This is a genomic window from Variovorax sp. P1_G12, assembly GCF_056405555.1.
In genome coordinates, this window is sequence record NZ_JBFUBW010000004.1 from 164,723 (window position 1) to 219,695 (window position 54,973).

General features: G+C 67.2%; 56 protein-coding genes and 2 tRNA genes (2 of these 58 cut by a window edge). 24 read left to right on the forward strand and 34 right to left on the reverse strand.

Translation table 11 applies throughout. The features are described 5' to 3' along the window. A protein-coding gene (locus AC1D2O_RS06425) for a hypothetical protein (RefSeq protein ID WP_478090840.1) crosses the window boundary here: on the reverse strand, nt 1-403 show its 5' portion. Its footprint begins 80 nt before the window's first position; only the first 403 of its 483 coding nucleotides appear in the window; the start codon lies at nt 401-403; its stop codon lies beyond the left edge, outside the window. Between the two features lie 215 nt (nt 404-618). Beyond that, a complete protein-coding gene (gene ppsA / locus AC1D2O_RS06430) occupies nt 619-3,012 on the reverse strand; it encodes a phosphoenolpyruvate synthase (protein WP_478156525.1) in 2,394 nt (797 codons plus the stop codon). Nucleotides 3,013-3,211: 199 nt separating this feature from the next. Between ppsA and ppsR the strand changes: the two genes are divergently transcribed. Next, nucleotides 3,212-4,033 (forward strand): posphoenolpyruvate synthetase regulatory kinase/phosphorylase PpsR, encoded by an 822-nt coding sequence (gene ppsR / locus AC1D2O_RS06435; RefSeq protein WP_478088216.1) that lies wholly within the window; start codon nt 3,212-3,214, stop codon nt 4,031-4,033. On the opposite strand, the gene AC1D2O_RS06440 is transcribed toward ppsR, so the two are convergent. The 7 genes from AC1D2O_RS06440 to ahpC form a co-directional block, all read right to left on the reverse strand. After that, nucleotides 4,030-4,809 (reverse strand): heme ABC transporter ATP-binding protein, encoded by a 780-nt coding sequence (locus tag AC1D2O_RS06440; protein ID WP_478088214.1) that lies wholly within the window; start codon nt 4,807-4,809, stop codon nt 4,030-4,032. The genes ppsR and AC1D2O_RS06440 overlap by 4 nt on opposite strands. Further along, complete coding sequence (locus AC1D2O_RS06445) at nt 4,806-5,843, reverse strand: FecCD family ABC transporter permease (protein WP_478088212.1); 1,038 nt, start codon at nt 5,841-5,843, stop codon at nt 4,806-4,808. The genes AC1D2O_RS06440 and AC1D2O_RS06445 overlap by 4 nt, the downstream gene beginning before the upstream one ends. Further along, on the reverse strand, nt 5,840-6,718 hold the full coding sequence (locus AC1D2O_RS06450) for a heme/hemin ABC transporter substrate-binding protein (protein ID WP_478088210.1): 879 nt from the start codon (nt 6,716-6,718) through the stop codon (nt 5,840-5,842). Before AC1D2O_RS06450 ends, AC1D2O_RS06445 begins: the two co-directional genes overlap by 4 nt. Further along, a complete protein-coding gene (locus tag AC1D2O_RS06455; protein ID WP_478088208.1) occupies nt 6,715-7,788 on the reverse strand; it encodes a hemin-degrading factor in 1,074 nt (357 codons plus the stop codon). The genes AC1D2O_RS06450 and AC1D2O_RS06455 overlap by 4 nt, the downstream gene beginning before the upstream one ends. 24 nt (nt 7,789-7,812) lie before the next feature. Next, nucleotides 7,813-10,032 carry a TonB-dependent hemoglobin/transferrin/lactoferrin family receptor gene (locus AC1D2O_RS06460; protein ID WP_478156526.1) on the reverse strand — a complete coding sequence of 740 codons (2,220 nt, stop codon included), beginning with the start codon at nt 10,030-10,032 and terminating at the stop codon, nt 7,813-7,815. Between the two features lie 218 nt (nt 10,033-10,250). Then, nucleotides 10,251-11,837, reverse strand: coding sequence for an alkyl hydroperoxide reductase subunit F (gene ahpF, locus AC1D2O_RS06465; RefSeq protein ID WP_478156528.1), 1,587 nt, complete (start codon nt 11,835-11,837; stop codon nt 10,251-10,253). A gap of 82 nt (nt 11,838-11,919) precedes the next feature. Beyond that, entirely contained in the window at nt 11,920-12,492 is a 573-nt protein-coding gene (gene ahpC / locus AC1D2O_RS06470) for an alkyl hydroperoxide reductase subunit C (protein WP_478088202.1), read from the reverse strand. 216 nt (nt 12,493-12,708) lie between these two features. On the opposite strand from ahpC, the gene bfr reads away from it, so the two are divergent. The 13 genes from bfr to hemP all read left to right on the forward strand — a co-directional run bounded on the left by bfr (nt 12,709) and on the right by hemP (nt 23,884). Then, nucleotides 12,709-13,185: a bacterioferritin gene (gene bfr, locus AC1D2O_RS06475; protein ID WP_478088199.1), complete on the forward strand. Its 477-nt coding sequence runs from the start codon at nt 12,709-12,711 to the stop codon at nt 13,183-13,185. A 196-nt stretch (nt 13,186-13,381) separates the two neighbouring features. After that, nucleotides 13,382-14,023: a PepSY-associated TM helix domain-containing protein gene (locus AC1D2O_RS06480; protein ID WP_478088197.1), complete on the forward strand. Its 642-nt coding sequence runs from the start codon at nt 13,382-13,384 to the stop codon at nt 14,021-14,023. Nucleotides 14,024-14,041: 18 nt separating this feature from the next. Further along, complete coding sequence (locus AC1D2O_RS06485; protein WP_478088195.1) at nt 14,042-14,563, forward strand: DUF2271 domain-containing protein; 522 nt, start codon at nt 14,042-14,044, stop codon at nt 14,561-14,563. Nucleotides 14,564-14,599: 36 nt separating this feature from the next. After that, entirely contained in the window at nt 14,600-15,403 is an 804-nt protein-coding gene (locus AC1D2O_RS06490; protein ID WP_478088193.1) for a DUF4198 domain-containing protein, read from the forward strand. A gap of 47 nt (nt 15,404-15,450) precedes the next feature. Further along, complete coding sequence (locus AC1D2O_RS06495; protein ID WP_478088191.1) at nt 15,451-16,485, forward strand: FAD:protein FMN transferase; 1,035 nt, start codon at nt 15,451-15,453, stop codon at nt 16,483-16,485. Next, nucleotides 16,482-17,846, forward strand: coding sequence for a sulfite reductase subunit alpha (locus AC1D2O_RS06500; RefSeq protein ID WP_478088189.1), 1,365 nt, complete (start codon nt 16,482-16,484; stop codon nt 17,844-17,846). The genes AC1D2O_RS06495 and AC1D2O_RS06500 overlap by 4 nt, the downstream gene beginning before the upstream one ends. 233 nt (nt 17,847-18,079) lie before the next feature. Further along, nucleotides 18,080-20,473 carry a catecholate siderophore receptor Fiu gene (locus AC1D2O_RS06505; RefSeq protein WP_478156529.1) on the forward strand — a complete coding sequence of 798 codons (2,394 nt, stop codon included), beginning with the start codon at nt 18,080-18,082 and terminating at the stop codon, nt 20,471-20,473. A gap of 85 nt (nt 20,474-20,558) precedes the next feature. Beyond that, nucleotides 20,559-21,239: a Fe2+-dependent dioxygenase gene (locus AC1D2O_RS06510; RefSeq protein ID WP_478156531.1), complete on the forward strand. Its 681-nt coding sequence runs from the start codon at nt 20,559-20,561 to the stop codon at nt 21,237-21,239. A gap of 114 nt (nt 21,240-21,353) precedes the next feature. Then, entirely contained in the window at nt 21,354-21,626 is a 273-nt protein-coding gene (locus AC1D2O_RS06515; RefSeq protein WP_478088183.1) for a (2Fe-2S)-binding protein, read from the forward strand. A gap of 104 nt (nt 21,627-21,730) precedes the next feature. Continuing rightward, nucleotides 21,731-22,417 carry an energy transducer TonB gene (locus AC1D2O_RS06520; RefSeq protein ID WP_478156597.1) on the forward strand — a complete coding sequence of 229 codons (687 nt, stop codon included), beginning with the start codon at nt 21,731-21,733 and terminating at the stop codon, nt 22,415-22,417. 20 nt (nt 22,418-22,437) lie between these two features. Further along, complete coding sequence (locus AC1D2O_RS06525; RefSeq protein ID WP_478156533.1) at nt 22,438-23,157, forward strand: MotA/TolQ/ExbB proton channel family protein; 720 nt, start codon at nt 22,438-22,440, stop codon at nt 23,155-23,157. Between the two features lie 5 nt (nt 23,158-23,162). Then, on the forward strand, nt 23,163-23,576 hold the full coding sequence (locus AC1D2O_RS06530) for an ExbD/TolR family protein (protein WP_478093587.1): 414 nt from the start codon (nt 23,163-23,165) through the stop codon (nt 23,574-23,576). Nucleotides 23,577-23,671: 95 nt separating this feature from the next. Beyond that, nucleotides 23,672-23,884, forward strand: a complete 213-nt coding sequence (hemP, locus tag AC1D2O_RS06535) for a hemin uptake protein HemP (RefSeq protein ID WP_478093588.1) — start codon at nt 23,672-23,674, stop codon at nt 23,882-23,884. Between the two features lie 172 nt (nt 23,885-24,056). On the opposite strand, the gene AC1D2O_RS06540 is transcribed toward hemP, so the two are convergent. After that, nucleotides 24,057-24,464, reverse strand: a complete 408-nt coding sequence (locus AC1D2O_RS06540) for a GlcG/HbpS family heme-binding protein (RefSeq protein ID WP_478093589.1) — start codon at nt 24,462-24,464, stop codon at nt 24,057-24,059. Nucleotides 24,465-24,646: 182 nt separating this feature from the next. On the opposite strand from AC1D2O_RS06540, the gene AC1D2O_RS06545 reads away from it, so the two are divergent. Next, the gene (locus tag AC1D2O_RS06545; protein WP_478093590.1) at nt 24,647-25,348 is read left to right on the forward strand and encodes a Bax inhibitor-1/YccA family protein; all 702 of its coding nucleotides are present in this window, start codon (nt 24,647-24,649) and stop codon (nt 25,346-25,348) included. Nucleotides 25,349-25,391: 43 nt separating this feature from the next. Here the strand turns inward: AC1D2O_RS06545 and rlmD are convergent, their stop codons facing one another. The 5 genes from rlmD to surE are packed head-to-tail and all read right to left on the reverse strand — an operon-like array spanning nt 25,392 to nt 30,326. Beyond that, the gene (rlmD, locus tag AC1D2O_RS06550) at nt 25,392-26,825 is read right to left on the reverse strand and encodes a 23S rRNA (uracil(1939)-C(5))-methyltransferase RlmD (protein ID WP_478093591.1); all 1,434 of its coding nucleotides are present in this window, start codon (nt 26,823-26,825) and stop codon (nt 25,392-25,394) included. Between the two features lie 41 nt (nt 26,826-26,866). Further along, on the reverse strand, nt 26,867-27,856 hold the full coding sequence (locus AC1D2O_RS06555; protein WP_478156535.1) for a sigma-70 family RNA polymerase sigma factor: 990 nt from the start codon (nt 27,854-27,856) through the stop codon (nt 26,867-26,869). 4 nt (nt 27,857-27,860) lie between these two features. After that, nucleotides 27,861-28,766 (reverse strand): peptidoglycan DD-metalloendopeptidase family protein, encoded by a 906-nt coding sequence (locus tag AC1D2O_RS06560; protein ID WP_478093828.1) that lies wholly within the window; start codon nt 28,764-28,766, stop codon nt 27,861-27,863. 11 nt (nt 28,767-28,777) lie between these two features. Then, a complete protein-coding gene (locus tag AC1D2O_RS06565; protein ID WP_478093831.1) occupies nt 28,778-29,551 on the reverse strand; it encodes a protein-L-isoaspartate(D-aspartate) O-methyltransferase in 774 nt (257 codons plus the stop codon). 1 nt (nt 29,552) lies between these two features. Then, nucleotides 29,553-30,326, reverse strand: coding sequence for a 5'/3'-nucleotidase SurE (gene surE, locus AC1D2O_RS06570; RefSeq protein ID WP_478093826.1), 774 nt, complete (start codon nt 30,324-30,326; stop codon nt 29,553-29,555). Nucleotides 30,327-30,454: 128 nt separating this feature from the next. On the opposite strand from surE, the gene AC1D2O_RS06575 reads away from it, so the two are divergent. Further along, a complete protein-coding gene (locus AC1D2O_RS06575) occupies nt 30,455-31,441 on the forward strand; it encodes an NADPH:quinone oxidoreductase family protein (RefSeq protein ID WP_478156537.1) in 987 nt (328 codons plus the stop codon). Between the two features lie 174 nt (nt 31,442-31,615). On the opposite strand, the gene AC1D2O_RS06580 is transcribed toward AC1D2O_RS06575, so the two are convergent. The 7 genes from AC1D2O_RS06580 to AC1D2O_RS06610 all read right to left on the reverse strand — a co-directional run bounded on the left by AC1D2O_RS06580 (nt 31,616) and on the right by AC1D2O_RS06610 (nt 36,836). Continuing rightward, entirely contained in the window at nt 31,616-31,954 is a 339-nt protein-coding gene (locus AC1D2O_RS06580; protein ID WP_442282432.1) for an H-NS histone family protein, read from the reverse strand. 215 nt (nt 31,955-32,169) lie between these two features. Next, nucleotides 32,170-32,245: transfer RNA gene (locus AC1D2O_RS06585), tRNA-His, on the reverse strand. Nucleotides 32,246-32,275: 30 nt separating this feature from the next. Then, the gene (locus tag AC1D2O_RS06590; protein WP_478156538.1) at nt 32,276-34,189 is read right to left on the reverse strand and encodes a SurA N-terminal domain-containing protein; all 1,914 of its coding nucleotides are present in this window, start codon (nt 34,187-34,189) and stop codon (nt 32,276-32,278) included. A 77-nt stretch (nt 34,190-34,266) separates the two neighbouring features. Continuing rightward, nucleotides 34,267-34,342 (reverse strand) — tRNA-Val (locus tag AC1D2O_RS06595). 16 nt (nt 34,343-34,358) lie between these two features. Next, nucleotides 34,359-34,631 carry an HU family DNA-binding protein gene (locus AC1D2O_RS06600; protein ID WP_007830705.1) on the reverse strand — a complete coding sequence of 91 codons (273 nt, stop codon included), beginning with the start codon at nt 34,629-34,631 and terminating at the stop codon, nt 34,359-34,361. Nucleotides 34,632-34,856: 225 nt separating this feature from the next. Further along, nucleotides 34,857-35,942, reverse strand: coding sequence for a tartrate dehydrogenase (locus AC1D2O_RS06605; RefSeq protein WP_478156540.1), 1,086 nt, complete (start codon nt 35,940-35,942; stop codon nt 34,857-34,859). 3 nt (nt 35,943-35,945) lie between these two features. Then, a complete protein-coding gene (locus AC1D2O_RS06610; protein WP_478156541.1) occupies nt 35,946-36,836 on the reverse strand; it encodes an alpha/beta fold hydrolase in 891 nt (296 codons plus the stop codon). A gap of 75 nt (nt 36,837-36,911) precedes the next feature. On the opposite strand from AC1D2O_RS06610, the gene AC1D2O_RS06615 reads away from it, so the two are divergent. Continuing rightward, entirely contained in the window at nt 36,912-37,847 is a 936-nt protein-coding gene (locus AC1D2O_RS06615; RefSeq protein ID WP_478086313.1) for a LysR family transcriptional regulator, read from the forward strand. On the opposite strand, the gene AC1D2O_RS06620 is transcribed toward AC1D2O_RS06615, so the two are convergent. From AC1D2O_RS06620 to AC1D2O_RS06635, 4 genes are all read right to left on the reverse strand, one after another. Further along, entirely contained in the window at nt 37,837-38,712 is an 876-nt protein-coding gene (locus tag AC1D2O_RS06620; RefSeq protein WP_478086315.1) for a DMT family transporter, read from the reverse strand. The two genes, AC1D2O_RS06615 and AC1D2O_RS06620, sit on opposite strands and share 11 nt — an antisense overlap. Beyond that, entirely contained in the window at nt 38,709-39,275 is a 567-nt protein-coding gene (gene pgsA / locus AC1D2O_RS06625) for a CDP-diacylglycerol--glycerol-3-phosphate 3-phosphatidyltransferase (protein WP_478156542.1), read from the reverse strand. The genes AC1D2O_RS06620 and pgsA overlap by 4 nt, the downstream gene beginning before the upstream one ends. A 70-nt stretch (nt 39,276-39,345) precedes the next feature. Further along, nucleotides 39,346-41,310, reverse strand: coding sequence for an excinuclease ABC subunit UvrC (gene uvrC, locus AC1D2O_RS06630; protein ID WP_478086317.1), 1,965 nt, complete (start codon nt 41,308-41,310; stop codon nt 39,346-39,348). A 5-nt stretch (nt 41,311-41,315) separates the two neighbouring features. Beyond that, the gene (locus tag AC1D2O_RS06635) at nt 41,316-41,798 is read right to left on the reverse strand and encodes an OsmC family protein (protein WP_478086319.1); all 483 of its coding nucleotides are present in this window, start codon (nt 41,796-41,798) and stop codon (nt 41,316-41,318) included. A gap of 47 nt (nt 41,799-41,845) precedes the next feature. On the opposite strand from AC1D2O_RS06635, the gene earP reads away from it, so the two are divergent. From earP to AC1D2O_RS06650, 3 genes are all read left to right on the forward strand, one after another. Then, nucleotides 41,846-42,916 (forward strand): elongation factor P maturation arginine rhamnosyltransferase EarP, encoded by a 1,071-nt coding sequence (gene earP / locus AC1D2O_RS06640; RefSeq protein WP_478086320.1) that lies wholly within the window; start codon nt 41,846-41,848, stop codon nt 42,914-42,916. Between the two features lie 125 nt (nt 42,917-43,041). After that, the gene (gene efp, locus AC1D2O_RS06645; protein WP_478086321.1) at nt 43,042-43,596 is read left to right on the forward strand and encodes an elongation factor P; all 555 of its coding nucleotides are present in this window, start codon (nt 43,042-43,044) and stop codon (nt 43,594-43,596) included. 128 nt (nt 43,597-43,724) lie between these two features. Then, a complete protein-coding gene (locus tag AC1D2O_RS06650; RefSeq protein WP_478156543.1) occupies nt 43,725-44,594 on the forward strand; it encodes an LOG family protein in 870 nt (289 codons plus the stop codon). Between the two features lie 67 nt (nt 44,595-44,661). Here AC1D2O_RS06650 and AC1D2O_RS06655 read toward each other — a convergent pair whose 3' ends face one another. Genes AC1D2O_RS06655 through pncB form a run of 5 tightly spaced genes read right to left on the reverse strand, consistent with a single transcriptional unit; the run spans nt 44,662 to nt 50,810 of the window. Then, complete coding sequence (locus tag AC1D2O_RS06655; protein WP_478086325.1) at nt 44,662-45,825, reverse strand: MFS transporter; 1,164 nt, start codon at nt 45,823-45,825, stop codon at nt 44,662-44,664. Next, nucleotides 45,822-47,168: a DNA recombination protein RmuC gene (locus tag AC1D2O_RS06660; protein ID WP_478086359.1), complete on the reverse strand. Its 1,347-nt coding sequence runs from the start codon at nt 47,166-47,168 to the stop codon at nt 45,822-45,824. The genes AC1D2O_RS06655 and AC1D2O_RS06660 overlap by 4 nt, the downstream gene beginning before the upstream one ends. Nucleotides 47,169-47,176: 8 nt before the next feature. Continuing rightward, a complete protein-coding gene (locus AC1D2O_RS06665) occupies nt 47,177-48,163 on the reverse strand; it encodes a 2-hydroxyacid dehydrogenase (RefSeq protein ID WP_478086327.1) in 987 nt (328 codons plus the stop codon). A gap of 2 nt (nt 48,164-48,165) precedes the next feature. Next, nucleotides 48,166-49,596 (reverse strand): sodium:proton antiporter, encoded by a 1,431-nt coding sequence (locus tag AC1D2O_RS06670; protein WP_478086328.1) that lies wholly within the window; start codon nt 49,594-49,596, stop codon nt 48,166-48,168. Then, nucleotides 49,593-50,810: a nicotinate phosphoribosyltransferase gene (gene pncB, locus AC1D2O_RS06675; RefSeq protein WP_478086329.1), complete on the reverse strand. Its 1,218-nt coding sequence runs from the start codon at nt 50,808-50,810 to the stop codon at nt 49,593-49,595. Before pncB ends, AC1D2O_RS06670 begins: the two co-directional genes overlap by 4 nt. A 187-nt stretch (nt 50,811-50,997) precedes the next feature. Here pncB and AC1D2O_RS06680 point away from each other — a divergent pair, with 187 nt between their 5' ends. Together AC1D2O_RS06680 and AC1D2O_RS06685 are read left to right on the forward strand one after the other, a co-directional pair. Then, complete coding sequence (locus AC1D2O_RS06680) at nt 50,998-51,231, forward strand: CsbD family protein (protein WP_478086330.1); 234 nt, start codon at nt 50,998-51,000, stop codon at nt 51,229-51,231. A 51-nt stretch (nt 51,232-51,282) separates the two neighbouring features. After that, nucleotides 51,283-51,678, forward strand: coding sequence for a hypothetical protein (locus AC1D2O_RS06685; RefSeq protein WP_478086332.1), 396 nt, complete (start codon nt 51,283-51,285; stop codon nt 51,676-51,678). Nucleotides 51,679-51,784: 106 nt separating this feature from the next. On the opposite strand, the gene AC1D2O_RS06690 is transcribed toward AC1D2O_RS06685, so the two are convergent. Then, entirely contained in the window at nt 51,785-52,219 is a 435-nt protein-coding gene (locus AC1D2O_RS06690; RefSeq protein ID WP_478086333.1) for an acyl-CoA thioesterase, read from the reverse strand. Then, nucleotides 52,216-53,154: a histone deacetylase family protein gene (locus AC1D2O_RS06695; protein WP_478086334.1), complete on the reverse strand. Its 939-nt coding sequence runs from the start codon at nt 53,152-53,154 to the stop codon at nt 52,216-52,218. The genes AC1D2O_RS06690 and AC1D2O_RS06695 overlap by 4 nt, the downstream gene beginning before the upstream one ends. A 169-nt stretch (nt 53,155-53,323) precedes the next feature. Here AC1D2O_RS06695 and AC1D2O_RS06700 point away from each other — a divergent pair, with 169 nt between their 5' ends. Together AC1D2O_RS06700 and AC1D2O_RS06705 are read left to right on the forward strand one after the other, a co-directional pair. After that, nucleotides 53,324-53,881 (forward strand): phasin family protein, encoded by a 558-nt coding sequence (locus tag AC1D2O_RS06700; protein ID WP_442282454.1) that lies wholly within the window; start codon nt 53,324-53,326, stop codon nt 53,879-53,881. Nucleotides 53,882-54,036: 155 nt separating this feature from the next. After that, nucleotides 54,037-54,795, forward strand: coding sequence for a 3-hydroxyacyl-CoA dehydrogenase (locus AC1D2O_RS06705; RefSeq protein ID WP_478156545.1), 759 nt, complete (start codon nt 54,037-54,039; stop codon nt 54,793-54,795). Here the strand turns inward: AC1D2O_RS06705 and AC1D2O_RS06710 are convergent. Beyond that, a protein-coding gene (locus AC1D2O_RS06710; RefSeq protein ID WP_478086338.1) for a YihY/virulence factor BrkB family protein crosses the window boundary here: on the reverse strand, nt 54,743-54,973 show its end. 735 nt of this gene lie beyond the right edge of the window; 231 of the gene's 966 nt are visible here — the last part of the coding sequence; its start codon lies off the right edge, out of view; the stop codon is at nt 54,743-54,745. The genes AC1D2O_RS06705 and AC1D2O_RS06710 overlap by 53 nt on opposite strands.

Here is a 54,973-nt window from a genome sequence, read left to right on the forward strand (position 1 = left end):
GTTGCTCGCAGTTCGAGGTGCCTTCGACCGCCAGGTTGAGCCTGAAGCCGCGCAAGCCGAGGCTGCCGGTCAGCTGGGTGGCGATCGGATAGGCGTCCTTGTAGCGTTGCTGGTCCGAGCGCGCGGCCTGCGGTACACCCGCTGCACGCTTGGGCGCGGCGGCAACCGGAAGCGCCGCTGGGACGGCCACAACCGCGGTCGCACCCTCCCCGACCTGCGCCAGCAGCCCCTGCCCGACCATCTGGTCGATCTCCTCGCGGCTCACGCCCATTCCGGACTCGAGCACCTCGCCAACGCTTCGCTTGCCATCGAAAAGGATGAACGCGGTGCGCTGGCGTGGCGTCAGCGCAATGGACCGGTCCTTGAGAACACGCTGCCCGGCTTCGGTCTTGACAAGAATCATGGGGTTCCTCGACGTCAAGGTCAGGGCGTATAGCAGGGCCGGCCAATGGTCCTGGTGCGACTTCAGCACAACCGCGCCCCGGGATCCGGCGAGTTTGACACCAAAGAAGCATCTGGTTGCAAATACAGCCAGCTGACGCGAGGATTACACGAAAGACCGTGACCAAGTCGTTGCGCGGCGGTGACAAATCTGCCACCGCCGCCCCTCGCAGCCGCTCAGCGCTTGGCGAGCTGCTGCCAGGTTTCGATCACGCTGTCGGGGTTGAGCGAGATCGACTCGATCCCCTGCTCGGCGAGCCAGAGCGCGAAATCCGGATGGTCGCTGGGGCCCTGGCCGCAGATCCCGACGTACTTGCCCTGGTCCTTGCAGGCCTTGATGACCTTCGCCAGCAGCGCCTTGACGGCCGGGTCGCGCTCGTCGAAGTCGGCGGCCAGCAGTTCCAGGCCGGAGTCGCGGTCCAGGCCCAGCGTGAGCTGGGTCAGGTCGTTCGAGCCGATCGAGAAGCCGTCGAAGAATTTCAGGAACTCCTCGGGCAGGATCGCGTTGCTCGGCACCTCGCACATCATGATCAGCTTGAGTTCGTTCTCGCCGCGCTTCAGGCCGTGCTCGCCCAGCAGCGTGGTCACGCGCTCGGCCTGGCCCAGGGTGCGCACGAAGGGCACCATGATCTGCACGTTGGTCAGGCCCATCTCGTTGCGCACGCGCTTGAGCGCCTCGCACTCCATCGCGAAGGCCTCGCTGAACTCGCCGCTGAGGTAGCGCGCCGCGCCGCGGAAGCCCAGCATCGGGTTCTCTTCCTCGGGCTCGTAGCGGCTGCCGCCGATCAGCTTGCGGTACTCGTTGGACTTGAAGTCCGAGAGGCGCACGATCACCGGCTTGGGCCAGAAGGCGGCGCCGATGGTGGCGATGCCCTCGGCCACCTTGTCGACGTAGAAGGCCCGCGGCGACGCATGGCCCCGTGCCACCGATTCGACCGCCTTCTTGAGGTCGGCATCGACATTCGGGTAGTCGAGGATCGCCTTGGGATGGACGCCGATGTTGTTGTTGATGATGAACTCGAGCCGCGCCAGGCCGACGCCGTGGTTCGGCAGCTGGGCGAAGTCGAAGGCCAGCTGCGGATTGCCCACGTTCATCATGATCTTGAGGTCGATCGGGGGCATCTCGCCGCGCTGGACCTCGGTCACTTCGGTTTCGAGCAGGCCGTCGTAGATGAAGCCGGTGTCGCCCTCGGCGCAGCTCACGGTCACCAGCGTGCCGTCCTTGAGCAGGTCGGTGGCGTCGCCGCAGCCGACCACCGCCGGGATGCCGAGCTCGCGCGCGATGATCGCCGCGTGGCAGGTGCGTCCGCCCCGGTTGGTGACGATCGCGGCGGCGCGCTTCATCACCGGCTCCCAGTTCGGGTCGGTCATGTCGGTCACGAGCACATCGCCGGCCTGGACCTTGTCCATCTCGCTGATGTTGTGGACCAGCCGCACCGGCCCGGTGCCGATCTTCTGGCCGATCGCGCGGCCCTCGGCCAGGATGGCGCCGCGGCCCAGCAGCTTGTAGCGCTGCTCGGCCTTGCCCTGCTGCTGGCTCTTCACGGTCTCGGGACGCGCCTGCAGGATGTAGAGCTGGCCGTCGGTGCCGTCCTTGCCCCATTCGATGTCCATCGGACGGCCGTAGTGCTCTTCGATGACCAGCGCGTATTTCGCCAGTTGCTCGACGTCGGCGTCGGTCAGCGAATAGCGGTTGCGCTGCTCGGTCGGCACGTCGGTGGTCTTCACCAGCTTGCCGCTGGCCGCCTTCTCCGCGGCGCTCGCGAATTCCATCTGGATCAGCTTGGAGCCCAGATTGCGACGGATCACGGCCCGCTTGCCGGCGCGCAGCGTCGGCTTGTGGACATAGAACTCGTCGGGGTTCACGGCGCCCTGCACCACGGTTTCGCCCAGGCCGTAGCTCGAGGTGATGAAGACCACGTCCTCGAAGCCGGACTCGGTATCGATCGTGAACATCACGCCGGCCGCGCCGAGGTCGCTGCGCACCATGCGCTGCACGCCGGCGGAGAGCGCCACCACGTCATGGGCGAAGCCCTTGTGCACCCGGTAGCTGATCGCGCGGTCGTTGTAGAGCGAGGCGAAGACTTCCTTCATCTTGTGCAGCACGTCCTCGATGCCGACCACGTTGAGGAAGGTCTCCTGCTGGCCCGCGAAGGAAGCGTCAGGGAGGTCTTCCGCGGTGGCGGAGGAACGCACCGCGAAGCTGGCCTGGGGATTGCCGGCCGACAGCGTCGCGAAAGCCTCGGCGATCGCCTGCTGCAGGTCGGCCGGGAAGGGCTGGGCCTCGACCAGCGCGCGGATCTCGCCGCCGACCGTGGCCAGCGCGCGCACGTCCTCGGTGTCGAGCGTCGCGAGCTTGGCGCTGATCTTGTCGGCCAGGCCGTCGTGCGCCAGGAACTGGCGGAATGCATGGGCCGTGGTGGCGAAGCCGGTGGGGACCCGCACGCCCTGCGGCAGCTGGGAAATCATCTCGCCGAGACTGGCGTTCTTGCCGCCGACCGACTCGACGTCGGTCATTCTCAGGTTTTCGAACGGTACGACCAGGGCGGTCGCTTCGAACAGTGCAGACATGGGAAAGCTCCAGAAGTTGAAACTGATGCTGCATGCAGGCGCCGCGACGCGATCGTTCTTCTTGCTCTGGGCATCGGCGGGGGGTGCATGCTGGAATTCGAAGGGGAAGGCTGAGGGGAAAGCGCCCGGCATTCCCGATAATGGGGCGAATTGTAGGCGCGGCCGGGTCCGGCGTGCCGCAGGACAAGGTCGCCCAAATATGCAAACGCGCACTGTTTTCTTCGTTTCCGACGGCACCGGCATCACCGCCGAGACCTTCGGCAATGCCGTTCTGGCCCAGTTCGAGATGAAGCCCCGCCACGTGCGGCTGCCCTTCACCGACACCGCAGACAAGGCGCACCAGGCGGTGCGGAAGATCAACCACACGGCCGAAATCGAGGGTGTGCGGCCGATCGTGTTCACGACACTGGCGAACATGGAAGTGCTCGAAGTGATCGAAACCGGCTGCAAGGGCATGCTGCTCGACATGTTCGGAACTTTCGTGCGGCCGCTCGAGATCGAGTTCGCCATGAAATCGAACCATCGCATCGGCCGCTTCAGCGACGTCAGCAAGAGCAAGGAGTACGACGCCCGCATCCAGGCCATCGACTTCAGCCTGGCGCACGACGACGGCCAGAGCCACCGCGATCTCGAGGGCGCAGACGTGATCCTGGTCGGCGTCAGCCGCAGCGGCAAGACGCCGACCTCGCTGTATCTCGCCATGCAGCACGGCCTGAAGGCGGCCAACTACCCGCTGATCCCCGAGGATTTCGACCGCCGCCAGCTGCCGCCGGCCCTGATGCCGCATCGCAAGAAGATCTTCGGGCTCACGATCCAGCCCGAGCGCCTGAGCGAGATCCGCAACGAGCGCCGGCCGAATTCGCGCTACGCCAGCCTCGAGAACTGCCGCCAGGAGGTCAGCGAGGCCGAGGCGATGATGCGGCGGGCCGGCATCCGCTGGCTGTCGACCACCACCAAGTCGATCGAGGAGATCGCGACCACGATCCTCCAAGAACTGCGGCCCGAGCGACTCACGTACTAGCCGAACAGGTATTGAACAGTGCCGTCGGCGGCCGCCACCGGCTGGCAGGGCATGCCCCAGACGCGCTCGATCAGCGCCGGCTTCAACACCTCCGCCGCCGGCCCCTGGTGGACGCCGGCGCCGCCGACCAGCACCACCACGTCGTCGGCATAGCGGCGCGCCAGGTTGAGGTCGTGCAGGACGGCCACGATGCCCACGCCCTGCCCCGCCCAGCCGCGCAGCAGCCGCATCGCGGCATGCTGGTGCGCCAGGTCGAGCGCGGCGGTCGGCTCGTCCAGCAGCAGCCAGCGGGCGCTGCCGTCGGCCCTGGGCTCCCACAGTTGCGCCAGCGCGCGCGCCATCTGCACGCGCGCCTTCTCGCCCCCCGACAAGGTGTTGAGCACCCGGTGCGCGAGCGCCGACACATCGGTCAGCGCCATCGCGCCTTCGACGATGGCGTCTTCGTCCCGGCTCGGCGTGCCGCGGTGGGGAAAACGGCCCAGCGCGACGATGTCCTGCGCAGTGAAGTCGAAGGCCACCGCGCTCTCCTGGGGCATGAGGGCCCGGCGCAGGGCCAGTGCCGCGGTCTTGTGCTCGGCCAGCGGCAGGCGGTCGAGCAGCACGCGGCCGCGCTCCGGCCGGCGCCGGCCGCCCAGCACCGACAGCAGGGTGGACTTTCCCGCGCCGTTGGGGCCCAGGATGGCCGTCACCCGGCCCGGGTGCAGCGTGATGTTCGCGCCGGACAGCACGGTCTTGCCGCCGATGCGCACGTCGGCGTCGATGCAGCCGAGCGTCATATGCGCCCCCGGAAGTGCCGCAGCATGAGAAGGAACATCGGCACGCCGATGAAGGCGGTCAGCACCCCCAGCGGAAGTTCGGTCGGTGCCATCGCAGTGCGCGCCACCGTGTCGGCGGCCAGCACCAGCACAGCGCCCAGGAGCGCCGACCCCGGCAGCACCACGCGATGGTCGGGCCCCGCCACCAGCCGGATCCAATGCGGCGCGATCAGGCCGACGAAGCCGATGATGCCGGTGGTCGCGGTGACCGCGCCGACCGCGAACGCGGTCACCAGGATCGCCCGCCGCTTGACGCGCTCGACGTCCACGCCCAGCAGCGTCGCCTGCGCCTCGCCCAGCGCGATCGCGTTCAAGGGCGCGGCCAGCGTCAAGCCGATGCACAGCGCCACGCCGACGATCGCGCCGACCAGCAGCACCGCGCTCCAGCGCGCGCCGCCCAGGCTGCCCAGCAGCCAGAACTGCAGGCTGCGCAATTGTTCGTCCGACGCCATCACGCTCAGGAAGCCGAGCCCGGCCCCCGCCAGCGCGTTGATCGCGATGCCCGCGAGCAGCATCAGCGCCATGCGCGTGCTGCCCTCGCTGCGCGACAGGCCATAGATCAGCAGCGTCACCACGAAGCCGCCGCCGAAGGCCATGCTGACCAGCGTCCAGCTGCCCAGCGTGCGCGGCAGCACCGGCATCAGCCAGGCGCCGAGCACGATGGTGACGCCGGCCGCCAGCGCGGCGCCGCTGCTGATGCCGATCAGGCCCGGGTCGGCGAGCGGATTGCGGAACAGCCCCTGCATCAGGGTGCCTGCCATGCCGAGCCCCGCACCGGCGGCGACGCCGAGGATCAGGCGCGGCAGCCGAATGTTGGCGAACACCAGGTACTCGGGCGACGCCTCGGCGCCGCCCTGCCAGATCGAGCCGAACACGCCCAGCCATTGCGAGGCGCTGATGGCGTAGGCGCCCGAACCGGCGCCGACGGCGAAGCTCAGCAGCAACAGCACGAGGCCACCCACCAGGGTGGCGCGCATCGTCAGCCGCCCGCTCATGCCGCGCGAAAGCTCTTGTGCAGTTCGCTGATGGCGAAAGGCAGGCGCGGACCGAACCCCAGCAGCAGCAAGGCATCCTGCGTGACCAGCGCCCGCTTCCTGAAGGCCGGCGTCAACGCGAGTTCCGGGCGCTGCCAGAACTTCTCTGCACCGCCGTGCGCCTCGATGCTCTGGGTGGTGGTCAGGATCACATCCGGGGCCGCGCTGGCCATGGCCTCGGCGGTCATCGGCCGGTAGCCCTGGAAGCCCGAGAGGCAGTTGACACCGCCGGCGAAGCCGATCGCCGCATGCGCCGCCGTCCTCTCTCCCGACACCTGAGGGCTCGCGCTGTGGGACAGCACGAACAGCACGCGCGGCTTGCGCGTTCCGGCTGCGTCCGCCGCCACGCGCTGCTGCACCTCGAACCATTCGGCATCGAGCCGCGTCACCAGTTCGCGCGCCTGCGGCTCGCGCGCCGCCGCGCGGCCCACGGCAGCCACCTTGCGCTGCACCTCGCCCCAGCTGTGGTCGGCTTCGACCAGTTCCAGCCTGACGCCGGCCGCACGCAGCTGATCGAGCACGACCGGTGGCCCGGACTCGGTGGTGGCGATCACCGCATCGGGCTTGAGCGACAGCAGCCCTTCGGCAGAGAGCTGGCGCATGTAGCCGACCTTCGGTGTCCGGCGGGCGGCCTCCGGGTAAAGACTGGTGGTGTCGGTGCCGACCAGCTGCGACTCGGCCCCCAACGCGAACACCACCTCGGTGATGGCGCCGCTGACGGTCACCAGGCGCGGTGCGCGCGGGCCCTGCGCAGCGGCGGGCCACGCGCAGGCGGCCAGCGCACACGCGCCGAGAAGGCGAAGCGTGTCACGCCGTTCTCGCGTCGCCCCCGTCATGCGCTCACCTCGGCGCTCGGCAGCTTGCGCACCAGCTCGCGCCAGTCCTCGCGCTCCGGAACACCGGGCTTGCGCGCACCGAAGAACATCGCCATCAGGCCACCCTCGCGGTCGAAGGCCTCGACCGAGGTCACGACGCCGTCGCTGGTCGGCTTCTCGACGATCCAGACGCTCTCGATCAGGTCTTCGCGCAGGTGCAGGTTGAAGCCCGGGTCCAGCACATTGAGCCACTGCATGCCGCGCATCTCCATCGGCTCGACGCGCACCACCGGCCCGGTGTGGATCTGGATGCAGCCCGGGCTGCCCACGAAGACCATGATGGGCGTGCCCGCGAAGGAGGCCTCGTGCAGCAGCTCGCGCACCGCCAGCCGGGCGGCCCGTGTCGTGAATCGGCCCTCGGTCAGGCGGAAGCTCTGCTGCCGCTCGACGTCGAACTTGTTCAGCAGCCCGAAGAACTGGTGCGTGTCGGTCATGCCGCCCCAGGCCTGGGCGAGGCCGGCGCCGTCGATCTCGCGGTCGGGCCGCGGCGGCGCCTTGGGCTGGGCCGGGCCGAAGGCCGCAAGCTGCGCGGCATCGGCATGGGCCTGGCCGACCGACTGGAAGGCATCGCGATCGGTCGCATCGCGGGCGAAGATCTTGTGCACGGCCAGGCCGCTGGCATCGAAGAACTGCAGGCTCAGCGACGGCGGCTGGCCCGCGTTCGCGGCCACCTCGCTGACGAGGAAGCCGGCATGCCAGTGGCTGAAGAAGAGCCGCAGGTCGATCTCCTCGCCGAGCGCGAGGCCCATCCGGGCACCGCCGGACAGGTTCCGGTAGATGCCCGTCTTCTCGTGCACCGTCGAGGCGTTGCGCGTCAGCGCCAGCACCGGACCGCACGGTTCCAGCGCTTGCAGCAATTCGAGCCACGGTCCGCGCAGCGGCGTTGCACGCAACGCCCGGTCATGCGCGCCCGCATGGGCGGCAATGGCCTCGCCCTCGCTGATGCCGAGCGCTTCGGCGGCGTCCCTGTGGCGCTTGCCTTCGGCGCGCAGCGCGGCGAATCGTTCGCGGATGAGTTCGTTGGTCGTCATGAGTTCCTGCTTGGGTGAGGTGAATCAGAAATCGGCCACGAGCGACACGCTGAAGTGCCGGCCAGGCTGCGTGTAGGCATCCACGATCGGAGAGTTCGACGCGAGTCCGCGGACATCGCTCCACATCCAGTACTTCTTGTCGGTCAGGTTGACCAGCGCGACGTTCAGACGCAGGTCGCGGCGAATGCGCCACTGGGCGTTCAGGTCGAACGTGGTGGCCGAAGGCGTGAGGTACTGGACGCCGGTGGTGACTTCGGCCGGATCGACATCGCTGCGCTTCTTGGCCGCGTAGTGAACCGCATCGAGGCGCACGCTCCAGGTCGGCGCCTGGTACTGGAGGGCGACCATGAACTTCTCCGGGTCGACCGAGTTGAGCGGCACGTTGGCGGTGCGGTCCTCGCCGTTCGTGCGGCCGTAGGCGAAGGGCAGCGAGAAGCCCGTGCCCTGCGTGGTCCAGTCGAGTTCGCCCTTGAACTCGAAGCCGTCGATGCGCGCGCGCCCGATGTTGACCGACTGGAAGGTCGCGGGATGGGTGCGCGACCCGAACACGCCGCCGATCTGGCGGTCGTTCTCGATCATGTCCTTGTAGGTGCCGGTGAAGACCGCGGCCTCGAAATTCAGGATGCCGGCGCGGCCGCGCGTGCCGATCTCGAAGTTCTGGCTGGTCTCCGGCTTCAGGCCCGGATTGGGAATCGTCCGGTAGCCCGAGACCACGTTCTCGAAGAAGTTGTTGACCTGAAACGCGTTGGGCGCCTTGAAGCCGGAGGCGTAGTTGCCGTAGACGGTCCATTGCGGCGTCGCCCGGAACAGCACGCCGAGCTTGGGCGAGACCGCCGAGTCGGACAGCGACACCGCGCGGGCGTTGAAGCCGGTCTGATCCGCATCGATGTCGAAGCGGTCGAAGCGCACCCCGGGCGTGATGCTCCACTGGTCGTGGATGAACTCATCCTGCACATAGAAGGCCGCGGTCTTCTCGGTCGTGTCGGGGAACCGCTTGAGCGGATAGACCTCGCCGACCGGCGGCACCAGCCCGGTCTGCAGGTTCTCGACCTGCGTGTTCGTGTAGTCGATGCCGTAGGTGATGCGCTGCGACCAGTCCCCGGGCATGCGCAAGGTCTTGTCGGCCTGCAGGCCGGCCTGCCAGGTGTTCTCGCCATAGGTCACGTCGCGCATCCGGTCGGCGGCGGTGTAGCGGTTTTCCCAGGCGAGCTCCTGCGAATTCGACTTCTGGTAGCTCAGGTAGCCCAGCAGGTTGTCGGCCAGCACCGAGTCCACGCGCAGCCGGCCGTCCCAGGTCAGGCGGTCGCGCTGCAACTGCGTCAGCGCGCCGAGGCCGATCACCGACGTCGAGGCGAACGGCGGCTTCGAAATGCCCGACAGCAGGTCGTAGCCGGTCGACCGCTCCACGTGCTCGAACGTGAGGTTGTGGGTCAGGCTGGCGTTCGGCGTGACGATCACCTTGGCCAGCAGCGACTTGCTGTCGGTGCGCTCCGGATTGGGCGCGGTGCGGTCCGAATTGCGGGCGTCGTTGGTGCCCATGTTCTCGAGCTCGTGCGTACGGCTGCCGTTGGCCGAGATCAGCCAGCTCACCGTGTCGCTGGCCTTGCCCGCAAGCGTGACCCCACCCTGCCAGCCGTTGTCGTCGCCGCTGTAGCCGACGTTCGCGCTGCCGCCGAAGGTCTTGCCGTCGGCAAGGAAGGTCTCGGGCTGCCGCGTGATGAAGTTGACCAGGCCGGCGAGCCCGTCGGACCCGTAGAGCGCCGAGGCCGGCCCCTTGATGATCTCGATCCGCTCGATCAGGCCGAGGTCGAAGTAGTCGCGGCCGAAGGCGTTGGCGCTGAAGACGTAGCTGCGCGGCATGCGGATGCCGTCCGTCATCAGCAGCACGCGGTTGCCGTCGAGGCCGCGGATGTTGAAGCCTGCATTCCCGTCGCGACCGGTGTTCCCGGCCGCCAGGCCGAAGCGTGCGGGCGCGCGCCGGACCGAGACGTTGGGAATGTCGCGCACCGCGTCGCGGATGTCGTGGATCTGCTCGAACTCGATCTGCTGGCGGTCGATCACCTCGATGGTGGCCGGGACGTCTTCCTTGTTCTGCTCGGAGCGCGAGCCGCTCACCACGATCTCGCCGAGGGCCGCGATCCGGGCGGGGCCGGCCTCCTGGGCCGCGGCGAAGGTAGAGAGGCCGCAGGCGATCAGCCAGGGGAGCGTTTGAAGTCGATGCGCGAAGGCGGGTGAGCGTGCCACTTGAGGGTCCAGAAAACAGTTGACGAACTGCTCGCTGGACGGCGCGCAAGGGCTGCGCGCGAAAGCCTGGCTGGCGGTGAAATCAGGCCTCGGCCCGACTCGCAATCATATGCGAATGATTCTTATTGCTATCAATTGCCCCCGTCTGAATGAGGGATCGGAAACGCAGCAGAAGACACCGCGACCCCTCCGAGATGGATCGCGGCGCTTTCAACGCATCAGGCGGCGACCGCCTCCTCCGCCGGCGCCGAACTGCGGATCAGGTGATCGAAGGCGCTCAGCGCCGCCTTCGCGCCGTCGCCGGCCGCGATGATGATCTGCTTGAACGGCACCGTGGTCGCATCGCCGGCCGCGAACACGCCGGGCACCGAGGTCTGGCCCTTGGCGTCGACCACGATCTCGCCGTGCTTCGAGAGCTCGACCGTGCCCTTGAGCCAGTCGGTGTTGGGCACCAGGCCGATCTGGATGAACACGCCCTCGAGCGGCACCGTGTGGCTCTCGCCGCTCGCCCGGTCCTTGTAGACCAGGCCATTGACCTTTTGGCTGTCGCCGGTGATCTCGGTGGTCTGCGCGTTGGTGATGACCTTGACGTTGGCGAGGCTGCGCAGCTTGCGCTGCAGCACCGCGTCGGCGCGCAACTGCGTGTCGTACTCGACCAAGGTCACGTGGCCGACGATGCCGGCCAGGTCGATCGCCGCCTCGACGCCCGAATTGCCGCCGCCGATCACCGCCACGCGCTTGCCCTTGAACAGCGGGCCGTCGCAGTGCGGGCAGTAGGCCACGCCCTTGTTCTTGTACGCGTGCTCGCCGGGCACGTTGATGTTGCGCCAGCGCGCGCCGGTCGAGATCACGACCGAGCGGCTCTTGAGCGAGGCACCGCTCTCGAGCTTGATCTCGATGAAGTCCTTGCCCGGAGCGCTCGGCACGAGCGCCGCGGCACGCTGCAGGTTCATGATGTCGACGTCGTAGTCGCGCACATGCTCCTCGAGCGCGAGCGCGAACTTGGGCCCTTCGGTTTCGCGGATCGAAATGAAGTTCTCGATGCCCATGGTGTCCAGCACCTGGCCGCCGAAGCGCTCCGAAGCGATGCCCGTGCGGATGCCCTTGCGCGCCGAGTACACGGCCGCGGCCGCACCGGCCGGGCCGCCGCCGACGATCAGCACGTCGAACGGTTCCTTGCCGGCGATCTTCTTCGCTTCGCGCTCGACGCCGCTGGTGTCGATCTTGGCGAGGATCTCCTCGAGGCTCATGCGGCCCTGGCCGAATTCGGTGCCATTGAGAAACACGGTCGGCACCGCCATGATCTGGCGTTCCTTGACCTCGTCCTGGAACAGCGAGCCATCGATCATCGTGGTCTTGATTCGCGGGTTCTGGATTGCCATCAGATTCAGCGCCTGGACCACGTCGGGGCAGTTGTGGCAGGTCAGCGAGATGTAGATCTCGAACTCGAAATCGCCGTCGAGCGCACGGATCTGCTGCAGCACGGCCTCGTCGACCTTGGGCGGATAGCCGCCAACCTGCAGCAGCGCCAGCACCAGCGAGGTGAATTCGTGGCCCATCGGAATACCCGCGAAGCGCGGGCCATGGTTTTCGCTCGGCCGGTTGATCGAGAACGAGGGCTTGCGCTGGTTGTCGTCGCGGCTCTCTGTGACTTTGACCAGCGGCGACGACTCGGCCACGTCCTTCAGCAGCGATTGCAACTCGCCCGACGCCTTGCTGTCATCGAGCGAAGCGACGATCTCGATCGGCTGCGTGATGCGGTCGAGGTAGCTCTTGAGTTGCGATTTGGTGCCGGCGTCGAGCATGGTGATCTCTCTCCTGGAAATACGATGGAAACAAAAAAGCCCGGGAGCAAGCGCGCCCGGGCTGTGGCGCGAACGAGGCGGCTTAGATCTTGCCGACCAGGTCGAGCGAAGGCTTCAGCGTTTCGGCGCCTTCGGTCCACTTGGCGGGGCAGACTTCACCGGGGTGAGCCGCGACGTACTGGGCGGCCTTCACGCGGCGCAGCAGTTCGGCAGCGTCACGGCCGATGCCGTTGTCGTGCACTTCGATGGTCTTGATCTTGCCTTCGGGGTCGATCACGAAGGTGCCGCGGTAGGCCAGGCCGGCGTCGTCGCCTTCTTCGATCAGGACCTGGAACGCGCGGGCCAGTTGCTGGCTCGGGTCGCCGATCAGCGGGTACTGAACCTTGGCGATGGTGTCCGAGGTGTCGTGCCAGGCCTTGTGCGTGAAGTGGGTGTCGGTCGACACGCCGTACACCTCGACGCCCAGCTTCTGGAACTCAGCGTAATGGTCGGCCAGGTCGCCCAGTTCGGTGGGGCACACGAAGGTGAAGTCGGCCGGGTAGAACACGACGACCGACCATTTGCCCTTGAAGTTCTCGTTGCTGACGGGCACGAACTTGCCGTTGTGATACGCGGTGGCCTTGAACGGGACGATTTCGGTGTTGATCAGGGACATATTGGATTTCCTTGGTGGCTGATGAAAAGTGCGAGTGATTAGTATAACTACCAATCTCCGATTTTTAATAGCCACGCGCTATTAAATGCATTGCCCACCCCTATGAATGCGAACACCTATCACCCTCACCCGCATGCAGAGCGCCGGCGCATGGGATTACTTGCGCCGGCCGGCGGCAGGCTCTCACAATCCACCTTTTAAGAACAAGGAAGAACCATGAAGGGCGACCCACAAGTCATCGATCATCTGCAGGCGCAGCTCAAGAACGAGCTGACCGCGATCAACCAGTACTTCCTGCACTACCGGATGCTCAAGCACTGGGGCCTGGACAAGCTGGCCAAGAAGGAATACGAGGAGTCGATCGGCGAGATGAAGCACGCCGACAAGCTCATGGACCGAATCTTCATGCTCGATGGCCTGCCGAACCTGCAGGACCTGGCCAAGCTCCAGATCGGCGAGGACGTGCCCGAGATCCTCGAATGCGACCTCAAGTCCGAGACCGGCGCGCAAGCCACGATCAAGGCCGGCATCGCGCACTGCGAAAGCGTGCGCGACTATGTCTCGCGCGACCTGCTGCAGGAGATCCTGGACGACACCGAGGAGCACATCGACTTCCTCGAGACCCAGATCGACCTGGTCGGCAAGGTCGGCCTGCAGAACTACCTGCAGTCACAGATGGGCGAAATCGAATAGGCCGGCGCGACGCCGTGCAAGCGGGGCAATGCCCCGCTTTTTTTTGCCTTTACGAAACTTCATTGCTATCGAATCAGGAGCGCGACAAGCAGAGGGGGCAAGGGCTGAAGCCACCTCGATGAACCGGACTTGGCACAGGCCAGTGTCATGCAAATAGCATTCATTCGCATTTGTAGGACTAGAATCGCCGGCTCCGATGACCGCCGCCACCACCGACCGCCGCCGCGCCTACTGGCTCAAGACCTTGCACGAATGGCACTGGGTCAGCTCGGCGCTCTGCCTGATCGGCCTGCTGCTGTTCGGCATCACCGGCTTCACGCTCAACCACGCGGCCAGCATCGAGGCCAAGCCGAAGGTCAGCAGCCGGACCGGCACCATCGACCATGACTTGCGCGCGGCACTGCAGAAGCAACTGCCCGCGGCCAAGGCGCAGAAGGGCAAGGCGGAACTGCCCGCGGAATTGCAGGGCTGGATCAGCAAGCAATGGGCAGTCGACACCGCAGGGCGAGACGCCGAGTGGTCTGACGACGAGATCTACCTCTCGCTGCCCCGCCCCGGCGGCGATGCCTGGCTGCGGCTCAACCTGGCCGACGGCGAGGCCGAGTACGAGCGCACCGACCGCGGCTGGCTGTCCTACTTCAATGACCTGCACAAGGGCCGCAACAGCGGCGCCGCCTGGAGCTGGTTCATCGACATCTTCGCGGCCGCCACGCTGGTGTTCTCGATCACCGGTCTTTTCATTCTCAAGATGCATGCGGGCAACCGGCCCTTCACCTGGCCGATGGTCGGCATGGGCCTGGTCATTCCGGTGCTGCTCGCGCTGCTGTTCATCCACTGATCCAGGAAAGAGGTCTTCGTGCAAGTTCGCTATTCCCTCGCGCTCGCCGCCCTGTTCGGCGCGCCGGCCATCGCCGCGGGGCTCACCGTCAACATCGAGGTGCCGCGCCTCAGCGTGGCCGAATACCACCGCCCCTATGTGGCGGCCTGGATCGAGCGGCCCGACCAATCGGTCGCGAGCACGCTCGCGGTCTGGTACGACGTCAAGATCAAGGGCAACGCGGAAGGCGAAGGCACCAAGTGGCTCAAGGACATGCGCCAGTGGTGGCGGCGCACCGGCCGCGAACTGCAGATGCCGGTCGACGGCGTGAGCAGCGCGACGCGGCCCGCGGGCAAGCATCAGGTCAACGTGTCCGAAGGCTCGGTGGCGCTGCCCAAGCTGGCACCGGGCGCCTACAAGCTGTACGTCGAGGCGGCGCGCGAAGTCGGCGGTCGCGAAATCGTGAGCATCCCCTTCCAGTGGCCGCCGGCGAAGACCGAGCAGTCGCAGGTCGCGGGCACCAGCGAACTCGGCGAAGTGAAGCTCGAGCTCAAGCCCTGATCCTCGTTTCGCCTCCAACATCACCGGAATCCCATCATGAAGTTCTCTTTGCGCGCCCTCGCCCTCGGCATCGCCCTTTGCGCCGGCACCGCGGCCGTCCAGGCTCACAACGCATGGCTGATGCCCTCGAGCACCGTGCTGTCCAAGGCCGACTGGATCACTGTCGATGCCGCCGTCTCGAACGACCTCTTCTTCTTCAATCACGTCCCGCTCGGCCTGGACACCTTGGCGGTCACCGCGCCCGATGGCAGTGCCCTGAAGGCCGAGAACGTCTTCAAGGGCAAGCTGCGCAGCGTGTTCGACCTGAACCTCACCCAGCCCGGCACCTATCGCCTGGCACTGGTCAACGACGGCGTCTTCGCACGCTGGAAGGACAAGGCCACCGGACAGCCCAAGCGCGCCCGCGGCACGGCCGAGAACATCGCGAGCCAGATCCCGGCCGACGCGCTCGAGCTCGAGATCACGCAATCGGCCGGCCGCAACGAGACTTTCGTCACCGTGGGCAAGCCCAGCACCCTGCGTCCGACCGGCAAGGGCCTCGAACTGGTCACGGCCAATCCGACCGATCTGGTGAAGGGCGAGAAGACCAGCTTCACACTGCAGCTCGACGGCCAGCCCGCGAAGGACCTCGAGGTCACGGTCACGCTGGGCAACACGCGCTACCGCGACAAGCTTGACGAGCTCAAGCTCAAGACCGATGCCAAGGGCCAGTTCAGCGTGACCTGGCCGGAAGCCGGCATGTACTGGCTCGACACCAGCACCACGGACAAGAAGACCTCGGTGCCGCAGGCCAAGGAACGGCGCCTGAGCTACGCCGCGACCCTGGAAGTGATGCCTTGAAAACCATTTGCTCGCCCTCCCAGGCGCGAGCCTGACGCGCCGTGAGCATGTCCTCGCCTGAGGGGAAGCCGAGCCCCTCCTTCGCGACCTGGCGCGCGGGCGGCTACGCCAACGTGCCCCGGCCGCGCCGCGCCGATCCGTCCAGCCTGCAGACGCTGGCGGGCCGCACCATGGGCACCACCTGGTCGCTGCGCTTCGACAATCCGCGCATGATCGCGCTGGATGCCGTGCGCGCCGGCGCCCAGGGCGCGCTCGATCGCGTGGTCGCCCAGATGAGCACCTGGGAGCCCGATTCGGACATCAGCCGCTTCAACCGGTCCGACGCCGGCAGCCGGCACGTGCTCGAACCCGAATTCGCCGAAGTGCTGGCCTGTGCCCTGCAGTGGGCGGCGGCCAGCGACGGAGCCATCGACCCGAGCATCGGACCGCTGGTCGCGCTCTGGGGCTTCGGCGCCCAGGCCGACGCATCGGTCGCAGGGCCGCCCTCCCCGGCCGAACTCTCGCAGGCGCGTCAACGCGTCGGCTGGCAGCGCGTGGCGCTCGACCCCGCCACGCGCTCGATCGTGCAACCGGGCGCCGCCGCGCTGGACCTGTCGGGCGTCGCCAAGGGCTTCGCAGTCGACCAGGTTGCCGCCGCGCTGCGAACGCTCGGACTGTGCGACTTTCTGGTCGAGGTCGGCGGCGAATTGCGCGCGGCCGGTCGTCGCCCCGACGGCGACCCCTGGCAGGTGCTGGTCGAAGCGCTGCCCGGGACCACCCATCGGGTGGCGCTCGAGGGCCTGTCCATCGCGACCTCGGGCGCCCGCTGGCATGCGCGCGAGCATGAGGGCCGACGCTGGTCGCACACCCTCGATCCGCGCACCGGCGAGCCGGTCGGCCACGCGCTCGCCTCGGTGACGGTGCTGCACCCGGAGTGCATGCAGGCCGACGCACTCGCCACGGTGCTGACCGTGCTTGGGCCGGAGGACGGCCTGGCCTTCGCCCACCGGCATGGGCTCGCCGCGCTCTTTGTCCGCCGCGGCGACGAGGGGCATTGCACCTTCACCAGCGATCGCTGGCCGACCCCGGCCCAAGCCGCATGACCGAGCCCGCCCTGCGAGCGCTGGCCGCGTGCCTCACCGTGCTGGCCTACATCGCGCTGTGCGCGGCCATTTACGGGCGGCAACGCCGGCAGCAGGACGCCATGGCACGCCGGGCCGCGGCACTGGCCGGGAACGAGCCCGCAACCGCCACGCTCGTGCTGTTCGCAAGCCAGACGGGCCAGGCCGAGGCCCTCGCCTGGCAGACCGGCCGCTGGCTGCACGAGGCCGGAACACCGGCGCGCGTGATGTCGCTCAACGACGCCGACGCCGAGCTCTTGCGCAGCACGCCCCGGGCGCTGTTCATCGCCAGCACCTATGGCGAAGGCGATGCGCCCGACGGCGCCAGCGTGTTCGCCGAACGGGTGATGGGCTCGGCGGCCGAGCTCTCCTCGCTGCGCTATGCGGTCCTGGCGCTGGGCGACCGCCAGTACGCCAACTTCTGCCGCTTCGGCCGCCTGCTCGACGAATGGCTCCATGCCGCGGGCGCAAGGCGCAGCTTCGAGCGCATCGAGGTCGACAACGCCGAGCCCGCCACCCTGGCCGCCTGGCAGGCGCAGTGCGACGGTGCACCGGATGCCGGGCCGGAAGAGCCGCCCGAAACCATCTCCGTTCCCTGGCGCCTCGCCACCCGCACCCTCTTGAACGAAGGCAGCGCGGGCGCGCCGGTCTATCGCCTGGCGTTCACGCCGGCCGCCGGGCCGGCACCTGACTGGGCGTCCGGCGATCTCGCGCAACTCGCCCTCGCGAGCGACCCCGGACGCCCACGCGACTATTCGATCGCCTCCATCCCCAGCGACGGCGAGCTGCAGTTGCTGGTGCGCCAGGAGCAGCATCCGGACGGCACGCTCGGCGCCGCCTCGGGCCTGCTGACGTCGACCCTGCCCCTGGGCGACACGATCCAGCTGCGGCTGCGCCCGCACCGCCATTTCCGGCTCGGCGACAACGCCGCACGACCGTTGCTGCTGATCGGCAACGGCACCGGACTGGCCGGACTGCGCGGCCATCTGCGCACCCGCGCGGCCCTGGGCCGGCACGACAACTGGCTGGTCTTCGGCGAACGCCATGCGCGGCACGACTTCCTCTGCCGCGACGAGATCGAGGCCTGGCAGCGCACCGGGATGTTGCAGCGGCTCGACATGGTGTTCTCGCGCGACCAGGCCGAAAGGCTCTACGTCCAGCATCGGCTGCTCCACCTGCACGCGGAGGTCAGCGCCTGGATCGCCCGCGGTGCGGCGATCTATGTCTGCGGCACCCTGCAGGGCATGGCGGCCGGGGTCGATGCCGCGCTGCGACAGATCGCCGGCCAGGCGACGATGGGCGAATTGCAGGCCAGCGGCCGCTACCGCCGCGACGTCTACTGAGCCGCCCGGCGCCGCTGTCAGTTGCGCTCAAGCAACGAATAGACCCAAGCGGCCTCCGAAACTTCTCTCAACGTTAACGCCACGTTAACAATCGTATTGAGATTCATTATCATTCACTGACTTCGCTTCTTCCGCGAATCAGCTCACCCAGCCAATCCAGCCGCCTCCACGCCGAGGACGCGCAGGGACCCGCCAGTCGAGCTCTCAGTTTTGCTTTCACCTGGGATCCCTCCATGGCCTACATCAAGAGCCGCAAGCACGCCGTCGCGCGCGCGCTGCCCCCTTTCGGCAGTGCCGCCGCCGCCACCCTTCTCGCATTGACGCTGCCTGCCGGCGCGCAGACGTCCACGAACACCCTCAAGGAAGTCCGCGTCGAAGACAGCGCCGCGACCGATTTCAAGGTCGACAACTCGGCCAACCCGAAGTTCACCGCGCCGCTGATCGACATCCCGCAGGTGATCCAGGTGATTCCGGAAACCCTGATGCGCGAGCAAGGCGCCACCACGCTGACCGAAGCACTGCGCAACACGCCCGGTGCCGGCGCCTTCTTCCTCGGCGAAAACGGCAACACCACGACCGGCGACTCGATCTTCATGCGCGGCTTCGACGCCTCGAGCAGCATCTTCGTGGACGGCATCCGCGACCTGGGTTCTTTCTCGCGCGATGTCTTCAACATCGAGCAGGTCGAAGTGGTCAAGGGCCCGTCGGGCACCGACGTCGGCCGCAGCTCGCCGACCGGCTACATCAACCTGATCACCAAGAAGCCCAGGCTGGAAGACAGCTTCTCGGGCTCGCTCGGCTTCGGCACCGCGAGCTACAAGCGCGGCACCATCGACTGGAACAAGGTAGTGAGCGGCGCCGACGGCTCGGGCACGGCCTTCCGCCTGAATGCCGTGGCCGAAGACTCCGGCGTGGACGGCCGCGACTTCATCAACAACAAGCGCTCGGCCATCGCGCCCTCGCTGGCCTTCGGCCTCAACACGCCGACCCGCGTGTTTCTCGACTACCTGTACGTCAAGCAGAACAACATCCCCGACGGCGGCGTCCCGACCATCGGCCTGCCCGGCTACACCACGCCCGATGCGCTGCTGATCAATTCGCCGATCCTGCGCCGCACGTTCCTGAACTACGCCTCGAAGGTCGACTCCAGCAACTTCTACGGCACCAGCTCCGACTTCAACGACGTCACGGCCAACATGTTCACGGCCCGCGTCGAGCACGACATCACGCCCGACATGACGGTGCGCAACGTCACGCGCTGGGGCCAGACTACGCAGGACTACATGCTGACGTCGTTCATGCTCGGCGGTCTCACGGCCTCGCGCGTCGGCACCAGCAACACCTATAACGGCACGGTGCCTGCCGTGACCGCAGGCTTCATCAACACGGTCAACCCGAGCAACCCCGCGACCTGGACCACGACGCGCAACCTGCCAACCAACAAGGACGTCGAAAACAACATCTTCGTCAACCAGACCAGCCTGTCGTCGAAGTTCAACACCGGCAGCTTCAGCCACACCGCGAACATCGGCCTGGAATTGATGCGCGAGAGTCAGGACAACGCGAACTACTTCGGCCCGGGCTTCGCGTCGGTCAACACGACCTTCGCACCCGCAGGCTCCTGGCCGGTCGCCAACCTGTACAACCCGAACCCCTACGTGACCGGTTACAACCGGATCCCGAACGGCACCGGCAACTACGGCAAGACCGACACCGTCAGCCTGTACGCCTTCGACACGATGAAGATCAACGAGCAATGGCAGCTGACCGGCGGCCTGCGCTACGACCACTACAGCACCGACTACTGGGCGACCACGATGGGCACCGGCCCCACCTTCCCGATCACGCCGACCAGCCTGTCGACCTCGGGCGACCTCTGGACCGGCAAGATCGGCGTGGTCTACAAGCCGGTCCAGAACGCCAGCTTCTTCGCCGCCTACGGCAACTCGGCGCAGCCCCCGGGCGGCGCCAACTTCTCGCTCGCCGCCTCGGGCACCGGCAACAGCGCCTCGCGCGTCGACTTCGCGCCGCAGAAGGCCGACACCTACGAGATCGGCACCAAGTGGGACGTGCTGAACAAGCGCCTCTCGCTGACCGCGGCGCTCTATCGCACCGAGGTTCGCAACGAGATCGTGCAGGATCCGACCAACACGGCCGTCTACACCCAGGACGGCAAGAAGCGGGTGCAGGGCATCGAGCTCGGCGTGGCCGGTGCGATCACCGACCAGTGGGGCATCAGCGCCGGCCTCACGACCATGGACACCAAGGTCAACGGTTCATCCAACGCGGCGGACCGGATCGACGTGATCCCGTACACGCCGGAACAGGCGTTCACAGCCTGGACCAGCTACCAGTTCCCGTTCGGACTCACCATCGGCGGCGGCGCGCGCTACAACGGCAAGCTCACGCGCGGCTTCGACGGTGCGGTCGGCACACCGGCCTACACCGATGCCTACTGGGTGTTCGATGCGATGGCCTCCTACCGCATCAACAAGAACGTCGAACTCCAGCTGAACCTGTACAACCTGTTCGACAAGGAATACGTCGCCGCGATCAACAAGAGCGGCTACCGTTACGTGCCGGGCATCCCGCGCTCGGCCCGCATCACGGCCAACTTCGCGTTCTGACGCGGATCAATGCCGTCGCATCCTCCGGCTGCGACACTCGAGCCCCGGCCCCGCGCCGGGGCTTTTTCTTTGAGGAAACCGCAAGATGATGCTGCATGTCCCCGACGTTCTGAGCGCAGACCAGGTGCGCGAGATTCGCGCCAGCCTGGACGCCACCGAGTGGGTCGACGGCCGCGAGACGGTCGGCGACCAGGGCGCCCGGGTCAAGCGCAACCGGCAGTTGCCGGAGCAATCCCCGGTCGGCCGCGAACTGGGCAAGACCATCCTGGGCGCGCTGGCCCGGAATCCCCTGTTCTTCTCGGCCGCCCTGCCGCTGCGCTTCGTGCCGCCGCTGTTCAATCTCTACGAGGGCGGCGAGCACTACGGCCTGCACGTCGACGGCTCGGTGCGCTCGGTGCCGGGCACCGGCGAGCAACTGCGCACCGACCTGTCCTGCACCCTGTTCCTGTGCGATCCGGAGGACTACGAGGGCGGCGAACTCGAGGTGGTCGACACCTATGGAACGCACGAGGTCAAGCTGCCCGCGGGCGACCTCATCCTCTATCCCTCGAGCAGCCTGCACCGCGTCCACCCCGTGACCCGGGGCGCCCGCGTCTGCTCGTTCTTCTGGCTGCAGAGCATGGTGCGCGACGACCGCCAGAGGGCCATGCTGTTCGAACTGGACCAGGTGATCCAGAAGCTGCGCGGCCGGCTCGGGGAATGCGAGGAATCGATCGCGCTCACCGGGCAATATCACAACCTGCTGCGCATGTGGTCCGAAGTCTAGTTAGTCGGGCGGCCCGGCTGACCCTGCTGCTGCGATAGTTATTGCAAATGCGAAGAATTCGTATTTATAATCGAGCCTTCTTCAAACAGCCAGCTACAAGCCGCCTTCACCGCCATGATCGTCTGCGTCTGCCGCCGAATCTCCGACCGTGAAATCGCGCGTCATGCACGCGCCGGGATGACGTTCGACGAAGTGCAGTTCGAGCTCGGCGTGGCCACCCAGTGCGGCCAGTGCGAAAGCTGCGCGCGCGACGTGGTCGCGCAATGCAGTGCCTCGCACCCGGTCGCCGCGCTTCACCGCGAAACCGGCACCCAGGCGATCCAGCTTGCCAATTCCATCAAGGAAAGCAACGCATGGAACTCTTCGCGGCACTCGGCGGCAGCCTGATCCTGGTCGCCAGTTCGGTCTGGTGGATTCTTCGCAAGTAAGTCGTTAGCGTAGCGGTTTTGCTGCACTGGGGTACCTTCTGGGCGCCCGCATTCGAATGATTGATCGTGTCTGACCGCTTTTCCCCGCCTTCCTCGGCCCTTGGCCTGTCGCGCAACGCCATCATCGCCGGCAGCGTGGTGTTGTTCCACGTCGCGGCACTGTGGGCCCTGCAAAGCGGCTTGCTGCGGCGCGCGGCCGAGGTGGTGATTCCGGTCGAGATCCTGAGCGAGTTCATCGAGCCGCCGAAGCCCAAGGAACCCCCTCCGCCGCCGCCGCCAGCGCCCAAGCCCCAGGTCGTCAAAACGCCGCCACCGCCACGTCCCCAGGCCATCCGCGAGCCAAAGCCGACGCCGGCGCCGAACGCGCCCACGGGCAGCATCGAGCCGCCTCCGCCCCCGGCACCGTTGGCCCCACCCGCACCGCCGGCGCCACCCGCACCGCCCGCCGCGCCGCCCGCTCCGCCCTCGGTTCAACTGCCGGCCACCGACGCCGACTACGCGCAGAGCTGCAAGCCCCAGTATCCGGCGATGAGCAGACGCCTGGGCGAGCAAGGCAAAGTGATCCTCACGGTTCTCGTGGGCGCAGATGGCCTGCCGAAAAAAGTCGAAATCAGCCGATCGAGCGGCTACGAACGATTGGACGAGGCGGCGAGAGAGGCGATGTCGAGATGCCGCTTCTCTCCCGGCAAGGTCGGCGGGGTGGCACAAACTATGCCGTACGACGCTCCGGTCGTCTTCACTCAGAAATAGCTTTCTTTTTTGGAGTATTTATGGATTCCCACTTTGGCCTGATGAACGTCTGGCAGCAAGGCGACTTCGTCACCAAGGCTGTCGCGCTGTTGCTGATCGGCATGTCGCTCGCGTCCTGGATCGTGATCCTGATCAAGGCGATCGACGTCATCAGGTACAAGCGGCTCGCGAAGCACTCGCAGGACTTCTGGCACAGCGAGGACTTCGCCACCGCCCTCGCCAAGCTCGGCAAGGACGACGGCAACCCGTTTCGGGCGCTCGCGCTGGAAGGCCGCGAAGCCGCGGCCCACCACCGCAATACCAAGGCCCACCTGCACGACGCGCTCGATGTCAGCGACTGGATCACCCGGGCGCTGCGCAACGGCATCGACGAGTTCACGGCGCGCCTGCAGACCGGGCTGGCGATCCTGGCATCGGTCGGGTCCACGGCCCCCTTCATCGGCCTGTTCGGCACCGTCTGGGGCATCTACCATGCGCTGATGAGCATCGGCTCCGCCGGCCAGGCGACGATCGACAAGGTGGCCGGCCCGATCGGCGAAGCGCTCATCATGACGGCACTGGGCCTGGCGGTCGCCATTCCCGCGGTGCTGGGCTACAACGCCCTGGTGCGCGGCAACAAGTTCGTGCTGACCAAGCTCAACAGCTTCGCGCACGACCTGCACGCCTACTTCGTGACCGGCGCCCGCGTCCAGAGCGGCGGCGGCGAAGCCACCACGGTCGTTCCGCTCAAGAAGGTCTGACTGCCATGGCCTTCGGAACACAGGACGAACCCGACGAGGTCATGAACGAGATCAACATGACGCCGCTGGTCGACGTCATGCTGGTGCTGCTGATCATCTTCATCATCACGGTGCCCGTGATGAAGCACGCGGTGAACATCGATCTGCCCCGCGCCAGCAGCGAGCCCGAGCAAACCAAACCCCAGAACATCCTGTTCACGGTCGCCGCCGACGGCAGCTACTACTGGAACGAGCAGAAGATCGACGACGCCGAACTGACCGGCCGGCTGGCGGCCGAGGCGGCCAAGGATCCGCAGCCCGAGCTGCACATCCGCGGCGACAAGGCGGTGCGCTACGAGCGTGTCGCGCAAGCGATGTCGGCGGCACGGCAGGCCGGGGTGCGCAAGATCGGCTTCATCACCGAGCCGGAACCGAAGTAGTCGCCGCACGCAAGTCAAAAAAATCGATCGCGGCGATTGACTTTTAATTGCGAATGGTTATCATTAACCAACCGCTTCGACACAGGAGTCTTCGAATGTCCGCAACGCCCAACGCCTTTACCGTGCTGAACCATCCGTCGCTGGACCACGCGGGTGGCGGTCGCGCTGCGGCCGAAGTGGCCCGTCCCGCTCCGCTGCTGGAAAGCGCGGAACTCCTCAAGGGCGGCAAGGCCGTCGGCATCCTGCACAACGGCTCGCTTTATCGTCTGCAAGCCACCAAACTCGGCAAGCTGATCCTGACCAAATAGGACCCAGCCCGCCCCTCGCGCAAGTTTCATCGTGGGGCGACTCGAGGAGATTCATCTCCGAAGGGTCGTTTTTTGCTAGCCAACGGTTCGCCGACCAGCCAAGCTTTTTTTCACGCTGACCAACGAACAAACGCCGTCCCGAGGACGGCGTTTTGCTTTGCGTGCTGCTGCTTCAGAGGCCCAGGGCGGCGATGCCGGCCTTGGCGATCTGCGCATCTTCGTTCGACTTGACGCCGCTGACGCCCACCGCACCGATCACCTGGCCGTCCTTCACGATCGGCACGCCGCCTTCGAGCAGGCCTTCGATGACCGGAGCCGTCAGGAACGAGGTCCTGCCGCCGTTGATCATGTCTTCGAAGGTCTTGCTTTCACGCCGCCCCATGGCCGCCGTGTGGGCCTTGGCCGGCGCGATATGAGCCGACAGGGCCGCTGCGCCGTCGAGACGCTGCAGCCACAGCAGGTTGCCGCCGTCGTCGGCGATCGCGATGGTCACAGCCCAGTTGTTCTTGAGCGCCTCGGCTTCGGCTGCGGCGGCGATGGCCTTGAGGTCGGCAAGTTCGAGAAAGGATTTGGTCTTCATGGTCTTCCAGCAAAGTTGAGCAACCCTGAAGCATAGCGTTCAGGATGGCAGGCAGCCGCCCTCGCAGCAGGCGAAATCACTGCAGGAATGCGTCCGGTGATGAGGGATTTCTGCGGGTCCGGCCTTGCGGCCCCCTAGAATGCGCCCAACTGCAGCGTTGCAGCCAACCCAGGAGCTCAGCAATGAACGACCGCGTCAACACCCTCGACACCTCCGTCGGCTACGGCCAGACGCTGCCGCAGGCAGAACGCCAGCGCGTCCTGCGCAACACCTACTGGCTGCTGGCCCTGAGCCTGCTGCCCACCGTCTTGGGCGCCTGGCTGGGCGTTTCCACCGGCATCACCCGCTCGCTGACCGGCGGCCTGGGCCTGGTCGTCTTCATGGGCGGCGCCTTCGGCTTCATGTTCGCGATCGAGAAGACCAAGAACTCGGCCGCCGGCGTGCCGGTGCTGCTGGGCTTCACCTTCTTCATGGGCCTGATGCTGTCGCGCCTGATCGCGATGGTGCTGGGCTTCAAGAACGGCTCCGAGCTGATCATGACGGCGTTCGGCGGCACCGCCGGCGTCTTCTTCGTGATGGCCTCGCTGGCGACCGTGATCAAGCGCGACCTGTCGGGCATGGGCAAGTGGCTTTTCGTCGGCGCCTTGGTGCTGATGGTCGGCGCCATCATCAACATCTTCGTCGGCTCGAGCGCCGGCATGATGGCGATCTCGGTCGCCGCCATCGGGATCTTCTCGGCCTTCATGCTGTACGACCTGAAGCAGATCATGGACGGCGGCGAGACCAACTACATCAGCGCCACGCTGGCGCTGTACCTCGACCTCTTCAACGTCTTCCAGAGCCTGCTCGCGCTGCTGGGCATCTTCGGCGGCGAACGGGATTGAGCGCTTCGGCGCTGCATGAAAAAGGGCCCCGAGGGGCCCTTTTTCATGCGCGCTCGAAAACCGCAATGGACTCGACGTGCGCCGTGTGCGGGAACATGTTCACCACGCCGGCGTGGGTGCAACGGTAGCCCGCCTGGTGAACCAGCAGGCCGGCGTCGCGCGCCAGCGTCGAGGGGTTGCAGCTCACATAGACGATGCGCTGGGGCGGCGCCCAGCCGCCGTCGTGCAGCTCGACCTGCTGATGCAGATCGGCCAGCGCCTTGGCGAGCGCGAAAGCACCTTCGCGCGGCGGGTCGACCAGCCACTTGTCGGCGGCGCCGTCGGCCACCAGCATCGCGGGCGTCATCTCGAAGAGGTTGCGGGCGACGAACGTGGTCGGCACCAGCTCGCCGCGACCCGGCACCGCGGCGCGGTTGCGCTCGAAATTGGCGGTGGCGCGCGCCACCAGCGTGTCGCTGCCCTCGATGCCCAGCACCTCGCGCGCCCGGCTCGCGAGCGGCAGCGTGAAATTGCCGAGGCCGCAGAACCAGTCGACCACGCGCTCGTGCGGCCGAACGTCGAGCAGGCGCAGCGCACGACCGACCAGCACGCGATTGATGTGCGGATTGACCTGGGTGAAATCGGTCGGCTTGAACGGCATCGTGACGCCGAACTCGGGCAGCGCGTAGGCCAGCGCCGGACCGCCTTCCTCGAGCAGCTTGACTGTCTCGGGGCCCTTGGACTGCAGCCACCATTGCACGCCTTCGTTGCGTGCCGCAAAGGCCTTCAGGCGCGCCACGTCGGCATCGGACAGCGGCTCCAGGTGCCGCAGCACCAGGGCGATCACGCCGAGTCCGGTGCCGCTGGGCGAATCGCCGCAGGCCAGTTCGATCTGCGGGCAGGTCTCGCGCGCCTCCATCGAGCCGATCAGCTCGCGCAACGGCATCAGCATGGCGCTGACCTGGGCCGGCAGCACGGGGCAGACCTTCATGTCCGCGAGATAGCGGCTCTTGCGTTCGTGGAAGCCGATCAGCACCGTGCCCTTCTTGACCACGTGGCGCACCGACAGGCGGGCCCGGTAGCGGTAGTGCCAGGCCGGCCCCTCGAGCGGCCGCAGCACGTTCTCGGGCCGCACCTTGCCGAGATGCCAGAGGTTGTCCTCGAGCGAACGCTGTTTCACCGCGACCTGTGCCGCCGCATCGAGGTGCTGCATCTTGCAGCCGCCGCAGGCACCCGCGTGCAGGCCGAAATGCGGACACCCCGGGCGCACGCGCTGGGACGACTCGCGGTTGATCGCGGTCACCGTGCCCTGCTCCCAGTTGTTCTTCCTGCGGTGCACGTTGAAGCGCACCTCCTCGAAGGGCAACGCACCTTCGATGAACACCACCATGCCGTCGGCCTTGTGCGCCACGCCCTGGGCATCGAGGTCGAGCGACTCGACCTGCAACCATTCATCGCGCGCGGGGGGCGCTTCCTTCTTCTCTGTAGCTTCCGTCATCCCCCGATTGTCTCAGGGCCGAGGGCGGCGAGCGCCGGCCGCTACAGGAACGCGTCGCGCTGCACGCCCGCCCGCACCAGCTGCCGGCGCATCTTGGCCAGCGCCTCGTTCTGGATCTGCCTCACGCGCTCCCGCGTCAGGCCCAGGCGCACGCTCAGCACTTCGAGCGTCTCGGGATCGCGGTCGTGCAGGCCGAAGCGGCCTTCGAGCACTTCGCGCTCCCGTTCACTCAGCACCAGGATCCATCGATCGAGGAGTTTCTCGACCTCGTGCGTCTGCGTGACCCCGATGGGATCGCAGCCCTCATCGTCCGAAGCCACGGTATCGGCCAGCGTGAAACTGTCGTCGCCGCGCTCGCCGCCGGCATCGAGGGAACGCGGCGCCTCGGCGAGCGCCAGCAGATCGGCGACTTCCTGGACCTCGCGGCCCAGCAGCGCAGCCACGTCCTCGACCCGCACGCCATCGGGCCGGCGGACCAGGAAATCGGCGTCGCCCTCGAGCGCGCGGCGGGCCCGCATCACCTGATGCAGCTCGCGCACCACGTGCACCGGCAGGCGGATGGCGCGGGCCTGCATCATCGCCGCCCGTTCGATCGCCTGCCGGATCCACCAGGTCGCGTAGGTTGAAAAACGAAAGCCCCGCTCGGGCTCGAACTTGTTGATCGCGTGCATCAGGCCGAGATTGCCTTCCTCGATCAGATCGGCCATCGGCACGCCGCGCCCCAGGTAGCCCTTGGCGATGTTGACCACCAGCCGCAGGTTGTGCTCGATCATCGACTGCCGGGCGGCGAAGTCGCCGCTGCGCGCGGCGCAGGCGGTGCGGTACTCCTCGTCGGGCGTGAACAGCTGGGTGCGCCGGATCTCGCGCAGATAGATCGTCAGCGAGTCGCCGCCGCCCAGTCCGGCCGGCAACGCGTCGCCCGCCCTGTCGTCCGGCTCCTGCTCGGAGAAGCGAGCCTCGGGCTGGATGTCGCCGCCGTTGCCCGCCACTCGCCGCACGTCCGCGGTGCGATGAGGGCGAGAGGCGGCCATGGCGCTAACGCGTCGGCAGGTAGCGGGCCGGATCGACCGGCTTGCCCTGGCGGCGGATTTCGAAATGCAGCTTGACGCGATCCGCATCGCTGTTGCCCATCTCGGCAATCTTCTGGCCCTTCTGCACCGACTGGTCCTCCTTCACGAGCAGCGTGCGATTGTGCGCATAGGCCGTGAGATAGGTGTTGTTGTGCTTCAGGATGATGAGGTTGCCGTAGCCACGCAGGCCGGCGCCAGCGTAGACTACGCGCCCGTCCGCGGCGGCGAGCACCGAATCGCCGGCCTTGCCGGCGATGTCCAGGCCCTTGTTCTTGGATTCATCGAACCCGGCGATCAAGGAGCCCTGCGCGGGCCAGATCCAACCCACGTCCTCGTCGCCCGAAGCTGCGGCCGGCGGGGTCGGCGAGGCGGTGACGGGTGCTGCGGGCTTGACCGCCGGACCTGCTGCTGCTGCCGCTGCGGTGGCCGGTGCGACGATCGGCTGCGTCCCAGGCCGCGCGGCCTCAGTGACGGGCGCTGCCGCCACAGCGGTCGCGCCGGTCGGCGGGATCACGCGCAGCACCTGGCCGACTTCGATCAGGTCGGGATTGTCGAGATTGTTCCAGCGGGCGATGTTCTGCCAGGTCTGCCCGGTCTCGATGCCGATGCGACGGATGGTGTCGCCCGGTCGCACGGCATAGTAGCCGGGCTTGCCATAGTTCTCGATGCCGGGCAGCGGCTTGCCCGATGCATCGGTGGTGATCGGAGGCCCGCCGGGAACGCCGGACCCGTTCGTCGCGCCCGGCGCTTGCGTCATGGTGCCGCGGTCTTCGACCGGCGCCGGACCGCGTGGTGAGGCACACCCCGCAATCACGAGCACACCCACCAGCGTGACGCCGGAGAGCCAGCTCCGATTGCCAATACCCTGCATTGTTCTTCCCTTCAAGCAATTCCCGATTTTAGGGGGACAAAGTGAACAGCCTCAAGAATGCGGCGCTCGAGACCGCGCGCTGTTTTGTCGATGACGACCAGCGCCTGGCCGCCGGTCGCGGACTGGGTCGGCGCGACGATCCGGCCGCCAACGGCCAGCTGCGCGGTCCAGGCTTCGGGCACCGCCTCGCCGCCCGCTGCGGCGATGATGCCCGCGTACGGCGCGCCCTTCGCATAGCCCACCATGCCATCTCCCAGCATCAGATGGACGGTCGCCAGCCGGAACGACCGCAGGTTCACCCTCGCCCGCTCGTGCAGGCCGCGGAGCCGCTCGATGCTGTAGACCTCGGCCGCCACATGGCTCAGGACGGCTGCCTGGTAGCCGCAGCCGGTACCGATCTCGAGCACGCGGCCCAGGCGTTCGCCGGGCTTGTTGGCCAGGGCCGGCGCGCCGAGCAGCAGTTCGATCATGCGCGCCACCACGTTCGGCTTCGAGATGGTCTGGCCCAGACCGATCGGCAGGCTGGTGTCCTCGTAGGCCTGGTTGACCAGCGCACTGTCGACGAACAGATGGCGTTCGACCGTGCCCATGGCACGCAGCACGCGCGCATCGGCGATGCCCTGGGCGGCGAGCCGCTGGACCATGCGCGCCCGCACCGCGTCCGAGGCCATCGAAGGCGTCGTCGGAACCATCGGCTTGAGCGGCACGGCGGGCATGCGCCCGCGGGTCGCTGCGGAGGCCGTGGGCGTCAGGCGTACGGGAAAACCCGGGCGTTGGTTGCCCAAGTCAGCCCCCCGCCGCGCTGCGCGCGACACGCGCCATCGTGTCGCCCCAGTGCGCGAGGTTCGAGTGATCGGTGAGATCGACCTGCAGCGGCGTCAAGGCCACGTGGCCCGCGGCAGTGGCATGGAAATCGGTCCCTTCGCCACTGTCCTTCGCCCCGCCGGCACCGGCGATCCAGTACATGGTCTCGCCCCGCGGGCTGTCCTGCGTGATCACCTTTTCGGCCGCGTGGCGGCGCCCCAAGCGACAGACCTTGACCGGCTTCAGTTCGTCGAAGGGCAGGTTCGGCACGTTGACATTGAGAAGGAAGGCATTGCCACCGAGCATCTGCTCGCGCTCGATCTGCTCGACCAGGCGCCGGGCCACGCGCGCCGCGGCATCGACATGCGCCCAGCCCTTCTCGATCTGCGAGAAGGCGATGGCGGGGATGCCGAACAGATAGGCCTCCATGGCGGCGCCGACGGTGCCGGAATAAATCGTGTCGTCGCCCATGTTGGCGCCGTTGTTGATGCCGGACACCACCAGGTCGGGCCGGTAGTCGAGCAATCCCTTGAGGGCGATGTGCACGCAGTCGGCGGGCGTGCCCGTGACATAGCGGAAGCCGTTGTGCGCCTTGTGCACGTAGAGCGGCGCGGCCAGCGTGAGGGCGTTCGACTTGGCGCTGTTGTTGTGCTCGGGTGCGACCACCTCGACCTCGGCGACGTCCTTCAGCGCGTCGTGCAAGGCGACGAGGCCGGGTGCCTGGAAGCCGTCGTCGTTCGAAATAAGTATCTTCATGGCGTCAGTCAGTGGCGGCGATTGTAGGCGGCAGTGCGTCACGGCTGGGACATGCACCGCCTGCGCCGCCCGCCTATCATGACCCGGATTTTCCATAGACCCCAGACTCATTTACAGGAGACACGAGCATGCACGCATGGCTCTGCGAAAACCCCGTCGGCGTCGAGGCGCTGACCTGGAAAGAACTGCCGACGCCCACACCGGGCCCGGGACAGGTGCTGATCGAAATCAAGGCCGCGAGCCTGAATTTCCCGGACCTGCTGATCGTGCAGAACAAGTACCAGATGAAGCCGCCGCTGCCGTTCGTTCCCGGTTCCGAATATGCGGGCGTGATCGCCGCGGTCGGCGAAGGCGTCACGACCCTGAAGGTCGGACAGAACGTGGCGTGCCTGTCCGGCACCGGCGGCTTCGGCACCCACACGCTGGCGCCGGCGGCGCTGTGCATGCCATTGCCCGACGGCTTCGGCCACGTCGATGCCGCGGCCTTTGTCATGACCTACGCGACGTCCTGGCATGCGTTGATGGACCGCGCTCAATTGAAAGCCGGCGAGACGGTGCTGGTACTCGGCGCGGCTGGCGGTGTCGGCACCGCGGCCATCCAGATTGCCAAGGCCGCGGGAGCCAGGGTCATTGCAGCCGCATCGACCGACGAGAAATGCGAGCTTTGCAAGTCCATTGGCGCCGACGCGGCGATCAACTACACGACGCATGCATTGCCCAATGGCTTTCGCGACGCGATCAAGGCCGCGACCGACGGCAAAGGCCCGGATGTCATTTACGACCCGGTGGGCGGCGAATTCGCCGAACCGGCATTCCGCTCGATCGCCTGGCGCGGCCGCTATCTGGTGGTCGGTTTTGCCGCCGGCCCGATCCCCTCGCTGCCATTGAATTTGACGCTGCTCAAGGGCGCATCGCTGGTCGGCGTGTTCTGGGGCGATTTCGCGCGCCGTGAACCCAAGGCCAATGCCCAGATGATGGCCGAATTGGCGAAGTGGTACAGCCAGGGCAAGGTCAAGCCAGTGATCGACCAGACCCTGCCGATGTCGGAACTCCGCGCCGCCTATGCGCACATGGGCTCGCGCGGCGTCAAGGGCAAGCTGGTCCTGATTAACTAGCTCGCCCCCAGGTTGGGCTCACTGCGTGTAGCCCGCCCACCCCCTACCGGGGGCAACACCGGCGGACCGGCGGAGCCGGATCCGCGGTGTTTCACCAACGGGCCTGGCTTCGCCGGCCCTCGAACGTAAAAAAGCCCGCGCAAGCGGGCTTTTTTGACTGTCGGCGGACGAGGGTTACTTGATCTCGAAGTCCGACAGCGATTTGCCGGCGTTCAGCGCCTCGGTGATCCAGCGCGGCTTGCGGCCACGGCCGCCGGACCAGGTCTCGCCAGTGGGGCTGCGGTATTTGGCAGCGCTCTTGGGCGCAGCGACGCCGGCACTGCGCTTGCCGGCACGCACGCCAAGCTTCAGGTCGCTGGCGGTCAGGCCGTATTCGGCGATCTTCTTGCGCAACTCCTCGATAACGCCAGCCCGCTCCTGATTTCTCAGATCCTCGGCTTGCTTGCGCAATTGCGCGATCTGCTCGTCGTGCTTCTTGATCTGGGAATTGATGTCTGCAAGGGTTGAGGCCATCTGTGCTTATCCTCTAATTGGAAAGCCAAAATTCTAATTCATATTCCAATTGCCGCAAGCAGGGCAACAAGAAATCTCGGGGCACTCGACCGCAGCGTTACAAAGACGGGGGCAGCGACGGCCCCCGTGACGGACCCGATCCGGGAAACGGTGCCCGCTTCGGCTCCACAAAGCAAAACAGACACCGAAGTGCCTGTTTTGCTGACGAATGTCTTTGGGGTGGCTGATGGGACTCGAACCCACGACGACCAGAATCACAATCTGGGACTCTACCAGCTGAGCTACAGCCACCGTAGAGCCATCAATTGTAGCGTCAAAAAACTAGCGTCCGGCCATCGAAGTGGAATCTGCGGGCTTCGGCACCAGAATTTCTGCCTTGAAACGGTTCTTCAGCAGGTTGTAGTAGGCGGCGGTCTCGGCCGCACCCACGGCCTGGGCGAACTGTTCGTTCTCCTGCTTGGCCATGTCGGGCGCCGGTGGCGTGCGCGGCACGCTCTTGATCACGCGTACCACCGCATAGCCCTGGGCGCCGAGGTCGGCACCGACGAGCGCCGGCAGCTTGCCGGTGTCGGCGCGCAGCGCGACTTCGATCACCGGCACCGGCTGCGATTGCGTCTCGAGCCGCGACACCGTGATCGGCGCGCCGAAGCTGGCGCCTGCCGGATCGGTCTTCCAGGCCGCGAGCTTGGCTTCGCCCTCGGCACGCGCCAGCGCCGCCGCGCGCTCGGCGACCAGCAGCGTACGGACCTTGTCCTTGACCTCGTCGAAGGGCAGAGCCCGCGCCGGCGAGTACTGGACCACGCGACCCGAGGCCAACTGGTTGGCGCCGATCTCGATCGCCTCGGTGTTGTGCTTGCGCTCGAGCGTATCGGGAGCGAACAGCGCATTGAGGAAGTTGCGGCTGGCCAGCACGCCGGTCGCGCCCTGCGCCGGCGTGCGCCCGACGTTGGCCGCGGTCTGGATCGTGAGCTTGAGCTTTTCGGCCGCCGGCTGGAGGCTGTCGGGCTGCTGGTAGACGATGTCGGTGAAGGCCTCGGCGGCCTTGGCGAATTCCTGCGTCGCCTGCTGGCTGCGCACTTCGTTCTCGATCGTGGGGCGCAGCTTGTCGAACGGCGGCACGACGGAAGGCTTGAGGTCGACGAGTTGAATGATGTGGAAGCCGAACTCGGTCTCGACCAGGCCGCTGATCTCGCCCTTCTTGAGCGCGAACATCGCGTCTTCGAAAGGCTTGACCATCGCGCCGCGGGTCACGAAGTCAAGATCGCCGCCCTTCTGCGCCGAGCCGGGGTCCTGCGAGTTCTTGCGCGCCACGTCGGCGAAGGTGTCGGGGGCCTTGCGGACGCCGGCGAGCAACTGCTCGGCCTTCGCGCGTGCCTGCTCGCGCTCGGCGGCCGGGGCGCTTGCAGGCGCTGCGATCAGGATGTGGCTGGCGCGCCGCTCTTCCTTGCTGCCGAAGCGGACGGCGTTCTGGTCGTAGTAGCTGCGCAGGTCGGCCTCGCTGACCGCGATGCCCTTCTTGGCGGCGTCGAGATCGAGCACCAGGTACTCGATGCTCGCCTGCTCGGGCACCTGGAACAGCGCCGTGTGGTCCTTGTAGTAAGCCTGCAGGTCGGCGTCGCTGACATTGACCTTGGCGGCGAAGTCGGCGGGCTTGAAGAGCGCGACCTGGACCTCGCGCCGATCGTAGAAGGCATCGAGCGTCGCCGCCGCCTGCGCCGCCGTGGCGAAGGCCGTGCCGGACACGCCCAGCGAGACTTGCTGCGTCGCGAGATCGGCGCGCACCGAGGCTTCGTACTGTTCGGGCGTGCGGCCGGTCGCACGCATGAAGGTCTCGCGGTCGAACTTGCCGTCGGCGGTGCGGAACGTTGCCAGGCCCGGATCGGCCGCGAACATCCGTGCCAGCCGCTCCTCGGAGACCGACATGTTCGACTTCGTTGCCGCGGCGGCAAGCACGCGCTCGCGCACCATGCGCTCCAGCGTGGCATAGCGCGCGGCGTCCGAGTCGAGCAGCGCCGGCTCGATGTTGGGCGCCTGCTGCCGGATCCGGTCGACCTCGTTGCGGTGCTGGGCATCCCACTCGGGCCGCGTGATGTCGACGCCCGCCACGTGCGCGACCTTCTCGCCCTGGCCGCCCCCCTGATAGCGATCGACGCCGAACAGCACGAACGAGGGAATGATCAGCAAGAACAAGAACACCATGATGATCTTGTTGTACTTGCGGAAGGAATCAAACATGCTTGAGCACTCTCTAGGACGGATATTGACGCAGCAAGAAAAAAGGCGAACCGTCAGTTCGCCTTCTTTGCATCGGGTGGTGGGTGCTGAGGGGCTCGAACCCCCGACCTACGCCTTGTAAGGGCGCCGCTCTACCAACTGAGCTAAGCACCCCACCTTAAACGATGTCTCAGTTCAGCGCGTCTTTGAGCGCCTTGCCGGGACGGAACTTGGGGATCTTGGCGGCCTTGATTTTAATCGCGTCGCCGGTGCGCGGATTCCGGCCGGTCCGGGCGGCGCGCTTGCCGACCGCAAAAGTGCCGAAACCGACGAGCGACACGGAACCGCCCTTCTTGAGCGTGGTACGAATGGCGCCGATGGTGGATTCGAGTGCCCGCGTGGCAGCGGCTTTGGAAATATCGGCGTTCTTTGCGATGTGCTCAATCAGTTCGGTCTTGTTCACAAGGGCCCCTTGTAGAAAAATTGTTGATCAGGGTCATCAGAGGCTGCGCCAGCCCCATGGCGTCGCCGCGGGGTGTGGTACAGAAAAATGGATGGCAGTTCTGATGCGCCGGCAGCGCACTGCCGACAGGGATTACAACCACTGGTCTACGGGGTGTCAATACGACGCTGCCCCGTGAAACACAGCGAGGAGCGCGATTTTAGTGGCGTTTTGGCGAACCGCTTTTCAAAGAGCCTGGGCAATCGCCTGGCCCAGATCCGCAGTGCCCGCGGTTCCGCCGATGTCCGGGGTGCGCGGCGCGCCGCTGCCGGGTGCCAGCACCTTCTCGATCGTGGCCAGGATGGCGTCGTGCGCCGCCTTGTGGCCGAGGAACTCCAGCATCATCGCGCCGCACCAGATCTGCCCGATCGGGTTGGCAATGCCCCGGCCCGCGATGTCAGGCGCCGAGCCGTGCACCGGCTCGAACAGCGACGGCGTGGTGCGCTCGGGGTTCAGGTTGGCGCTCGGCGCGATGCCGATGGTGCCGGTGCAGGCCGGGCCGAGGTCGGACAGGATGTCGCCGAACAGGTTGCTCGCCACCACCACGTCGAAGAAGTCGGGCCGCTGCACGAAGTGGGCCGTCAGGATGTCGATATGAAACTTGTCGAGCGTCACGCCCGGATAGCTTTTCGCCATCGCCGCGACCCGCTCGTCCCAGTAGGGCATGGTGATCGAGATGCCGTTCGACTTGGTGGCGCTCGTGAGGTGCTTCTTCGGCCGCGACTGGGCCAGCTCGAAGGCGAACTTGAGCACCCGGTCGACACCGACGCGCGACATCACGGTCTCCTGGATCACGATCTCGCGCGCCGTGCCTTCGTACATGCGCCCGCCGATGCTCGAGTACTCGCCCTCGGTGTTCTCGCGCACGATGTACATGTCGATCTCGCCGGCCTCGCGCGGCGTGCCGTCGCGCCGCACCACCGGCGCCACGATGCCGTTCATCAGGCGGGCCGGCCGCAGGTTGATGTACTGGTCGAACTCGCGCCGGAACAGCAGCAGCGATCCCCACAGCGACACATGGTCGGGGATCTTCTCGGGCCAGCCGACCGCGCCGAAGTAGATCGCGTCATGGCCGCCGATCTGCTCCTTCCAGTTGTCGGGCAGCATCTTGCCGTGCTTCTCGAAGTATTCCCAGCTCGAGAAATCGAAGTGGTCGAACTTCAGGTCGAGGCCGAACTTGCGGCTCGCGGCATCCAGCACGCGCAGGCCCTCGGGCATGGTTTCCTTGCCGATGCCGTCGCCGGCGATGACTGCGATGCGTTGGGCGCTCATGTCTCAATCCTTGGAGTTCGCGTTGAAGAAAGAAAGTGCCTCGACCAGCAATTCGGCGGGCGCCTCCTCGGGAATGTAGTGGCCGCACGGCAGCGCGCCGCCCGCCACGCGGTCGGCGCGCTCGCGCCATAGCGCGAGCACGTCGAACGAGCGCCCGACCGCGCCGTGCGCGCCCCACAGCACGCGCAGCGGCTGCGCCAGCTTGCGGCCGGCGGCGATGTCCGCGCGGTCGTGGTCGAGGTCGATCGCGGCCGAGGCGCGGTAGTCCTCGCAGATGGCTTGCGCCGAGCCGGGAATCGCGGCGCAGCGCTCGTACTCGGCCAGAGCCTCGGGGGCGAACGGCGCCAGGCCTGCGTGGCGGCCGCCCATCACGCTGCGGATGTAGCGCACGGGATCGCTGTCGATCAGCGCTTCGGGCAGCGGCGGCGGCTGGATCAGGAAGAACCAGTGCCAATAGGCGCGGGCAAAGGCGTCGGAGGTGTTCTCGTACATCGCGAGCGTGGGCGCGATGTCGAGCAGCATCAGCCGATCGACCATTTCGGGATGATCGGCCGCGAGCCGGTGCGCGACCCGCGCGCCGCGGTCGTGCGCGAGCACGCCGAAGCGCGCGAAGCCATGCTGCTGCATGGCGTGGCGCGCATCGAGCGCCATTTCGCGCTTGCAGTAGTTGCGATGGGCCGGGTCCGCCGGCGGCCGGCCCGAATCGCCGTAGCCTCGCAGGTCGAGCAGGACGACCGTGAATTGTTCGGCCAGCCGAGGCGCCACGCGGTGCCAGTTCGCATGGGTCTGCGGATGGCCGTGCAGCAGCAGCAGGGGCGCCCCGCTGCCGCCGATGCGGCCGTGCAGGCGCACGCCGTCGCGCGACAGGTCGAAGGGGGAGAAGGCGTCGAACATGCGAACGATTGTGCGTTGCGCGGCATGCAGCGGCAAGCAACAATCAGCCAATTGATAATTTCCCGAATGGCAGGAATGGAACGCAGTGACCTGGAACTCGTGCTGGCGGTCCGCAACCGCGGCAGCCTGGCCGGCGCCGCCCAGGCGCTGGACGTCGTGCCCTCGGTCGTGACCAAGCGGCTCGGTGCGCTGGAGGCACGGCTGGGCCAGCGGCTGTTCGAGCGCACCACGCGCCGGCTCAGCGTCACCGCGGAAGGCGAAGCCGTGTGCCAGCACGCCAAGGGCCTGCTCGAAGGCTTCGCCGCCCTCGAGAACGAACTCGGCGAGCGGCAGCGCGATCTGGTGGGCACGGTGCGGCTGGTCGGCACCTTCGGCTTCGGCCGGCGCTGGCTCGGCCCGGCGCTGGCGCACTTCAACCAACAGCACCCCGGCCTGGAGATCCAGCTGACGCTGGCCGAAAAGCTGCCGGACCTGGGTGCCGATGGCTATGACGGCGCGGTCTGGCTGTGGGCCCCGCAGCATCGCCGCGCCGGCGACTGGGTCACGCGGCGCATCGCCCGCAACCAGCGCGTGCTGGCGGCGAGCCCGGACTACCTCGCGCGCCGCGGCACACCGGTGGATGTCGCCGCGCTGGCACGGCACGACTGCCTGGTCGCGCGCGAGAACAGCGAGGGCAACGAGCGCGAGTTCGCGCTCTGGACCCTGCGCCACGCCAGGGATGGTGCGACGGCTCGGGTGCGGGTGCGCGGCCCGCTCGCGAGCAATTCGGGCGAGATGGTGCGCGATTGGTGCCTGGCCGGCCACGGCATCATGCTGCGCAGCCTCTGGGACATCGCACCGCAGCTCGCAACGGGCGAACTGGTGCGCGTGCTGCCGCCGTTCGCGATGCCGGATGCGGACATCCAGTGGGTCGCGCCCTGGCGTCCGAAGACCCCGCGCCGCGTCCGGCTCCTGATCGACTTCCTGGTCGAGCGGTTCAGGGGCGAACCCTGGAAAGAAGCTAGCGCCTGACGACCAGGCTGACGCCGACCGCGGTGATCGCGATGCCCGCCAGCGTCAAGGCCGTGATCGGCTCCGAGAACAGCAGCCAGGCCATCACGGCGGTGCACGGCGGCACCAGGTACAGAAGGCTGGTGACCGCGGTGGCCGTGCCGCGCTGGATCAGCATGTAGAGCAGCGAGCTGCCGCCCAGCGACAGGGCCAGCACCGACCACGCCATCGCACCGCCGGAGGCCAGGTTCCACTGGATCGGGTCGACCTCCAGCGCGGCCAGGGGCAAGGTCGCGAGCAAGGCGGCGCCGAGCTGGATCGCGCTCGCGCTGCGGACATCGCAGGGCGCGAGAAAGCGCTTCTGGTACAGGGTGCCGGCGGTGATCGAGAACAGCGCCGCGAGCGCCAGCGCCATGGTCAGCGCATTGACCTCCCCGCCCTGCCCCAGCTTGCGCGAGACCACCATCACCAGCCCCGCGAAACCGAGGAAGAGGCCGGCCCACTGCGAGCGCGTGACGGTGCCGCCGCGCATCGACAGCCAGATCGCCGTGAGCACGGGCTGGATGCTGACCAGCAGCGCGGCCAGGCCCGAACCCATGCCGGCGCGCACGGCCGCCCAGACGCCACCGAGATAGCCGGCCTGCATCAGCACGCCGGTCACGGCCAGGTGCGCCCACTGCGCGCGATCGCGCGGCCAGGCGACACGCGCCCACCGGACCCAGACCAGGAAGCAGACCACCGAGAGCGCAAAGCGCACCGCGAGGAACTTGAGCGGCGGGGCGTAGGGCATGCCGTAGCGCGCCACGATGAAGCCGGTGCTCCAGATGAGCACGAAGACCGCCGGCATCGCCCGCAGCCAGCCCGCCGACCGGGCCGCGGCGGTCATTTGGCGCGGGCCCGGATCTCGGGAATCGCCTTTTGCAGGTAATAGACCATCGACCAGACCGTGAGCACGGCCGAGATCCAGATCAGCCACTGGCCCCATGTGCCGGTGTCGATCGCGCCGAACAGGACGCCGTCGAAGAGCAGGAACGGGATCGCCACCATCTGCACCACGGTCTTGACCTTGCCGACCATGTGGACCGCGACGCTCTTGCTGGCACCGATCTGCGCCATCCATTCGCGCAGCGCCGAGATCGCGATCTCGCGGCCGATGATGATCAACGCCACGAAGACATCGGCGCGGTTCAGGTGGACCAGCACCAGCAGCGAGGCGCAGACCAGGAACTTGTCGGCCACCGGATCGAGAAAGGCGCCGAAGGCCGAGGTCTGCTTCAGGCGGCGCGCCAGGAAGCCGTCGAGCCAGTCGGTGGCCGCGAAGACGATGAACATCACCGTGGCGATCAGGTTGCGCATCGGCTCGGCCAAAGGCAGGTAGAACACGCCCACGATCAAGGGAATCGCGACGATGCGCGTCCAGGTCATGATCGTCGGCAAGGTCCAGAACATGGCGGCGATTGTGTCATGACGGATGAAGCTCTCCCCCCAGGTTGGCTCACTTCGCTGCCGCCGGCCGAATTCAATGGAGGGCGCGATAGATCTCCTCGGCCAGGTCGAAGGCGATGCCGTCGACCGAGGCGATGTCCTCCACGCTCGCCGCCGCCACGCCGCGAATGCCGCCGAAACGCTGCAGCAGGCGCGCGCGCCGCTTGGGGCCGATGCCCGGGATGTCCTCGAGCTGGCTGCCGCCGACCCGCACCTTGGCCCGCTTGGCGCGCATGCCGGTGATCGCGAAGCGGTGGGCCTCGTCGCGAATCTGCGCCACCAGCATCAGGGCGGCCGAATCGCGGCCGAGGTAGACCTTCTCGCGGCCGTCGGCGAACACCAGCTCCTCGAGGCCGACCTTGCGGCCCTCGCCCTTCTCGACCCCGACGATGAGCGACAGCGGCAAGCCCAGTTCGCCGAACACCTCGCGCGCCATCGACACCTGGCCCTTGCCGCCATCGACCAGCACCAGTTCGGGCATGCGGGCCGAGCGAGTGCCCGGCTTGGGGTCGGAGCCCGCGCCGTCCGCGTCGCCGGCCGTCGGCGAATCGGTCTCGGCCGCCATCGCCTCGGCCAGCTTGCCGTAGCGGCGGTGCAGCACCTGGCGCATCGCCGCATAGTCGTCGCCCGGCGTGATGCCCTCGATGTTGTAGCGCCGGTACTCGCGGTTCTGCATCGCGTGATGCTCGAACACCACGCACGAGGCCTGGGTCGCCTCGCCCGCGGTGTGCGAGATGTCGAAGCATTCGACGCGGAAGTTGTCGAGGTCGTCGGGGGCCAGCTCGAGCGCATCCACCAGCGCGCGCGTGCGCGCCTGCTGCGAACCCTCTTCCGCGAGCAGGCGGGCGAGCTGGAGCCCGGCGTTCTTGCACGCCATCTCGAGCCACAGCCGGCGCTGCTCGCGCGGATGGAACACCGCCGTGATGCGGGTGCCGGACTGCTGCGACACGGCCTCGATCAGTTCGCGGCTCACGAGCTCGCTGAGCACCAGCGTGGCTGGCACCGGCACGTCGATGTAGTGCTGGGCGATGAAGGCTTCGAGCACCTGCACTTCCACCGCATCGGCCGGCGGCGGGCCGTCGTCGCCCTCGGCTTCGGCGTGCTGCATCTGCGCCGCATCCTCCACATGCACCGGGAAGTAGGCCCGATCCCCCAGGTGCCGGCCGCCGCGCACCATGGCGAGGTTCACGCAGGCGCGGCCGCCCTGCACCTTGACCGCCAGGATGTCGACATCCTTGTCCGAGGCGATCTCGATCGACTGCTGGTGCAGCACCCGCGACAGTGCCGACATCTGGTTGCGCAGTTCGGCCGCCTGCTCGAATTCGAGCTTCTCGGCATGGGCCATCATGCGCGCCTCGAGCTGGGTCAGCACGGCCTGCGTGTCGCCCATCAGGAAGGCTTCGGCATTGGCCACGTCCTGGGCGTAGGCCTCGGGCCCGATGTGGCCCACGCAGGGCGCGGTGCAGCGCTTGATCTGGTAGAGCAGGCAGGGCCGGGTGCGGTTAGCATAGACCGTGTCCTCGCAGGTGCGCAGCTTGAAGACCTTCTGCAGCAGCTGGATCGATTCCTTCACGGCCCAGGCGCTCGGGTAGGGGCCGAAGTAGCGATCCTTGCGGTCGACCGCGCCGCGGTAGTAGGCCAGGCGCGGAAAGGCGTGGGAGGCGATCTTGAGATACGGGTAGCTCTTGTCGTCGCGAAACAGGATGTTGTAGCGCGGCTTGAGCGACTTGATCAGGTTGTTCTCGAGCAGCAGCGCCTCGGCCTCGGAGCGCACCACGGTGGTCTCCATGCGGACGATCTTCGAGATCATGTGGCCGATTCGCGTGCCGCCGTGGCTCTTCTGGAAGTAGTTCGCCACCCGCTTCCGGAGATTGCGCGCCTTGCCCACGTAGAGCACCGCGCCCGCGGCGTCGAAATAGCGGTAGACGCCAGGCAACTGCGGCAATGCCGCCACTTCGCTGAGGAGCTGGTCGGAATGCGCGGGTCGGGTCTCTGACATCGCCCTCATTGTGGCGCGGCGGCCACCAGCACCGGCTCGCAGCGGACATCGGTCTTGACCAAGTTGGCGATGAAGCACTGGTCGTGCGCCGAGTGATGCATCGCCTCGTGCTGCTCCCGCGACGGCAGGGAGTCGCCCGAGAACTGCACCTCCGGATGCAGGGTGACGACGGTCATCGCGATCTTGCCGTCGGCCGTGTGGCCCATCCGGCCGCTGGCGCTGTCGGCATAGCGCTCGACACAGAAGCCGCGGGACGCCGCGATCGACAGGAACCACAGCATGTGGCAGCTCGACAGCGAGGCGACGAAAGCCTCCTCGGGATCGACCCCGGAGGGGTCCGAGAGCGGCACCGGCACCACATGCGGCGAGGAAGATCCGACCCACTCGGCGCCGCCGTCGAAGCGGATCGTGTGGCGGCGGCTGTATCGGTTGCCGACGAAATCCTGGCCGCCGCGGAGCCAGAGGATGTCGGCCGAGTGATGTGCCATGGGCGCTGTCTCCGGTGTCTTCATGAGGGGCTGTAGAGTATCCCGCGATGCGCTGGGATATTTTTTGCAAGGTGATCGACAACCATGGCGACGTCGGCGTCTGCTGGCGCCTCGCGGCCGCCCTGGCCGGGCAAGGCGACACGGTTCGGCTGTGGATCGACGACCCGGCGGCCCTGGCGTGGATGGCGCCCGGCGGCTGCGAGGGCGTCGCGGTCGTCCCGTGGACGCCGGCCGGCGCCGCGCAGGCGGCCGCCGCGGCCCCGGCGCCCGACGTGCTGATCGAGGCCTTCGGCTGCGATCCGGCACCCGAAGCCATCGCCCGGTTCGCCGAACAAAGGCGACAGGATGGCGCCAGCCGCCGCTGGATCAATCTGGAATACCTCTCGGCCGAGCCTTATGTCGAGCGGCTGCACGGCCTCCCCTCGCCCGTGTTCCGGGAACCCGGCGCCGGCCTGACCAAGCACTTCTACTATCCGGGCTTCACCGGGCGCACGGGCGGGGTGCTGCGCGAACCGGGCCTGCTGGCGCAGCGCGAGCGCTTCGACCGCGCCGCCTGGCTGCAGCGCCAGGGCATCGCCTGGCAAGGCGAGCGGCTGGTTTCGTTGTTCTGCTACGAGCCGCCGGCGCTCGATGCGCTGCTGGCGCAGTTCGAAAGTGCGGCCGAACCGACCCGGCTGCTGGTGACCGCCGGGCGCGCCAGCGCCGCGCTGCCGCCCGGCCCGGCCCGGCGCGGCGCCCTCTCCATCACCTGGCTGCCCGCCCTGCCGCAGCCGGACTTCGACCGCCTGCTCTGGGCCTGCGACCTCAATTTCGTCCGCGGCGAGGACTCGCTGGTGCGCGCGCTCTGGGCCGGCGCCCCTTTCGTCTGGCAGATCTATCCGCAGGACGACGATGCCCACCACAGCAAGCTCGATGCCTTCCTGGACTGGCTGGAGGCGCCCCCTTCGCTGCGCGGATTCCACCATCTCTGGAGCGGCATCGGCGACGGCGAACTGCCGGTTCTGGACCGGGCGACCCTTGGATCCTGGGCATCGGCGAGCCTGGCGGCGCGCTCTCGCCTGCTCGGGCAAGAGGACCTTTTGACCCGCCTGCAGCGTTTCATCGCCCAAAAAAGCTAAAATTGCGAGCTTTGCGGAATTCCGGCGCCGAGTCAGCTTCGCTGGCTTCGTCAGTCGCAGCTTCCGCTGAACCCGCCGCGGTGCATGTGCAACGAGCGGCTTCTTACATCCAGAGACCCCTGTTTATGAAAATCGCTCAAGAAATCCGCGCCGGCAACGTGATCATGCACGGCAAGGACCCGATGGTCGTCCTCAAGACCGAATACAGCCGCGGCGGCCGCAATTCCGCCACCGTGCGCATGAAGCTCAAGAGCCTGATCGCCAACTTCAACACCGAAGTGGTCTTCAAGGCCGACGACAAGATCGACCAGATCGTGCTCGACAAGAAGGAGTGCACCTACTCCTACTTCGCCGACCCGATGTACGTCTGCATGGACACCGAGTACAACCAGTACGAAGTCGAAGCCGAGAACATGGGCGACTCGCTCAACTACCTCGAGGACGGCATGCCGGTCGAAGTGGTGTTCTACGACGGCAAGGCGATCTCGGTCGAACTGCCGACCAGCGTCGAGCGCGAAATCACCTGGACCGAGCCGGCCGTCAAGGGCGACACCTCGGGCAAGGTCATGAAGCCGGCCAAGATTTCCACGGGCTTCGATATCGGCGTGCCGCTGTTCGTCGCCCAGGGCGACCGGATCGAGATCGACACCCGCACGGGCGAATACCGCAAGCGCGTCTGAATGGCCGCCACTCACGAAAGAAAAGGCTCCCGCGGGAGCCTTTTTTGCGTGTGGCCGTCCGCGTGACCTTCCCCAGGCCCGAAACCTGCAACGCGCACAATCCAGAACCCGCTTTTGCCTGCACGACCATGGACAACAACAGCACACACGACCTTCACGACAAGCGGCTCGCCGACGCCTGGGCCACCCTGCAGTCCCACGCGGACAAGGGGTTGCCGCTGCATACCGACCCCTCGCGGCTGGCGTTCGCCGACCCCGAGTTCCTGCTGCGCCGCGAGACCCGCGGCCTGCGCATGCAGCTCGAGCTCATGAAACCCGACATCGAGATGCGCGCCCACGGCATCGAGAACACGGTGGTGGTCTTCGGCAGCGCGCGCTTTCGCAGCGAGGAGGAGTCGGGCGCACTGATCGCACAGGCCGATGCCGCCGGCGACAGCGTGGCCGCGGAACGCTGGCGCAAGCTGGCACGCAGCTCGCACTACTACGAGAAGGCGCGCGCCTTCGGCAAGCTGGTGGCCCAATACAGCAATGACTGCGACCCGGAGGACAAGCTCTTCGTCTGCACCGGCGGCGGCCCCGGCATCATGCAGGCGGCCAATCGCGGCGCCTACGAAGGCGGCGGGATCTCGGTCGGGCTGGCGATCGCGCTGCCGATGGAAGAGGAAGCCAACCCCTACGTGACGCCGGCGCTGAGCTTCAAGTTCCACTATTTCGCGATCCGCAAGATGCATTTCATGATGCGGGCGAAGGCGCTGGTGGCCTTTCCGGGCGGCTTCGGCACGCTGGACGAACTGTTCGAGGTCATCACGCTGGTCCAGACCCGCAAGGCCAAGCCGGTGCCGATCGTGCTTTTCGGCTCGGACTACTGGAAGCAGCTGATCAACTTCGAGTTTCTCGCCGAGGAAGGCGTGATCTCGCCCAACGACGTGAAGCTGATCGAGTACGTCGACGCACCCGCCGACGCCTGGGACACCATCAAGCGCTTCTACAAGCTCTGACCGGGGCGCTCAGGCCCGGTCGTCTTCGGGGCGAAGCGCCTGCTGCGCCAGCCCCGCCATCGACGCTTCAGACCTTCAAGCCCCAGGTCGCACGCGCCCCGAGGGCGAGCACGCCTCCCACCACCCAGAACACCCCTGCGATCCCGATCAGGGCGCCGAGCGAGCCGAACAGCATCGGCATCGCCACGCTCGATGCATTGATGGTCATCAGCCGCAGGCCCAGCGCCTCGCCATGCCGCGCATGCGGCGTGATCTGGTGCAGCATGCTCATCACCATCGGCTGCACCGCCCCGAGCGCGAAGCCGAGGATCACCGAGCACAGGCCCATGGTCAGGGCCGAGTCGAGCAACGGATAGACCGCAAACACCAGCGCCGTGACCACCGTGGAGCTCAGGATCACGCTGCGCTCCGACGCCCGCGAGGCGATCAGGGGCAGCACCACGCGGATGGCGGCCGCCGCGATGGCGAAGGCGCCGAGGATGGAGCCGATCACCGAAGCGCTGATGCCCCGCTCGTGGCCCAGCACCGGCAGCACGAAGGCGTGGACATCCCAGCTCGACGACTGCAGCCAGTTGACGAACAGCAGGCGGCGGAACATCGGTTCGCGCAGCAGGTCCCACGCGCGGGTCTGCGCGGCACCCGCCGCCGGGGCGGTCCGCGGCGGCTCGTGCGCGCCGCGCGCGAGCATCCAGCAGATGAGCGGCAGGGCCGCCATGACCGCGAACGACACCCGGTAGGCCAGCAGGTCCGCCGGTGCGCGGCCGGCGTGGTCGATCAGCATGCCGGCCAGGAAAGGCCCGACGAAGTTGGCCACCGCGGGCGCGATCGCCAGCCAGCTGAACACGCGCTTGAGCTGCGTGGCGTTGGTGGCGGAGCGTCCCACGTGCCGCTGCAGCGCGATGACCGTCGCGCCGGTGGCGCCGCCGGTCAGCAAGGCGGCGAGGCACATGACCGGAAACACCGGGAAGACCACCACCAGCCCGGCACCGGCCGACGCCGCGAGGACCGACAGCCACAGCGGCCGCTTGAACCCGTGCCGGTCGGCGAAGCGCCCCGCCGGCAGGGCCAGGAACACCTGGGTCAGCGCGAACAGCGCGATCAGCACGCCGACCGCGGCCGCGCTGTGCCCCTGTTGCAACGCCAGCAGCGGTGTGGCGAGACGCATGCCCGCCATCGTGGCATGCAGGCACACCTGGGCGCCGATGACGCGCAGCAGTTCGGAACCTTTCACGGGAGGTCGTCGCCCTCGCTGTCGGCCGTCGGAGGCAGCAGCACCTGCGACTGCGCCTCGGGCAGCGCCTCGACCTTGCGCAGCGCAAGCCGCATCTGCTTGGCGCGGGTGTCGGCCTTGTCGAGCGTGTCGGAGGCTTTGGCCACCTGCTCCTTGATGCGCGCCACCCATTCGCCGTAGCGCTCGAATTCGGTCTTGACCGCCCCGAGCACCTTCCAGACCTCGGAGGCCTGGTGTTCCAGCGCCAGCGTGCGAAAGCCCATGTGCAGGCTGTTGAGCATCGCCAGCAGCGTGGTCGGTCCGGCCAGGGTCACACGGTGCTGGCGCTGGATGGCGTCCATCAGGCCGGGCCGGCGCAGCACTTCGGCATAGAGGCTCTCGACCGGCAGGAACAGGATCGCGAAATCGGTGGTGTGCGGCGCCGCCAGGTAGTTCTCGGCGATCGAGCGGGCCTCGCTGCGGATGCGCGCCTCCAGCGCCTTGGCCGCCAGCTCGGCGGCGGGGCCATCGGCGCGCTCGTGGGCGTCGAGCAGGCGCTCGTAGTCGTCACGCGGGAACTTGGCGTCGATCGGCAGCCAGACCGGCGCGCCATCGCCGCCGCGGCCCGGAAAGCGGATCGCGAAGTCGACCCGCTGGCCGCTGCGCGGCTTGGTCTCGACCTGGCGCGCGTACTGCTCGGCGGTCAGCACCTGCTCGAGCAGCGCCTCGAGCTGCACCTCGCCGAACACGCCGCGGGTCTTCACGTTGGTCAGCACGCGCTGCAGGCTGCCGACGCCGACGGCCAGAGACTGCATCTCGCCCAGGCCCTTGTGCACCTGCTCGAGCCGGTCGGCCACCTGCTTGAAGCTCTCGCCGAGCCGGGCCTCGAGGGTGCTCTGCAGCTTCTCGTCGACCGTCTTGCGCATCTCGTCGAGCTTGGCGGTGTTGCTCTGCTGCAGCTGCGCGAGCTGGGTTTCCATGGTCGCGCGCACCTCGGCGAGCCGGCGCGCATTCGCCTCGCTCAAACCCTGGAGCTGCGTGTTCAAGGTGTCGGCCAGCGTCTTCTGGAGCAGCGCGAGCTGCTGCGCGAAGGCGTCGATCTGCGCGTTCTGCGTGCGCGTGGATTCCGCGCCCTGGTGCAGCAGCGCCCGCTGGAAGGTGGCGAAGGCCTGCGCGGTTTCCTGTCGCGCGCCGCGCGCGGAATCGCTGATCTCGTGGCGCAGTTCGCGCTCGACGCGTTCGTTGCCGGCGCCCAGGGCGGCGATCAGCGCCGAGGGGTCGGGAACCGGTGCCGGGCGCAGCAGCAGCCACAGCACGAGGATGAAATTCAGGGCCGCGAGGGCCAGCAGGATCCAGGTCTCGATCACGGGCGTCAGTGGCCCGCAAGCACGGCAGGATTCAACGGCGTGACCGGCTTGCCGTCGACCAGGAAGCCGATCAGGTTGTCGACCGCCAGGTCGGCCATCGCGCGCCGTGTCGGCACGGTCGCGCTCGCGATGTGGGGCGTCAGCACGACATTGGGCACGGTGAGCAGGTCGGGGTGCACCCTGGGCTCGCCCTCGAAGACGTCGAGACCGGCGGCGGCGATGCGGCCGTCGCGCAAGGCGGCGGCGAGCGCCGCGTCGTCGACGATGCCGCCGCGCGCGACGTTGATCAGCGTCGCGGTCGGCTTCATGAGCGCCAGCTCGGCGGCGCCGATGGTGTGGTGCGAGGCCGGCGTGTAGGGCACCACGAGCACGACATGGTCGGCGGTCTTGAGGAGTTCTTCCTTGCTCGCGTAGCTGGCCTTGCATTCGGCCTCGAGCCCGGCGTCGAGACGCGAGCGGTTGTGGTAGATCACCTTCATGCCGAAGCCGAGGGCGCCGCGCCGCGCGATGCCCTGCCCGATCCGGCCCATGCCGATGATGCCGAGCGTCGAGCCATGGATGTCGGAGCCCGAGAACATGTCGTAGCTCCATTTCTTCCACTTGCCGGCGCGCAGGAAATGCTCGCTCTCGGCGATCCGCCGCGCGGTCGCCATCAGGAGCGCGAAGCCGAAGTCGGCCGTGGTCTCGGTCAGCACGTCCGGCGCGTTGGTGCCGAGCACGCCGCGCGCGGTCATGGCGTCGAGGTCGAAGTTGTTGTAGCCGACCGCCATGTTGGCGCAGATCCTGAGCTCGGGGCAGGCCGCGAGCAGTGCGGCGTCGATGCGCTCGCTGCCGGTGGTGAACACGCCCTGCTTGCCCTGCAGCTTCCCGATCAGCTGGGCCGGGCTCCAGTCTTCATCGTTGGGATTGGACTCGACCTCGAAATGCGCCTCGAGCCGGGCGATGGTCTCGGGGAAGATCGAACGGGCGACGAGGACTTTGGCTTTGGTCATGGTCAACGGAAGAAGATGAGGGTGGTGAGGACGAACAGCGGAATCAGGATCGCACCCGACCACAGCATGTAGCCGAAGAAGCTGGGCATCCGCACGCCGCGGCTCTCTGCGATCGCCTTGACCATCAGGTTGGGCGCGTTGCCGATGTAGGTGTTGGCGCCCATGAAGACGGCGCCGGCGGAAATCGCCGCCAGCGTCGTCGCGTAGGTTGTCATCAGCGCCTGCGGATCGCCGCCGGCGGTGTTGAAGAACACCAGGTAGGTCGGCGCGTTGTCGAGGAAGGAGCTCAGGATGCCGGTGGCCCAGAAGTACATCGCCGGGTCGGGTTGGCCGTCGGGCCGGGTCACGGCCGAGACGATCGCGCCGAAGGGGCCGTCCCGGCCGGCCTTGAGCATCGCGATCACCGGCACGATGGTCAGGAAGATACCCGCGAACAGCTTGGCCACCTCGGCCATCGGGCCCCAGCCGAACTGGTTGTCGGCATGCACCTTGGGCGCGGTGAGCTTGAGCGACAGCAGCGTGAGCGCGACCAGGCCGACGTCGCGCACGATGCCCGGCAGCCCGACCACGGTGCCTTGGATGTCGAAGCTCACGGGCGATTTCCAGACCCCGCTGAGCAGCACCAGGAACAGCACGCCGCCCAGCAGCCAGAAATTGACCACACCGTCGAAGCCGAGGCTGCGGGTGTCGGGCGTCGGGTCGAAGGGCGTGACGCCCTCATGCCGGAAGTAAAAGCGGTCGAGCGCATAGAACAGCGCCAGCAGCGCGCCGACCACGAACAGGGTGTCGGGCAGGATGTTCTGCGCGGTCCAGAAGAAGTCGACGCCCTTCAGGAAACCGAGGAACAGCGGCGGGTCGCCCAGCGGCGTCAGCGAGCCGCCGACGTTCGAGACGATGAAGATGAAGAACACGACCACGTGCACCTTGTGCTTGCGGTTGTCGTTGGCGCGGATCAGCGGCCGGATCAGCAGCATCGAGGCGCCGGTGGTGCCCATCAGGCTCGCCAGCACCGCGCCGATCGCGAGGATCGCGGTGTTCAGGCCCGCCGAGCCGCGCAGGTTGCCGCGGATGTGGATGCCGCCGGCCACCGCGTACAGGGCCGCGAGCAGGATGATGAACGGGATGTACTCGGCCAGCAGCGCATGGACCAGTTGGGCCCCGGCCTGCGGAGCGCCATGGATCAGGCCGAAGGGCAGCAGGAAGGCCAGCGACCAGGCCGCCGACACCTTGCCGTAGTGGTGGTGCCAGAACGAAGGCGCCAGCAGCGGCAGCAGCGCGATCGACAGCAGGATGCCGGCGAAGGGCACGCCCCACAACGGCGACAGGCTGCCGCCATCGAAATCGGCGGCGGCGGCCAGCGCCGGGAAGGCCATCGTCAGCGAGCCGGCCGCCAGCAGGCGCAGCCAGCGGCTGGAAAACCGTGCGGCCCTCATGCGACGGGCTGCGCAATCTCGAAGACCTGGCGCAGATAGGCCAGGTATCGCTCGTCCTCGCACATGTTCTTGGACGGGGTGTCCGAGAGCTTGGCCACCGGCTGGTCGTTGCAGCGGATCATCTTGATGACGATCTGCAGCGGCTCGTAGCCGAGGTCGTTGGTCAGGTTGGTGCCGATGCCGAAGGCCAGCTGGCAGCGGCCGCGGAACTGCTGGTAGAGCTCGATGGTCTTGGGCACGGTGAGGCCGTCACTGAAGATCAGCGTCTTGGTCAGCGGATCGACCCGGTTGGCGATGTAGTGGGCCAGCATGCGCTCGCCCCACTGGAAGGGATCGCCGCTGTCGTGGCGCGCGCCGTCGAAGAGCTTGCAGAAATAAAGGTCGAAGTCGCGCAGGAAGGCGGTCATGCCGTAGACGTCGGACAGCGCGATGCCGAGGTCGCCGCGGTATTCCCGGGCCCACGACTCGAAGCCGAAGATCTGGCTGTCGCGCAGCCGCGGACCCAGGGCCTGGCAGGCCTGCAGGTACTCGTGCGCCATGGTGCCGAGGGGGATCAGGCCGAGCTTCATCGCGTAGAGCACGTTGCTGGTGCCGGCGAGCTGCGGCAGCTTCGACATCGCGTGCAGCGGCGCTGGCGTGGTGACCGCGCCGAGCCGGCCGGCCAGCGTGCGCAGCACCTCTTCATGCCAGTCCTTGGAGAAGCGCCGGCGGGTGCCGTAGTCGGCGATCTTGAGGTCGGCGAGCTTGTCGTCCTGCAGCTGGGCGATCTTGGTCTCCAGCCGGCGCCGGCCTTCGGCGAGGTCCGGCTGCGGCTGGGTGTTGCGGAAGTACACCTCGTTGACGATCGCCAGCACCGGGATCTCGAACAGGATCGTGTGCAGCCACGGCCCCTTGATGCTGATCTCCAGATCGCCCGAGGGCTGCGGCACGATGTCGATGTACTTCTCGTTGAGGCGGAACAGCCCGAGGAAGTCGACGAAGTCGCTCTTGATGAAGCGCATCGAGCGCAGGTAGCTCAGCTCGGGTTCGCGAAACTGCAGCGAGCAGAGATGCCGCACCTCTTCGCGGATCTGTACCGCGAAGCGCGCCAGGTCGATGCCGGGGTTGCGGCACTTGAACCGGTACTCCACCCGCGCGCCCGGAAAGTGGTGCAGGACCACCTGCATCATCGTGAACTTGTAGAGGTCGGTATCGAGCAGGCTGTGAATGATCATGGTGCGGCGCGCTGGTCTCCGGATTTCGGTGTGCGTTCGATTATCACGGGCCGCGTCGGCAAGTGCCTACGGTCCCTTCCCCGGGCGTCCTACCAGGGCGACAGCGGCGTCAAGCGAGAGTGTCCTCACGCCGGCCAGCAAGCGCTCCGGTCGGCGAGCAACCATCTGAAACTGAAGGAGATACGTCATGAACAAGGACACCGTCGAAGGCAACTGGAAGCAGTTCAAGGGCAAGGTCAAGGAGCAATGGGGCAAGTTGACCGACGACGATTTCGACGTCATCGCCGGCAAGCGCGACCAATTGCTGGGCCGCATCCAGGAACGCCACGGCATCAGCCGGGAGGAGGCCGAGAAGCAGGTCGCCGACTGGGAAAGCCGCGATGGCCGCAGCCCCTCGGAGATCTGGACGGAGCGGCTCTGAAGGACGACGCCCGCCTCGTCACACCCAATGCTTAACTCTGGAGAACACCCGATGAAAAAACATTTCCTGATGCTCGCCATCGCATCGGCCTGCCTGGTCGCCGGCCAGGCCAGCGCCATGACCTCGGACGAATACAAGGTCGGCAAGGAGAAGATCGAGGCCGACTACAAGGTCGCGAAGGCGCAGTGCGACACGCTGAAGGACAACGCCAAGGACGTCTGCGAGAAGGACGCCAAGGGCAAGGAAAACGTGGCCATGGCCGAGCTCGAGCAGCAATACAAGCCCAGCAAGGCCCATGCCCGCAACGTGGCGGAAGAGAAGGTGAAGGCCGCCTACGCAGTCGCCAAGGAAAAGTGCGACGACCTGAAGGGCGATGCCAAGGACGCTTGCGAGAAGCAGGCGAAGGCCGACGAAGCCAAGGGCATGGCCGAAGTCAAAAAGATGTAATTCACCCCCAGGTTGGCTCACTGCGTGTAGCCGCCCACCCCCTTCCGGGGGCGTCCTCAGCGGCCCGGCGAAGCCGGTTCCGCGAGGACCCTGGAAAGGGGTGTTCTTATTTCAGGTCGTCGACCACGGCCTGCAGGGCGGGCGGCAGCTTGACCGGGCGCTGGGTGGCGCGGTCCACGTAGACGTGAACGAAATGGCCCTGTGCCGCGGCCGTTTCCGCACCTTCGGCGAACAGCGCGATCTCGTAGCGCACGCTGGAACTGCCGGCGTGCGCCACCCGGATGCCCGCCTCCACCGCCTGCGGGAAGGCCAGCGGCGCGAAATAATTGCACTGGGTCTCCACCACGAAACCGACCGTCGTGCCCTGGTGGATGTCCAGCGCCCCGCGCTCGATCAGCAGGGAGTTGACCGCGGTGTCGAACCAGGCGTAGTAGACGACGTTGTTGACATGGCCGTACATGTCGTTGTCGGCCCAGCGCGTCGGGATGCTGCGAAAGCTGCGGTAGCTGCTGCGGGAATGGGGGGACGGTCGAACGCTCATGGCGCGGCATTTTGCCAGCGCCGCCAGTACTCGAGCGCCACCCTGAAGGTGCCCAGCTGCACCTGCACGGTCTCCGAGATATCGCTGGCATAGCCGCCTGCCATGGCGAAGGCCAGCGGAATGCGGCGCTGCCAGGCGAAATCGAAGACCCGGCGGTCGCGCGCCTCCAGGCCGTCGAAGCTCAGCTTGAGACGGCCCAGCCGGTCGCGCTCGAACGGGTCCGCACCCGCCAGATAGATCACCAGGCCGGGCGTGAAGCGCCGCTCCAGCTCGTCGAGCGCCTGCTCCAGCGCGGCCAGGTAGTCGGCGTCGCCGCAGCCGTCAGGCAGTTCCACATCCAGGTCGCTCGCCTCCTTGCGGAACGGAAAGTTCTTCGCGCCGTGCAGCGAGAGCGTGAAGACGCTGGCGTCGTCGCGAAAGATGCTGGCCGTGCCATTGCCCTGGTGCACGTCGAGGTCGATCACCGCCACCCCGAGCGGCAAGCGCCCGCGCCGTCCCTGCTCGGCCTGCATCAGCCGCGCGGCCACTGCGGCATCGTTGAAGACGCAGAAGCCGCCGCCCTTGCCGGCGCTCGCGTGATGGGTGCCTCCGGCCATGTTAGCCGAGACGCCCTCTCCCAGCGCGGTGCGGCAGGCGGCAATGGTCGCGCCAGCCGACCGGCGCGAGCGCTCGACCATCGCCTCGCTCCATGGAAAGCCGATCTCGCGCATCGCCTCGGGCGCGGCGCTGCCGTTGCTGATGGCCGCGATCCATTGCGGCGTATGGGCCAGCGCCAGCTCGCCGTCGCTGGCACGCGGCGCCTCCATCATCCGGACTTCGGGCAGCCGGGCCTCGAGCCGTTCGCGCAGCAAGGCATAGCGCCCCATCGGGAAGCGATGGCCGGCGGGCAGGGGCAGAACGAACTGGCCGGAATTGAACGCACGCATGCGGAGCATTGTCCGCGGACACGATTTAGAAGGCGCGTTCTAAATTGCTGCACAGCAGCAAAAACCCCTTGTTCGAATCACGCGGCTGTCTATACTTGAGGCCATGCTGCACCGCAACATGAGTGAAGGGGCAGCTCAAAGCGAGATCCGACCTTTTCAATTCAACTGGAGCATCCACATGTCCCTCACCGCCGACCAAATCATCTCTTCGCAAAAAGCCGGCCTCGAAACCCTGTTCGGTCTGACGACCAAGGCCTTCGAAGGCGTCGAGAAGCTTGTCGAACTGAACGTGACCGCCTCCAAGGCTGCGCTCAGCGAAGCCGCCGGCACCACGCAAGCCCTGCTCAGCGTCAAGGACGCGCAAGAACTGCTGTCGCTGCAAGCCAGCCTGTTCCAGCCCCTGGCCGAGAAGACCGCTGCCTACAGCCGTCACCTGTACGACATCGCCCAAGGCACCGGCGCCGAATTCACCAAGGCTTTCGAAGTCAAGGCCGCTGAAGCCCAGCAAGCCTTCGTCGGCCTGGTCGACAGCGCCGCCAAGAACGCCCCGGCCGGCTCGGAAACCGCCGTTGCCGTGATGAAGAGCGCCGTGGCTGCCGCCAACAACGCTTTCGAATCGGTGCAAAAGGCCGTCAAGCAAGCTTCCGACGTCGCCGAAGCGAACTTCCAGGCCGTGCAGACCACCGCCGTGAACGCTGCCAAGAGCACCGCCCAGACCGCGACCCGCAAGCGCTAAGCTTAGCCGGCCTCTCTTCAAAGCCCGCTTCGAGCGGGCGACGATTGTCTCCTTGGGTCCTTCGGGATCCAATTCAGGGCCCTGTCTTCGGACAGGGCCTTTTTTTTGGGTGGTTCCGGTCTTCGATAATGGCCGCCAAACATCTGGAGATCGACATGGAAATCAACGGCAAGGTTTTTATCGTGACGGGCGGCGCCTCGGGACTCGGCGAAGGCACGGCACGGATGCTCGCGGCGAACGGCGGCAAGGTGGTGATCGCCGACATGCAGGCCGAAAAAGGCGAGGCCGTGGCGAAAGAGATCGGTGGGGTGTTCGTCAAGTGCGACGTCAGCCAGGAAGCCGACGGCCAGGCGGTGGTCGCCGCAGCGCAGAAGCTGGGCAAGCTGGTCGGGCTGGTCAATTGCGCGGGCATCGCGCCGGCCGAGAAGACCGTGGGCAAGAACGGGCCGCACGCGCTGGCGGTGTTCAGCAAGACCGTCACGGTCAACCTGATCGGCAGCTTCAACATGATCCGGCTCGCGGCCGACGCCATGGGCAAGAACGAGCCCGAAGCCACCGGCGAGCGCGGTGTGCTGATCTCGACCGCCTCGGTCGCGGCCTACGACGGCCAGATCGGGCAGGCCGCCTACAGCGCCTCGAAGGGCGGCGTGGTCGGCATGACGCTGCCGATCGCGCGCGACCTGGCACGCAGCGGCATCCGCAACATGACGATCGCGCCCGGCATCTTCGGCACGCCCATGCTGTTCGGCATGCCCCAGGAAGTGCAGGACGCGCTGGCCGCCAGCGTGCCCTTCCCTTCGCGCCTGGGCACGCCCGAGGACTACGCCAAGCTCGCCAGGCACATCATCGAGAACGACATGCTCAATGGCGAGGTGATCCGGCTCGACGGCGCGATCCGGCTGGCGCCGCGCTAGTCTCGCCCAGGCCGCCCTCCTGGTCGTCGGGCGGCTTGAGGCTTCCGGTTCGCTCCAGGCGCTCGAACTGGGCAATCACCTGGGCGCCGAAGAGCACCAACGTGGCCGCGATCTCGAGGCTCAGCAGCACCACGATCGCGGTCGTCAGCGAGCCATAGACCACGTTGACCTGCGACAG

Excerpts from the sequence above, each read along its gene's own strand:
- AC1D2O_RS06440 (WP_478088214.1), bottom strand. The coding sequence starts at position 4,809 with ATGACGCTCGGCTGCATCGACGCCGACGTGCGCATCGGCGGCAAGACC.
- AC1D2O_RS06580 (WP_442282432.1), bottom strand. The coding sequence starts at position 31,954 with ATGGCCTCAACCCTTGCAGACATCAATTCCCAGATCAAGAAGCACGAC.
- AC1D2O_RS06500 (WP_478088189.1), top strand. The coding sequence starts at position 16,482 with ATGACCGAGCCCGCCCTGCGAGCGCTGGCCGCGTGCCTCACCGTGCTG.
- AC1D2O_RS06450 (WP_478088210.1), bottom strand. The coding sequence starts at position 6,718 with ATGACGGGGGCGACGCGAGAACGGCGTGACACGCTTCGCCTTCTCGGC.
- AC1D2O_RS06510 (WP_478156531.1), top strand. The coding sequence starts at position 20,559 with ATGATGCTGCATGTCCCCGACGTTCTGAGCGCAGACCAGGTGCGCGAG.
- AC1D2O_RS06455 (WP_478088208.1), bottom strand. The coding sequence starts at position 7,788 with ATGACGACCAACGAACTCATCCGCGAACGATTCGCCGCGCTGCGCGCC.
- AC1D2O_RS06705 (WP_478156545.1), top strand. The coding sequence starts at position 54,037 with ATGGAAATCAACGGCAAGGTTTTTATCGTGACGGGCGGCGCCTCGGGA.
- AC1D2O_RS06695 (WP_478086334.1), bottom strand. The coding sequence starts at position 53,154 with ATGCTCCGCATGCGTGCGTTCAATTCCGGCCAGTTCGTTCTGCCCCTG.
- AC1D2O_RS06495 (WP_478088191.1), top strand. The coding sequence starts at position 15,451 with ATGTCCTCGCCTGAGGGGAAGCCGAGCCCCTCCTTCGCGACCTGGCGC.
- AC1D2O_RS06615 (WP_478086313.1), top strand. The coding sequence starts at position 36,912 with ATGGAACGCAGTGACCTGGAACTCGTGCTGGCGGTCCGCAACCGCGGC.
- ahpF (WP_478156528.1), bottom strand. The coding sequence starts at position 11,837 with ATGCTCGACGCCGGCACCAAATCGCAACTCAAGAGCTACCTCGACCGC.
- AC1D2O_RS06620 (WP_478086315.1), bottom strand. The coding sequence starts at position 38,712 with ATGACCGCCGCGGCCCGGTCGGCGGGCTGGCTGCGGGCGATGCCGGCG.
- AC1D2O_RS06690 (WP_478086333.1), bottom strand. The coding sequence starts at position 52,219 with ATGAGCGTTCGACCGTCCCCCCATTCCCGCAGCAGCTACCGCAGCTTT.
- ahpC (WP_478088202.1), bottom strand. The coding sequence starts at position 12,492 with ATGTCCCTGATCAACACCGAAATCGTCCCGTTCAAGGCCACCGCGTAT.
- AC1D2O_RS06525 (WP_478156533.1), top strand. The coding sequence starts at position 22,438 with ATGGATTCCCACTTTGGCCTGATGAACGTCTGGCAGCAAGGCGACTTC.
- pncB (WP_478086329.1), bottom strand. The coding sequence starts at position 50,810 with ATGATCATTCACAGCCTGCTCGATACCGACCTCTACAAGTTCACGATG.
- AC1D2O_RS06545 (WP_478093590.1), top strand. The coding sequence starts at position 24,647 with ATGAACGACCGCGTCAACACCCTCGACACCTCCGTCGGCTACGGCCAG.
- AC1D2O_RS06490 (WP_478088193.1), top strand. The coding sequence starts at position 14,600 with ATGAAGTTCTCTTTGCGCGCCCTCGCCCTCGGCATCGCCCTTTGCGCC.
- AC1D2O_RS06650 (WP_478156543.1), top strand. The coding sequence starts at position 43,725 with ATGGACAACAACAGCACACACGACCTTCACGACAAGCGGCTCGCCGAC.
- AC1D2O_RS06605 (WP_478156540.1), bottom strand. The coding sequence starts at position 35,942 with ATGAGCGCCCAACGCATCGCAGTCATCGCCGGCGACGGCATCGGCAAG.
- AC1D2O_RS06590 (WP_478156538.1), bottom strand. The coding sequence starts at position 34,189 with ATGTTTGATTCCTTCCGCAAGTACAACAAGATCATCATGGTGTTCTTG.
- ppsR (WP_478088216.1), top strand. The coding sequence starts at position 3,212 with ATGCAAACGCGCACTGTTTTCTTCGTTTCCGACGGCACCGGCATCACC.
- AC1D2O_RS06555 (WP_478156535.1), bottom strand. The coding sequence starts at position 27,856 with ATGGCCGCCTCTCGCCCTCATCGCACCGCGGACGTGCGGCGAGTGGCG.
- AC1D2O_RS06540 (WP_478093589.1), bottom strand. The coding sequence starts at position 24,464 with ATGAAGACCAAATCCTTTCTCGAACTTGCCGACCTCAAGGCCATCGCC.
- AC1D2O_RS06530 (WP_478093587.1), top strand. The coding sequence starts at position 23,163 with ATGGCCTTCGGAACACAGGACGAACCCGACGAGGTCATGAACGAGATC.
- AC1D2O_RS06480 (WP_478088197.1), top strand. The coding sequence starts at position 13,382 with ATGACCGCCGCCACCACCGACCGCCGCCGCGCCTACTGGCTCAAGACC.
- AC1D2O_RS06680 (WP_478086330.1), top strand. The coding sequence starts at position 50,998 with ATGAACAAGGACACCGTCGAAGGCAACTGGAAGCAGTTCAAGGGCAAG.
- surE (WP_478093826.1), bottom strand. The coding sequence starts at position 30,326 with ATGAAGATACTTATTTCGAACGACGACGGCTTCCAGGCACCCGGCCTC.
- AC1D2O_RS06635 (WP_478086319.1), bottom strand. The coding sequence starts at position 41,798 with ATGGCACATCACTCGGCCGACATCCTCTGGCTCCGCGGCGGCCAGGAT.
- AC1D2O_RS06445 (WP_478088212.1), bottom strand. The coding sequence starts at position 5,843 with ATGAGCGGGCGGCTGACGATGCGCGCCACCCTGGTGGGTGGCCTCGTG.
- AC1D2O_RS06685 (WP_478086332.1), top strand. The coding sequence starts at position 51,283 with ATGAAAAAACATTTCCTGATGCTCGCCATCGCATCGGCCTGCCTGGTC.
- ppsA (WP_478156525.1), bottom strand. The coding sequence starts at position 3,012 with ATGTCTGCACTGTTCGAAGCGACCGCCCTGGTCGTACCGTTCGAAAAC.
- AC1D2O_RS06665 (WP_478086327.1), bottom strand. The coding sequence starts at position 48,163 with ATGACCAAAGCCAAAGTCCTCGTCGCCCGTTCGATCTTCCCCGAGACC.
- AC1D2O_RS06700 (WP_442282454.1), top strand. The coding sequence starts at position 53,324 with ATGTCCCTCACCGCCGACCAAATCATCTCTTCGCAAAAAGCCGGCCTC.
- AC1D2O_RS06560 (WP_478093828.1), bottom strand. The coding sequence starts at position 28,766 with ATGCAGGGTATTGGCAATCGGAGCTGGCTCTCCGGCGTCACGCTGGTG.
- bfr (WP_478088199.1), top strand. The coding sequence starts at position 12,709 with ATGAAGGGCGACCCACAAGTCATCGATCATCTGCAGGCGCAGCTCAAG.
- pgsA (WP_478156542.1), bottom strand. The coding sequence starts at position 39,275 with ATGTTCTGGACCTTGCCGACGATCATGACCTGGACGCGCATCGTCGCG.
- AC1D2O_RS06515 (WP_478088183.1), top strand. The coding sequence starts at position 21,354 with ATGATCGTCTGCGTCTGCCGCCGAATCTCCGACCGTGAAATCGCGCGT.
- uvrC (WP_478086317.1), bottom strand. The coding sequence starts at position 41,310 with ATGTCAGAGACCCGACCCGCGCATTCCGACCAGCTCCTCAGCGAAGTG.
- AC1D2O_RS06670 (WP_478086328.1), bottom strand. The coding sequence starts at position 49,596 with ATGAGGGCCGCACGGTTTTCCAGCCGCTGGCTGCGCCTGCTGGCGGCC.
- efp (WP_478086321.1), top strand. The coding sequence starts at position 43,042 with ATGAAAATCGCTCAAGAAATCCGCGCCGGCAACGTGATCATGCACGGC.
- AC1D2O_RS06610 (WP_478156541.1), bottom strand. The coding sequence starts at position 36,836 with ATGTTCGACGCCTTCTCCCCCTTCGACCTGTCGCGCGACGGCGTGCGC.
- hemP (WP_478093588.1), top strand. The coding sequence starts at position 23,672 with ATGTCCGCAACGCCCAACGCCTTTACCGTGCTGAACCATCCGTCGCTG.
- rlmD (WP_478093591.1), bottom strand. The coding sequence starts at position 26,825 with ATGACGGAAGCTACAGAGAAGAAGGAAGCGCCCCCCGCGCGCGATGAA.
- earP (WP_478086320.1), top strand. The coding sequence starts at position 41,846 with ATGCGCTGGGATATTTTTTGCAAGGTGATCGACAACCATGGCGACGTC.
- AC1D2O_RS06575 (WP_478156537.1), top strand. The coding sequence starts at position 30,455 with ATGCACGCATGGCTCTGCGAAAACCCCGTCGGCGTCGAGGCGCTGACC.
- AC1D2O_RS06505 (WP_478156529.1), top strand. The coding sequence starts at position 18,080 with ATGGCCTACATCAAGAGCCGCAAGCACGCCGTCGCGCGCGCGCTGCCC.